Here is a 57,302-nt window from a genome sequence, read left to right on the forward strand (position 1 = left end):
GATTCGGCCGCTACCGCCGCGGTGTCGGCGAACGGCTCCAGTGAAGCCGAGCGGCGCGCCCACAAAGTGGTCGGGTAGCCGCCCTCGACGATGCGGCGCGCCATCGGCGCGCCCTGACTGCCCAGTCCGATGAACCCGACGCGCATCAGCGCACCTCCTCGGTAGTGGTTTCCGGCACGGGCGCGGGCCGGTAGAAGACGGACAGCAGGGCCGCCGTGGCCAGCACGGCCACACCCAGCGCGATGCCGCCACCGGCCCAGCCGGTGATCTCGATATCCGCCGCGTGGTCCAGTGACAGCCACCCCGGCCCCAGCAGCCCGAGTGCCAAGGCGACCACGGCCAGCACCAGGACGTACTCGTAGCCTTCCTTGAAGACGAAGAATCCGTTCGCGCGGTGCGCCAGCAATCCGGCCACGAGCATGACCGAGACGACCGCCGCGGCGGCCAGCGGGGTGAACAGGCCGAGCACCAGCAGTGCGCCCGCGCCGATCTCGGTGATCACGCTCAGCCACGCCTGCAGTACGCCGTTGCGCAGCCCCAGCCCGCTGAACCAGCGCGCCGTCCCGGGGATCCGGCCGCCGCCGATCCAGTGATTGACGCCGTGCGCGATCATGGTGACTCCCACGACCAGCCGCAGCAGCAGTAGCGCGACATCGGTGACCTCCATGGCCTCACCTTCCCGGCCGCGCGTGCGCGCCGCCGTCGAATTGGATTGCCGGACCGGTGAATTCGCCGGTCGCCTCGGCGACGACGCACTCTTCCGCGAAGGCGAGCACCTTCAGGTGGTATGCCGCCGCCGTGTAACCCAAGCTGACGTTGTGCCCGGTATTGGGTTGCAGATTGAGCACCACCCGCGGCGCCGCGCGGAAGAGGGCGCCGATGGCCGTCAGTTCCTCGATGTCGTTGCGCCACACCGTCTCGTGATCGCCCGCGGTGAACCGCACCGGGATGCGCACCCGCGCGGCCGAGCGGGGGAAATCGTGGTCGGCCCAGTTGTTGATGGCGGTGGCTTCCAGCGGTGGGCCGGGTACGGCGATGGACGCACCGCCCACGAGTTCGGGTGGATAGAGCCGCTGGGGCCGCCAGAGCAGGTTACCGAGTCCAGCGGGCCTGCTGCCCGCCGGACGTGGGCCCCACAGCACTTCCTGGGCGTCGGGATGGTGCGTGCGGCCGGTACCCGCCAGCTCCAGGCCGAGCAGTCCGCGGCCGCGCTCATCGGCGGCCATGCGCAGCGCGAGTTCGCATCCGGCGGAGTGCGCCAGCAGGAAGACGCCCGCGCCGCGCGGACGGTCGTCGAGGTGTGCTTCGACGGCCCCGTACATCAGATCGACCCGCCGCCGGGGCGATACGAGCTGGTCGGCATACGGACCCGAGGCGCCGTAGCCGGGCCGGTCCAGCGCCAGCACGGTGTAACCGAGGCGCTGCCCCAGCCGCAGCAGCGAGAGTTCGGGGTGTCCGGGGCAGTCGAAGTACGTCGAGGTGGTGGCGCCGCCGTGCAGCGCGACCAGCACCGCGCGGGGAGCGGACGCCTCGGCCAGCAGCCCCGACACGGGGATGCCGTCGACCTCGGCGACCACGGGTAGAGGTCCGCCGTCGGCGAGGGGGTCGAGATCGGATTCGGTGAGTGTCATGGTTGCTCGGAGATATCGCCGCGATCAGGAATCGGCACGCAGCAGCATCGCCCCGCCGGGCGTGAGCCCGCCGCTGGACACGACCGCGACCCGGGCACCCGCGACCTGCCGCTCCCCGCCCGCGCCGCGCAACTGCACCACCGCCTCGTGCAACAGGCCCATGCCGTGCGTGCGGCCGTGCGAGAGCTGGCCGCCGTGCGTGTTGACCGGGATGGCGCCGTCGCGGGCGATGTTCTTGCCCCCGTCCAGGAAGTCCTTGGCCTCCCCGATGCCGCAGAAACCGAGCGCCTCGATCCAGGACAGGCAGTTGAAGCTGAACCCGTCATAGAGTTCGGCGACGTCGACGTCCTCGGGGCGCAGCGTGGTGCGCGTCCACAGGTGCGCGGCCGGGCCGAGCACCTGTGGTTCGTGGGTGAGCGTGCTCTGGTCCCATTCGACGCGCTCGATGATCTGGGTGCCGACCGCCTCCACCAGCACCGGCGCCGTGGGCAGATCGCGTGCGGCGTCGATCGCCGAGACGATCACCGCCACCGCGCCGTCGCACGGCACGTCGCAGTCGTAGAGCCCGAACGGGGTGGTGATCGGCCGTGCCGAGAGATAGTCGTCCATGGTCATCGGGTCGCGGTAGACCGCGGTCGGCTCCAATTCGGCGTTGGCGCGCTGGTTGAGCGCGATCCAGCCCAGCGTCTCGCGCGTGGTGCCGTAGCGGTGGAAATGCCGCTGCGCGTTCTGCGCGAGGGTGTGCGCGGCGGAGATCGCGCCGAACGGCGTCAGCCAGCTCGTGGTGCGGCCACCAGCCGAGGGGATCCGGCCCGCCTTGGCCAACTCGTTGAAAGTCGACTCCCACACGGTGCGGAAGCACAGTACGTGCCGGGCCAGTCCGGCCGCCACCGCCGTCATCGCCGCGACCACCGACCCGCCCGGCCCGAAGGTCTCGATACCGCCGTTGTGCCAGCTGGGGCGTAAGCCGAGCGCGGCTTCCAGTGCGGTCACCCCGCCCTCGCCGAAGCCGCCGAGATTCCCGCCGCCGGGATAGGAGGCCAGACCGTCGATGTCGTCGAGCGTCAGGCCCGCGTCGGCGACCGCGCGCTCGCACGCCTCGATCGTCAACTCCAGCGGCGGCACCATGAGCCTGCGCCCGATCCGGGACATCCCGATGCCGGTGAGCGCGACCTTGTCCTCGAACTTCTCCTGGCGCAGCATCGGCCGCACGTGCTCGGCGAACCGCTCCGGCTCGATCTCGTCCACCGGCAGCGGCGCGGGCTCGGATTGCCCGGCGGCGGGCCGGAACAGCGGCAGCCAGACGTCGGCGTCCTGCTGGAAGACCACCTCCACCCGCATGCCCAGGACCAGGTCGTCCGGATCGGCGTCGACGATATTGGTGGTCAACCGGACTCGGGGGTCCTCGATCAGCGCCACCTGCGCCACCACGTACGGCGGTGGCAGGCCGGGCACGGCGAAGCGGTGGTTCACCGTGAAGCTCGCCAGCGTGGCCGCGCCGGAGACCTCCCGCGCCCCGAGATCGTGCCCGCGGCAGTAGCGGCACACCGGTTGCGGTGGGTGGATGAGGGCCGCGCAGGAGCGGCACTGCTGGATGCGCAGCTTGCCGTCGGCGCCCGAGGTCCAGAAGAACTCGGTGTCCAGGCCGAGCAGCGGCAGCGGCCGTCCCGACGGTTCGGCCGTCGTCGCCGGGGTCTCCTGCGCGTCTGCCACAGCGCCTCCTCGTAGTCGTCGCAGCCGTAGCCGCGTGCGGCCTGCGGTGGCCGCACGCGGCGGGGGCTTTCCGGTCAGATCTGTGCCGTGCCCTTGTGCACGGTCACCGGCTCGGCGAGCCGCTGTTCGTCACAGACTTTCTGCAGCTTTTCCAGGGTCTCGTCGAGCCCGGGACCGAGCCGGGGCCCAGGGGTGAACTCGGTGGGCAGGTGCCGCATGCCCTGGATGACCGCGATCGTGTCGTAGTGCACGGTCTCCTCCGGAATGCACCGGTAGTCCGGCATCCGGTCCAGCACCGCGATCAGCATCCGCTTGAACACCGTGCGGGCGACGTTGGAGCCGATGCAGCGGTGGATGCCGAGACCGAAGCTGTAGTGCCGGTTGCCCTTCCGGTCCAGGACCAGTTCCTCCGGATGGTCGAACACCGCCGGATCGCGATTGGCCATCGCCCACGACAACCAGACGCGGTCGCCTTCTTTGAAGGAGGCACCCGCCACCTCGCAGTCCTGCGCGATGGTGCGTCCGTCACCGGGTGCCGGGGTGTAGTAGCGCAGGAATTCCTCGGTGGCCGAGTCCAGCAGCAGGTCCCGTTCCCGGCTCAGGGTCGCACGGTCGTCCGGATGCTCGGAGAGCCATTCGAGGGCGTGCGCGGTGAGCGCGGTCGTGGTGTCGAAACCGCCGCCGATGAGCAGGCTGAGCATGCCGAGGATCTCCATGTCCGGCAGCGGCTCCCCGTTGACCGGCGCGGAGGCGACCGCGTGGATCAGGCCGGGACGCGGATGCTCCCGGATCTCGGCGAGATTGGTCAGCAGGTCGAGGCCCATCGTGCGGTGCATCTCCGCGACGCGCGGGTAGTCCGGTGAATCCGGGGGCGTGTAGACCGCGGCGTGCACCGGCTCGTTGTAGATGGTCCACTTCCGCAACGGGACGCCGAGCATGCCCAGAGTCAGCACGGCGGGAACGACATTCGCCAGATCGTCGACGAAATCGATACGGCCGCTCTCGATCTTCTCGTCGAGCGCCGCGCGCACTACCTCGTCCACGAACGGGACCCAGCGTTTGACGGCGGCGGGGGACAGGTACGGGTTGAGCGCCGAACGCAGTTCCCGGTGCTCGGGCTCGTCCATCTCCAGGATGCCGCCGCGGATGCCGCGCGCGCGAGGGGCCGGGGGAATGGAGATCCCCCGATATCCCTTGCGAACGCCCTGCGGGTCGTGATCGTTGGATACGTGCGGGCAGCGCGCGAGCTCGAAGACTTCTCTGTTGCCCGCCGCCACCCAGTGACCGTCATAGGTGTCGGTCCAGGCGAGAGGGCACTCGCTCTGCATTTCCTCGGTGATCGACTGGAAGTTCTCCCGATACTCCGGTGCGAAGCGATCGAAATGGAATCGGGGCTGTTTGCGATCGGTGTCGGTGGTGTCCGGCACGGTCATGGCCTTCTCCCTACTCGGCGATCGAGATCGCGCGTTCGGGGCAGGAGTGGACGGCTTCGCGTACCCGATCCTGCTGGTCTGGGGGAACCGCTTCGCCGACCGGGGATGAGTGGCCGTCGATGTCGCTGAGCTCGAACGATTGCGGGGCGATCATCGCGCACAGCGTGTGCCCTTGGCAGCGTTGCTGATCGACTCGGACCTTCACGGTGTTTCTTCCTCTCAGACGTGGTAGTCGTACCACTTCAGGTAGCCGCCCGCGTCGACGCGCAACTGCGTGCCGGTGATGTAGCGAGCCTCGTCGGAGGCCAGGAACAGCACCGCGTCGCTGATGTCCTCCGGCTCGACATAGGGAGTCGGCATGGCCTGCTGCACATGGAAGGCGGGCTCGGCGTCCGCGCGGGTGGGGTGTTCCAGGTCCGGTCGGAAGGATCGGTACATCGGCTCGCTCTGCAGCATCGGAGTGTTGCAGTTGGTGGGGTGGATGACGTTGGCTCGGATGTTCTGCGGCGCGATGTGCAGGGCGAGCGCGTGCACGTACTGCGCCAGGCCGCGTTTGGCCACCACGTAGGCGATGCCGCCGGGATCCTTGCCCGGCTGGTCCACTTTCGAGACGTCCATCAGCGCGGCCACCGAGCCGGTGGCGATGATCGAACCGCCCGCGCCGAGATGCGGTAGCGCGACCTGGATGGTGTTGATCACGCCGACGAGGTTGGTGTCGATGACGTCGGACCAGGCCTGCCACTGCGGCGTGCCCTTCATGCCCGCGATGCCGGCCTGGGCGATCACGATGTCCAGCCGCCCGAACTCGGCGACGCCGCGTTCCAGCACCGCGCGCAACTGTCCGGCCTCGCGCACGTCGGCCGGTTCGGCGACGATGCGCCGACCGGTCTTCTCGACCAGCCGCGCGGTCTCGTCCAGGTCTTCCTGGCGCGACAGCGCGTATCCGATCGAGTCGATGTCGCGGCAGATGTCCACCGCGATGATGTCGGCACCTTCCTGCGCCAGCCGTACCGCGTGACTGCGGCCTTGGCCACGAGCGGCTCCGGTGACGAAGGCGACCTTGCCCTCTACGCGTCCCACGGGCCTTCCTTTCGATCTAGCTTCATTCGGGCTGCACTCGTCTCGCACGCTCGGTGCGCGACGGGTCTCAGGTATTGCGTCCGCCGTTGACGCCGAGGATCTGGCCGGTGATGTAGCCGGCCTCCTCGGAGATGAGGAACGCGCAGGCCGCGGCGATGTCCGCGGGTGTGCCGACCCGGCGGACCGGAGTCCGCTGGATGTGGTCCTCGACGGTGCCGCCGAGCCGGCGGGCCTCCTCGTTCTTGCGCAGCATCGGGGTGTCGATGAACCCGGGCGGCACCGCGTTCACGGTGATACCGGACGGGCCCAGTTCCAGCGCCAGCGCTTTGGTCAGGCCGTTGACCGCCGACTTGGCCGAGACGTAGTGCGTCATGAACGGCTGGCCCGAATGCGTGCTCGAGGAGGAGATGTTGACGATGCGCCCCCAGCCCGCGGCCAGCATGTCCGGCAGCACCGCTTGGACGCAGTGGAATACGCCGTTGAGGTTGACATCGATGACGCGCTGCCAGTCCTCGAAGGAGATGTTCTGGAAGCGCTTGAAACCGTCGATGCCCGCGGCGTTCACCAGCACGGTGACCGGGCCGAGCTTGGCGCGGACGGCGGTCAGCGCCTCGGCGATCTGTTCCGGTTCGGTGACGTCGGCGCGGTAGGCGAAGTCGTCGTCGGCGGGCGGGTTGAGGTCGAGGGAGGCGACGTGGAAACCGTCGCTACGCAAGCGCTGTGCGATCCCCAGCCCGATTCCGGACGCGCCCCCGGTGACCACTGCCGTCTTCACGCGTGCGGCCCCTCTCCGGTGTTCCCGCCGCCCGGTGACCGGCGCTCGCGCGGCCTCGGCGCGGCCGGGATGAGTGTATTGTCGAACACAAGAATCTCCCTTCCGGATGTGAGAACCGTACTCTCGTAGGGATCGAGCGCGCAAGAGTCGCCCGCCGGGCCTGTCGGCTCGCGCGGTCCGGGGTGCGGAGTGACGCGGCTTGGCGATAGTGGCTGCATTCCGCCGTGCCGAGTGTTAAATTCTCCAATATCGAGAATGTTATTTCCACATTCGGCGAGGAGACGGAATGTCAACGCAGGAACAAGCGGTAGCGGTGGCGCGGCGACTGCTGATCGACGGACAGCTGGTCGAGACCGGGCGCACGCTCGCATCGCTCGATCCCGCCACCGGTGCGGTGTACGGTCATGCGCCGGAAGCCGGTGTGGCGGAGGTGGACGCGGCTGTCGCCGCGGCGCGGCGAGCGTTCGACACCACCGACTGGGCGACGAACCACGAGTTCCGCGCGCGCTGTCTGCACCAGCTCTACCAAGCGCTGCGCGACAACGTGGAGGAGCTGCGCGAGCTCACCATCGCGGAGGTGGGCGCGACTCGCACGCTCACCTATGGCAACCAGCTCGAGATCCCCTTCGAGATCGTGCGCTACTACGCGGAACTGCTGGCGGACTATTCCTGGAGCGAGGACCTCGGCGTGGTCGAACTCCGCGGTCAGCAGCACCGGCGCTGGGTGGAGCTGGAAGCCGCGGGCGTGGTGGCCGCCATCGCGGCCTACAACTACCCGCACCAGCTGGCGCTTGCCAAGCTGGCGCCCTCGCTCGCCGCCGGGTGCACCGTCGTGCTCAAAGGCGCGCCCGACACTCCGCTGGCCACCCTGGCGCTGGGCGAGATCATCGCGCGGCACACCGACATCCCCGCCGGCGTGGTGAACGTGCTGGCGTCCTCCGATGTCGAGGTCGGCAAGCGGATGACCACCCACCCGGACGTCGACGTGGTGACGTTCACCGGCTCCACTGCGGTGGGCCGCCAGATCATGGCCGCCGCCAGCGGCACGCTCAAACGGGTGTTCCTGGAACTGGGCGGCAAGTCGGCGATGATCCTGCTCGACGACGCCGACTACACCAAAGCCGCCCTGTTCGCGGCCTTCAGTGTGGTCACCCATGCCGGGCAGGGGTGCGCGCTGACCACCCGGGTGCTGGTGCCGCAGCAGGACCACGACAAGGTCGCCGAACTGATCGCAGGCAATTTCGCCCACGTCACCCATGGCGACCCGGGCGATCCCAAGACCTATATGGGCCCGCTGATCAGCGAACGTCAGCGCGACAAGGTGCACGACATGGTGCAGCGCGCGGTGGCCGCGGGCGCCACCCTCGTCACCGGCGGCGAAAAGCTCGACCCCGGCTATTTCTACAAGCCCACCCTGCTGGCGAATGTCGACCCGGACAGCGAGATCGCGCAGGAAGAGGTGTTCGGTCCGGTGCTGGCGCTCATTCCCTACACCGACGAGGAAGACGCGGTTCGCATCGCGAACAACTCCATCTACGGCCTGTCCGGCGCGGTGTTCAGCGCCGACTCGGAACGGGCCAAGGCCGTCGCGCGACGCGTCCGCACCGGCACCCTCAGCATCAACGGCGGCAACTACTTCCACCCCGACGCGCCGTTCGGCGGATACAAGCAGTCGGGCATCGGGCGGGAGTTGGGTCGCGTCGGCCTGGAGGAGTTCCTGGAGCGCAAGACCCTCGCGGAGGTGGTCGCGTGAGCGAGCGTCAGCGAGTGCGCCGAGGAGGCGGCACGGCGCTGCCGCAGCCGAGCGCGGGTGAGGTGGCGAAGTGAGCAAGCCGCTGGAGGGCATCCGGGTGCTCGAAGTCGCGATGTACGGGTTCGTGCCGTCGGCGGGCGCGGTGCTCTCCGACTGGGGTGCCGACGTCGTCAAGGTCGAGCACGCCGTCACCGGTGATCCGCAGCGCGGCCTGCGGCAGGTCGGGGTGTTCAAGATCGAGGGCGATCCGAATCCCAATGTCGAACACGCCAATCGGGGCAAGCGCAGTATCGGCGTGGACATGTCGGTGGCCGAGGGCCGCGAGGTGATCTACGACCTGGCCCGCCGCGCCGACGTGTTCCTGACCAGCTTCCTGCCGCAGGCGCGCGCCAAATTCGGCATCGACGTGGACGACATCCGCGCGGTGAACCCGAGCATCGTCTACGCGCGCGGCAGCGCGCTGGGTCCGCGCGGCGTCGAATCCGACCGGGGCGGTTACGACATGACCGCGTTCTGGTGCCGCGGCGGCATCGCGGCCACCATCACCCCGCCGGGCACCGAAGGCATGATCCAGCCGCCCGGCCCGGCATTCGGCGACACCATCTCCGGCACCAATCTGGCCGGTGGGATCGCGGCCGCGCTGCTGAAACGCGAACGGACGGGGCAACCTTCGGTGGTCGACGTCTCGCTGCTCGGCAGTGGGCTCTGGTCGCTGGGCCACACCGTCGCGCTGTCGGCCAGCCAAGAGAAACCGCTGGTGGCGCCGGTGCCCGGCGCCCACGGCGCGCCGACCAATCCGCTGTCGGGGCTCTATGCCACCGCCGACGACCGCTACCTGTCGTTCGTGATGCTGCAACCCGCCAAATTCTGGGCGGACGTGTGCCGCCACATCGACCGGCCGGAGCTGGCCGACGATCCGCGCTTCGCCGACGCGGCGCAGATCGCCGCGCACACCGCCGACGCGGTGCAGATCCTGCGCGAGGTGATCAAGGGACGCACCCTGGCGGAGTGGACCGAGCGCTTCGCCACCCTCGCCGGACCGTGGGCGCCGGTGCAGGACTCGTGGCAGGTGACGCAGGACGCGCAGATCAGGGCGAACGAATACCTGCTTCCCGCGGGCGAATTGGAGCTGGTGTCCAGCCCGGTGCAGTTCGACGTCGGCGCACCGGAACTGCGGCCGGGACCCGAATTCGCCGCGCAGACCGAGGAGATCCTGCTCGAACTCGGCCTGGATTGGGATCGCATCATCGCGCTCAAAGCCGCGGGCGCGGTCGCCTGAGCGCGGGAAAAGAGGGGACCGATGCCGTACGTCGCATCGCTGGGCACGTATCTGCCCTGCTGGGGTAGCCAGCGCAGCCGGACCACCGGTGACGACGAAGACGCCGTCACCCTGGCGGTGGAGGCGGGGCGATCCGCGATCGCCTCCGGCGAGCCGGTGGAGCGGGTGGTGCTGGTCAGCCGGGATCTGCCGCTGGTGGAGGGCAGCAACGCCGCGGTGCTGCTGGCCGGCCTCGGCCTGGACCCCGAACTGGAGGTCATCGAGCGGCTCGGCGGCGCGCCCGCGGCGCTGGACGCGCTGAGTTCGGCCCGCCCGCGCACCCTGGTCGTCGGCGTCGACCTGGAGCCGGCGGGCGCGGCGGCGGCCTGGGTCTCCGACCGCGACGGCCTGCAGGTGCGCACTGCGGCACGGGTCACGCGCAGTCTGCCGGTGCGTACCCGCAACGCACTCGGCGCGGTGCACGACTACGGCGATCCCCGGCTGCTGCACGAACGGGGCCTGGTCGCCTCGCTCTCGGCGGCTTGGCTGGACACCCCGGTCGCGGTGGCAGGCGTCGATCACAAGCAAGCGGCCGCGCTGTGCCTGGCCGAGCCGCCGCAGCTGCCGACGCTGGGCGCCAGCGCGGGGCTGTTCGCCCTCGCGGCGATGGCCGACTGGGGTGGGGCCGGGCTGCTGGTCGGCGTGGAGCAGGCCAGCCTGTCCGGGATCATGGTGGTACCCGGCCCGGCGCGGGTGCGGCGCAACGAACCGCCCGCGCGAGCGCTTCCGGAAGTCGTGTCCCTGCCCGGGGCCGACCTGCCGATCTCCCTGGCCGCCTACGAGCGCGCGTTCGAGGCAAAGGTGCGCTGGGAGGCGGGCAGGCACGGCGACAGCGCGGAGCTGGACTTCCCGCCCCGCTACCGGGTGGGCCCGGACGGAAGTCTCAGCACCGCTTACACCTTGGTGCCGCTGCCGCGCACCGGCAGCGTCTACGCGGAGACGACTGTCCGGATCCCGGTGCCGGGTTTGAAGAGCCCCTACTCGCTGGTGATCGTGGAACTCGACGACGTCGGGGTCCGCGCGCTGGCCAAGGTCACCGGCGCCGACCCGGGCACCGTGACCATCGGCGACCGCGGGCGCATGGTGCTGCGCCGGGTGGCGGTGCGCTCCGGCGTGCCGGATTACGGATACGCGTTCGAACCGGAACCGGAGGCGGCATGAGGAAAGTGGCCATCGTCGGCGCGGGAATGACTCCCTTCGCCGAACACTTCGCACTCGGCCTCCAGGACCTGTTGCTCATGGCGTTCGCCGACTGCGCCGCCTCGGTCGACAAGGGCCTGCGCACGGCCGATCTACAGGCCGCCTGGTTCGGCGCGATGGGCACCACCGGCGGGTTCCCGGCCGGAGTGCTGGCCGACGCGCTCGATCTGCCCGACCTGCCCGTGACGCACATCGACAACTCCTGCGCCACCGGCAACGACGCGGTACGCAACGCGCTGTTCGCCATAGCGTCCGGCGCGGTCGACGTCGCGCTGGTGATCGGCGCGGACAAACTGCGCGAGCGGGCGCAGAAGGACCTGCTGCGCGAGTGGGAGACGGCGACCAGGGACAACGCCTGGGACTACCAGCTGGGTCTGTTCGCACCCGCCGGTTTCGCGCTGCACGTCAACCGCTACCTGTACGAGTCGTCGGCGACGCGGGAACATCTGGCGATGGTGGCGGTGAAGAACCATCGGCACGGCGCGCGCAACCCGAAGGCGCGTTTGCGATTCGAGATCACCCTCGAGCAGGCGCTGTCCGCGCCGATCGTGGCCGACCCGTTCGGCGTGTACGACTGTGTGCCGCAGAGCGACGGTGCCGCGGCCCTGGTGCTCGCGGCCGAGGACGTGGTGGACCGCTACACCGACAGCCCGGTGTGGATACGGGGGGTCGGTCTCGGGTTGGACTCGGTGATGCACCAGCACAAACGGGACATGACCACCTTCCCCGCGACGGTGCGCGCCGCCCGCGCGGCGTTCGCGATGGCGGGGTTGACCCCGGCCGCCGTCGACGTCGCCGAGGTGCACGATTTCTTCACCGGCATCGAGCTGATCAGCTACGAGGACCTCGGTTTCGCGGAGCGATTCGAGGCGCACAAGCTGGTCGAAGCCGGAGCAACGGCGGTCGGGGGCGTGCTGCCGGTCAATCCCAGTGGCGGGCTGAAGACGAAGGGTCATCCGCCGGGGGCGACCGGCGTCGCGCAGTGCGTGGAGCTGTTCGAGCAACTGCGCGGGCACGCGGTCAATCAGGTCGACGGTGCGCGAATCGGGTTGGCGCACAACCTCGGTGGGCCGACCGCCGTGTCGGCGGTGACGATCCTGGAAGGGCCGCACTGAGGCGGGCTACGCAGCCGACAGCCCCGGTGCGCGACGGTCTCGGCCGTCACGCACCGGGGCTGTCGCCGCTCAGATGGCTTCCCAGACGGTGATTCTGGTGCGGGTCGGGTCGGCGGCCGGGGTGCGGGCCATGCGTCCGTCGGCGGCCCGCTCGCCGAGTTCCGCCAGGACGGTGCGGTAATCGCCGTCGATGTCGTACACCGCGAGGTAGCGGGCCTCGTCGTCACCGCCACGGATCAATCGGTGGCGGGTGCACGACCGGACGCCGGGGACGGCGAGCATCTCGGGGATGTGCGTCCCGGTGTACCACTCGTTGTATTCGGCGTCCATTCCGTCCCGGGGAGTGGAGAAGACCAGCAGTCGCACCGCACCGCCTCAGCTCGCGCGCTGGGCATAGGCCGCGGCGTACTCCTTGCGCGACCTGGTGGAGGTGTCGACGTCGGTCGCCTTCGCCCGCAGCGCCCCCACGGTCGCCTGCTCCTTCGGGATGTGGGCGAACGGATCCCAGTTGAAGAAGCGGGTGGCGTTCTGCCAGGTGATCTTGTGGATGTCGGTGTCGTCGGCGCCTGCGGCCTGCAGTTCCCCCAGCACGAACTCGGGCGCGTTCGGCCAGATCGAGTCCGAGTGCGGATAGTCGCATTCCCATGCGATGTTGTCGATGCCGATGTCATGGCGGAACTTCAACGCGGTCTTGTCGGTGACGTAGCAGGCGAGCACGTGCTCCCGGAACACCTCGCTGGGCAGCTTGCCGCCGAAGTCGCGGCGCAGCCACCGCTGATTGGTGTAGTGCCGGTCGGAGCGGTCCAGGAAGAACGGAATCCAGCCGACGCCGCCTTCGGACAGCGCGACCTTCAGTTTCGGGTAGCTGCGGAACGCGGGGCCCCACAACAGGTCCTGGGCGGCGATCAGCGAGATGCTCGGCGCCAGCACCATCAGGTTGTCGATGGGAGCGTCCTGCGCCAGCCGCAGCACGCCGAAGCCCTGGCCGATGTGCAGGTTCATCACCGTGTCGTTGTCCGACAGGGCCTGGAACACCGGCGCCCAGTAGTCGATATCGTGGTAGCTGGGCAGGCCGTCGATGTGCGGCAGTTCGGGCATGGTCACCGAATGACAGCCCTTGGCCGCCAGCCGCTCGATCTCCGCGACCGCCAGCGCCGGGTCCCACATCGGCAGGATCCCGATCGGAATGAACCGGCCCGGGTAGGCCCCGGCCCAGTCCTCGATGTGCCAGTCGTTGTACGCCGAGATCATCGCGACGGTGATCTCGTCCTGGCCGCCGCGGCTGAGGTGGCCCGCGCTGAAGCCGGTGAACGTGGGGAAGCACATGGAGGCGAGCACGCCGTTGGCGTCCATGTCGCGGATGCGATCGTGCACGTTGTAGACCGCAGGCCGCATTTCCGCGTATCCGGCCGGGTCCTTGCCCCACTCTTCGGCGGGCCAGGTGACCACGGCGTTGAGACCGGCTACGCCGGTGGGCCGGTCCCGGTAGACCCACCGGTCGATGCCGTTGTCGTCGACGACGACCTTCGGGGCGAAATCGGCCCACTTCTTCGGAACATGGCCGTCGAACATCTCGAGCGGCTCGACCACATGGTCATCGATGCTCACCAGGATCATGTCGTCGGTGTTCACGGGACTCCTCGCTGTTCGTGCGCTGCGCCGGGTCTGCGCGCCGGCCCTTCGAGACGATAAATCTTCGATGAAGAGAATGACACTCTCGTAGTTGTAGTAGACGATACACCCCGGATCCGGGCGTGGTCGACCGTCCGGGTTGTTGTCAGGGGGTATGCATCTCGTTATTGCTTCCGTGCGTGCGGCTGAAAATGATATTCTCCACGCAAGAGAATTAAGTTTACGCTCGGACCCGCGATCGAGGAGGTCCCGATGAGCGACACACCGCGCGTTGCCGCTGTACCGGAGGGCGAAGCGGGTCGGCGGAATGGGCGGCCTCCCGGGACGCACCGGCCTCGGAGGTCCGCATGAGCGCCCCGCCACCCCTCATTGCGGCGCGCGCGGGCTCGCGCCCGACGGCGCCGATCGCCGTCCTGATGCGCAGCAAGAGCCCGGTGTGACCGGCGCGGCTGAATCCCGGCCCGGCGCGGGTAAACGTTCCGCGCGGGGCTTCGGCGAACCACGCCGCTTCACCGCCGACGAGGCGGCCGATGCCGCGGGGGTGCCGCCCGCTCGGGCGCGGCGCTACTGGCGAGCGCTCGGCTACCCCACGGCGGAAGCGGACGCCGTCGACTTCAGCGCCTCCGACGCGCAACTCGTGCGCCTGCTCACCGGCTACGTGGACGAGGGAATGGTGACCGAGTCCGAAGCGCTGCACTTGACCGGCGTGCTGGCCAGGGCGATCGCCCAGCTGGCCCGGCTGCAAGTGGAGATCGTCGCCGGGCAGATGCAACGCGCTCCCGCGACGGTCGACACCGTGTCGGCGCTGGAGCGCAGGCTACCGGAGGTGCAATGGTTGCTCGCGCACCTGTGGCGCCGCAGGGTCGAGGACGCGATCCATCTGCTGGACCCCGAGTCCGACGCGCCACCCGGTCGCGACGCGGGGGTCGGCTTCGCCGACATCGTGGGATTCACCGAACTGAGCCGGGACCGTCCCGCCGCCGACCTGATCCGCGTGGTGGCGCGGTTCGAACACCGCTGCATCGATGTCGTCGCCGAGTGCGGCGGCAGCGTGGTGAAACTGCTCGGTGACGAGATCCTGTTCACCGCCGACTCCGCGGTCGTCACCGCGCGGATTGCCACCCGGCTGGCGCGGGCGTTCGCCGCCGACCCGGACATCCCCGGGCTGCGGGTCGGGGCGACGTGGGGGCCGCTGATCCATCAGCTGGGCGACGTCTTCGGCACCACGGTCAACCTCGCCAGCCGCCTCACCGCCCTGGCGCTGCCCGGCACGGCGGTGATCGCTCCGGCGTTGGCCGCCGAACTGGACGGACGCGCCGAATTCCGCCTCACGCCACTGGAATCGGCGCACATCCGTGGCATCGGCACGGTGACGCCGGTGCTGCTGAGCCGGGCGGACTAGTGTTCCGAGTCGTCGACGTCACTGCCGCTTCGCGCGCGGCGCCCCGTGGGCGGGCCCGGCCGGACACAGCCGCCCGTTCGCGTCGCGTTCCACTCCGGGCAGCGCACAGACCGGCGCCCCGGTCTCCTGGCGGCCGCGGGAGTTCAGTACCCACAGCGCGCCGTTGCGCGGCGGGTCAACATGGGCCGCTCAGGCGAGATACCGGACCAGGTGCTCGGCGACGCAGGCCGGCTTGTCCGCGCCCTCGGCGACGATCGTCACGGTGCGTTCGGCTTGGACGCCGCCGGGCACATCGGTGACGGCGGTGAGCGTGACGGTGCCGCGCACCCGGCTGCCGACCCGCACCGGGCTGATGAAGCGAATCTTGTTCAGCCCGTAGTTGATCGCCATCCGGGCCGAGGTCACCGACATCAACTGCTGGCTGATGGGGGCGAGCAGAGCGAGGGTGAGGAACCCGTGCGCGATGGTGGCGCCGTAGGGGCCGTCGGCGGCGCGCTCGGCGTCGACGTGGATCCACTGCCGATCGCCGGTCGCCTCCGCGAACAGGTCGATGCGCCGCTGGTCGATCTCGATCCATTCGCCGGGGCCCAGCACGGTGCCCACGGCGGCGCGCAACTCGTCGAAATCACGAAAGTCGGTCATGCGCATCCTTTCTGCGGTCGCGCCTGCACGATATCCGGCGCCCGACGCTTCACCGCAGTTGGTCCTTCATCACCTTGCCGGTCGCGTTGAGCGGCAGCGTGCGCAGGAAACGCACCGAGCGGGGGACTTTGTAGCCCGCCATCCGGTCGCGGCTCCATGCGATCAGCTCCGCTTCGGTGACCGGGTGGTGGGTCACCACGAAGGCCCGGCCGACCTGCCCGAGCCGTTCGTCCGGCACACCGATGACGGCGGCCTGTGCGACCGCGGGGTGCTCCAGCAGGAACCCCTCTATCTCGGCGGGATAGGCGTTGAACCCGCCGACGATGAACATGTCCTTCTTGCGCCCGATGATGCGCAACCTGCCCTCGGGATCGAGGTTGCCAAGATCGCCGGTGTGCAGCCAGCCTTCGGGGTCGATCGCCTCGGCCGTCGCCTGCGGGTCGTCCAGGTAGCCCTGCATCACGCTGTAACCGCGGACGAGGACCTCACCGTCCTCGGCGATGCGCACCTCGACGCCGTCGCAGGGTTTCCCCACGGTCGTCGCGATCTGCTCGAAGGTGTCCCCGGGCCGGGACGCTGTCGCGGTGCCCGCCTCGGTCAATCCGTATCCGGTCATGATCGAGCGGAACGGGAGTTCCTCCCGCACCCGGCGGATGAGCTCGACCGGGATGTCGGCCGCCCCGGTGACCGCGGCTCGCAGGGAGGACAGATCGTGCCTGCCCGCCGCCTCCAGCAGCGAGTGGTAGAGCGTCGGTGGGCCGGGCAACATCGTGATCCGTTCGCGCGCCACCAATTCCAGCACTCGATCGACGTCGAACACCGGCACCGGAAGGATCGTGGCGCCGCGGATGAGCGACGCCACGAGACCCGCTTTGTATCCGAAGGTGTGGAAGAACGGGTTGACGATCAGATACCGGTCGCCTTCCCGCAGATCCGCCAGATCGCACCACTCCGCGTAGAGCCGCAGCGTCTGCGCGTGATTCATCATCACGCCCTTGGGACGCCCGGTGGTGCCGGAGGTGTAGATGACATCGGCGATGTCGGTACTCGCGACGCTCCGCTCGAACGGTGCGCCACTGTCCAGGAAATCCGATTTCAGATCGATCACGGGCACGTCGGTGACGCCGGTGTAGTCGACGCCGAGGAACCCCTGCTGGACGAGCACCGCCTTGGCGCCGCTGCGGCGGATGACGTCGCCCGCCTCGTCGGCCTTGAAGCGGGTGTTCACCGGCACCACCACGCCGCCCGCGGTGAGCAGGCCGAACGCGGCGACGATCCATTCCGCCGAGTTCGGCGCCCAGATCGCCGCGCGGTCGCCCTGCTCGATCCCCGCCGCGGCGAAGGCTCCCGCGGCCCGGCGCACCCGGTCGGCGAGTTCGGTGAAGCTCCACCGCAGGTCCCCGTCGACGACCGCTTCGGCATCGCCGAAGCGGTTCGCCGCGTCGAGGACCATCTGCGGGATGGTCTGCCAGGTCATACCTTGAGCAGCCGCGCCAGGTTGCCGCCCATGATCTTGGCCTGGTTCTCCAGCGGCATGTCCTTGATCTCGTGGATGTAGCGGGCCGGCTCCGCCAGGCCCTCCGGATGCGGCCAGTCCGAGCCGAACAGCACATGATCGGCGCCGATGACGCCGGACAGCCGTTCCAGATCCTCTTCCCAGAAGGGGCTGACGTAGAGGCTCTGCTTGATGGCCTCGATCGGGTCGCGGAAGCCGAAGCCCTCCGGCGCCTTCTTGTAGACGTCGGACAGCTGTTGCAGCAGCGGCTCCAGCCAGGCGGAGCCGTTCTCGATGACGGCGATCTTCAGGTCCGGGAAACGGTTCAGCGCACCGTGGCAGACCCAGGACGCCACCGCGTCGGTGACCGGCCGCCACTGGTTGGTCATCGCGAAGGTGTTGGTCTTGAACGGCAGCATCTCCAGACTGTTGCCGTCCCACTCGGCGTCGAACCGCGAATAGCCGCTGTCGGAGGAGTGCATGGTGACCAGCACATCCAGCTCGACCACCCGCTTCCAGAACGGATCGAACTCCGGCAGCGCGAACGACCGCATCCCCTTGAAACCGGGCACCGGGGCCGGGCGCACCAGGATCGCCTTGGCGCCGTGCTCGACGACGCACCAGTTCAGCTCCTCGATCGCCCGCTCGACGATCGGCAGGGTGACCACCGGGACGGTGAAGATCCGGTCGGAGTGGACGAAGTTGCCGTCCTGGCCCCAGTCCTCCAGCATCCACTGGTTCAGCGAGTGGATCACCGCGTGGATCAGCTCGGGATGCTGGCGCATGCGCTCCTCGACCAGGCTGGCCAGGGTCGGGAACATCAGTGCGCGCTGCAACTGCAGCTCGTCCATGACCTTCAGGCGTTCCACGGGATCGCGGAAGGCCTGGATCGCGCGCATCGGCTCACCGAAGATCTCGCGCCTGCTCTTGCCTTCGGGGTTGCCGTGCTTGAAGTACTCCTCCATGGCGCCGGGCCGGGCCACGACGTCGAAGGTGGGGTTGGGGATGTATTCGCTGATCTGGCCGAGCACCGCGATCTTGGTCCGGCCGTTGATCTCGACGTACTGGATGGTGCCCGCGTACTCCTTGGGCAGATGCCTGGTCAGGGCGTCCTTGGTCTCGTACAGGTGGTTGTCGGCATCGAAGAGCTGATAGGGCAGTTCGACCTTAGCCATGGAATCCTCCTTGTCGTTTTAAGAGAATGCTATTCTCTTCACGGTTGTGCCGCAACGCTCTCGGCGCGCCCGGCCGCGAGATCGGCGCGAACCAGGAATTTCTGGACCTTGCCGCTGGCGGTACGGGGAAAGTCGTCCACGACGTGCACTTCCTCCGGCCACTTCTGTTTGGCCAGCCCCGCGCGAGCGAAGTGAGCGCGCAGCTCATCGAGGGTCGGCGCGGCCCGGCCCGAACGCAGCCGCAGCACCGCGGCGGTCCGCTCGCCGAGCCGGGTATCGGGCACCGCGACCGCCACCGCCTCGGTGACGCCGGGCAGGGTCAGCAGCAGCTCTTCGACCTCGAGCGCGCTGATGTTCTCGCCGCCGCGGATGATGATGTCGGACTTGCGATCGGTGATCGTCAAGTAGCCGTCCGCGTCCAGGACGCCGACGTCGCCGGTGTGGTACCAGCCGTCGTCGTCGAAAGCGACGGCGGTGAGCTCCGGATCGGTGTAGCCGAGGCACAGATCCGGTCCGCGGCTGAGGATTTCGCCGTCCTCCGCCAGTCGCACTTCCACGCCGGGCAATGCGGCGCCATCGGTGAACAGCCGTTTTTCCTCCGGGGCGGTGTGGTGCGATCCGGTGATCGAGGGATGCTCGGTGCTGCCGTAGGAGCGGTACACGGTGATGCCGGCCGCGGCCAGCCGGGTGGTGATCGCGGCGGGTACCGCCGCACCGCCCATGCCCGCGTAGCGCAGGTAGGGCAAATGGGCAGGGGTGCAGTCCGGGTGGTCGAGCAGGCTGGTGACGTAGTAGGGCACGCCGCCGCCCACGGTGAGCCGCTCGGCGAGCATCACTTCGAGCACTTTGCCCGGATCCCAGACGTCGATCAGGTTGATCGGCATCCGATCGAGCACCGGGATCAGGAAGGCGTTCACCATGCCGATGAAGTGACCGACCGGCGCCCCGGTGAGCTGGTCGCCGCGGTCGGCCGGGTACATGCCCGCGAGCTGCCGGGTCTCGTGGCCGAGCGTCTGATGGCTGTGTACCACGCCTTTCGGCGCGCGGGTGGTGCCGGAGGTGAAAGCGATGAGCGCGGGCGCCGCGGGGTCGGCGGGCAGGGTACCCGGCATCGGCACCGGATCGAGCAACTGCTCGAAATCCGCACCGACCACGCCGACGATCGGGATCGCCTCGCGCACGCCGGGGTCGAACTCGGTGTTGCCGAACCGATCGGTGGTCACGAAGACCTTGGGCCGGACCTCGGCCAGGATGTGGGTGAGTTCTCTGCGTCCGTAGAAGTGCACGATCGGCACCACCGTGGTCCCCAGGAAGGCCGAGGCCCAGAACACAGCGGCGGCCTCCATCCAGTTCGGCAGCTGGAATGCGATCGCGTCGCCGGGGCCGACGCCGCGGCGGCGCAACCCGGCGGCCAGTCTGCGGGCGATGTGCTCCACCTCGCCGAACGTGCCCGACCACGGTCGCGCCGCGGAGTGGACGCGAAACGCGGTGGCGGGTGCGGCCGCAAGCCCGCGGGCCAGGAGGTCGCCGATCGTCTCCGAGGTCCACCAACCCTCCTCCCGGTAGCGCTGGACCAGGTCGAGGGGGATCTTGCGCATCGTCGGACTCCCATCCCGTGCCGGGCGACTCGTAGTATGCGTATATTGTTCTCTAGATTAGAGAATCACATTTCCTCATGGGAGAACAAGTTATGGTCGAGCTCGAGCTCGAGGCGGGATTGGCGGTCGTCACGATCAACCGCCCGCACGCGCGCAACGCCATCGCGCCGGGCACGATGGACGAACTGGAGAAGGCGATCGACGCCGCCGCCGATGCCAGGGCGCTGGTCATCACCGGGTCGGGGGATCGCGCCTTCGTCTCCGGCGGGGATCTGAAGGAGCTCGCCGCGCTGCGGACCGAGGAGCAGGCGGCGGAGATGGCTCGGCGGATGCGCGGCATCTGCGATCGGCTCGCCGCGTTTCCCGGTCCGGTGATCGCCGCGCTCAACGGGCACGCCCTCGGCGGTGGCGCCGAGGTGGCGGTGGCCGCGGACATCCGGATCGCGGCCGACGACATCAAAATCGGGTTCAACCAGGTGTCGCTGGCGATCATGCCCGCATGGGGCGGTGCGGAGCGGCTCGCCCGGCTGGTCGGGCCGGGCCGGGCGCTGCTGCTCGCGGGTTCGGGGACAATTCTCGACGCCGCCTCCGCCGAGCGGGTCGGGTTGGTGGACAGGGTGCTCCCGCGTGCCGAATTCGACAAGGGCTGGCGCGTCGCGGCGCGTTCGCTGGCGACCGCGCCCGCCGCTGCGATCAAGCGTGTGGTCGGCGGGGTGCTTCCCGAGGAGGCGGTCGCCGAGTTCGCTCGGCTCTGGGTAACCGACGAGCACTGGCGCGCCGCCGATCGAGTAATGAACCGCGTCAAGTGATTCCGGGTCGGCCACCGATGCCCGAGCAGGGCCGGAACATCGAGTAACATCATTAAAGTGACGTAGATCACATAATCGAGATTTGCAAGGTCGGTATCACGAGTGCGAGAACCAAATTACGGTGTGAGCGGTAGGTTTTCCGGTGCAGCGGCGCGGCGCTCCGTCACCAGCCCTGACACGCCGTCCGCGCCCCGGATCGACCGTTCGGTTCGGCGCGCGGCCGCCGTAGAGCCGAGGGCCTCGCCGATTCCGGTGTCGGCGAGACCGCGGGCGCCCGCGTGCCGGGCCCGCGGTCGGACCTGCTCCGATCCGCACGTTCGATAACGGGATGAGTAACCATGGCCACACGATTCGTCGATTCCGTTGACCGAGGTGTTCGAGACCTGCACTCCGTCTCGCGCTGGCGCGCCCACGCGCGACGGCATCCGCTGCGCTATCGCCTCGCGGTGGTGGCGCCGAGCGCGGTCGAGGTGATCCGTCATGCGGGCGGCTGGCTGTTCGACCGCACCACCGCGGGGTGGGAGGTGACGGTGCTGATCGCCGACCACGCGAATGTGCGCCCGCTGCGCATCCTCGGCGCCACGGTGCTCGACCTGGAACAGTCCCTGGCGGCGCCGGTGCACGACACCTGGCCGACGGCCGTCGCAGTGGCCGCGCAGACCTATCGGTCCGACGGCCGGGTGCGCGCCGGAGTCCTCGACTGCCTCGACCGCGGCCTCACCGAGGTGGCGCTGTGGGGCGCCGACCTGCCCGCCGAACTGGATCACCGGGTCGACCACGCGCAGCACCGAATGAGTGTGGCGGCGCGGGCATTCAAGTCGTGTGCCCTCGCCGCGGCGGGGTCGCCCGCCGAGGTCGTTGGGTGGAGCGAGGTGTTCCGGACCGGCGAACTCCGGCCCCCGGCCTACCGCTGCGAGGTGGACTTGGTCCCGGCACGCTGACTCCGCCGGTCAGGGGCTGCCGGATGCGGCGTCGCCGCGCTTGCCTTCGAGTCTGTCGATCTCGCGCTCGACCAGTTCGAAGGCTTCGGCGTGTCCGCCGGACATGCCGAGCGCCCGCTCCAGCACGACCACCCGGGAAACGCTCGTCATCAATACCGCCATGGCCGCGGGTGGAAAGCGGGTGGTATCGAATTCGTATTCGTCGAGAATGCGCTGGAGTACCTCGGTCTGGATACTCCGGAATCGCTCCGCGTACTCGGCCACCGCCTCCCGGATCGCGGGACGGTGATTGGACAGCCCGACGAATTCCATAGTGAAGCGCACCGCCGCCGCGTCGGTGCTGAAATCCCACAGTGCGCGTAGTGGTCTTTTCGTTTTCATCATCTCCGCTTGGAGGTCGAGCCCTTGCTCCGCACGGCGCCGGAAGATTTCCAGCAGCAGTTCGTCCATGGATCGGAAGTAATAGTGCACGAGCTGCGGTTTGAGCCCGGCGCGGTCGGCCACCCGCCGCGAGGTCACCGCCGCCCAGCCCTCCTCCAGGAGAAGCTGTTCGGCGGCGTCGATCAGGACGCCGCGATTTCTGGCGTCGGGTGCTCCGATCCTGCGGGGCGATGGCATCCGCCGGCCTCCTTCGCGAAAATTGGTCATAGGATCAATTCGTATCGTAGTACCGGAAGCCGGTTCTATTGACGCATTGTCCCCGACCATGCTATGCATGTGCACAGCATAGTGCTGAGCATGTGCTCGGCACGGCGTGTCGACCCTGGTCGATCAAGGTGCGATGCGCCGATGCCGTGATGTACCAGACAGGTGGACGCGGGTAGTCAGGAGGCTCGTGCGGGGGTCACGATGATGCGGCGCGGAGAACGGGCCGCCGATTCCGTGGCGTGCGCGAATATCGTCGCGCGGCAGCTCGATCAAACTTTGCGTTTCCCGAGCGACTTTCGTTTCGCTGGAAACGTCGACGATTCGGGTGGCGACCATAGGGTCCGCCACTCGACTTTGTGCATCCATTATCTTGTCGAAACCAATATTCCGTGTCCGGACGAATCGCGCGCCCCTTTCCTCCCGCTATTGACTCGTGATGTGGCGGCAAGCACAATAACGATGTGACGCTTCGTCGCCGGAGTGAGCACTCGGGGCGAGATTCGAGTCGGGCAGGTGGGCCGACGTCCCGGGAGCGGATTTCCGTTCCTCTGGAAGCGTGGCAGTCACTGGACCGTTCGAATGTCCGGCTATTCCTCGTATCGCAGTGCGGACAGCACATGGAACAAAGCTGTTTCAGATTGTTCCTTCGCGATTGTGCTTGGATGCCGGACCCGGAGAGTTTCGAGAACGATGATGATTTCCCGCGAAACCGACGTGCGCGAGAACACGCGCGTAGCCGCCCACGGCGGCGCGTCGTCGGCGACCGGGGAGATCGCCGGTTGGTTCCGCGGTTATCTGCGCCGCCATCCGATCACCGCCCTGGAAACCGTCGGCGGCCAGTTCGTGCTCGGGGTGCGCGCACTGCAATACCTGTGCGTGGACGTCGTGACCGGGCGGTTCGCGTTCACCGAGTTCGTCAGGCAGGCCGCGTTCATGGCCTCGGCGGCCGTGCTGCCGACGGTCTTCGTGTCGCTGCCGATCGGGGTGACGCTGTCGATACAGTTCGGTCTGCTCGCCGGGCAGGTGGGCGCCACGTCGCTGGCGGGCGCCGCGAGCGGCTTGGCGGTCATCCGGCAGGGCGCGCCGATGGTGGCCGCGCTCCTCATGGCCGCGGCCGTCGGTTCGGCGATCTGCGCGGACCTCGGCTCCAGGAAGATCCGCGACGAACTGGACGCGATGGAGGTCATGGGGGTCTCGGTGGTGCGGCGGCTGGTGGTCCCGCGCCTGGCCGCCGCGGTGGTGGTGGGGGTGTCGCTGACCGGGGTCGTCTGCTTCGTCGGCTTCCTGGCCGGATACCTGTTCAACGTCTTCGTGCAGAGCGGCGCGCCCGGTAGTTTCGTCACCACTTTCGCGTCGTTCGCGACGGTGAGCGATCTGGTGCTGACGCTGTTCAAAGCCGTCGTGTACGGGGCCATCGTGGCCGTGGTGGCGTGCGAGAAGGGATTGTCGACCAAGGGCGGGCCCGCCGGCGTGGCCAACTCGGTCAATTCGACCGTCGTCGCCTCGATTCTGCTGTTGATGACCGTGAACGTCGGCGTCACCCAGTTGTCGATGGTCCTGCTGCCCAAGCAGGGGTTGTGATGGCCGCGCCGTACCGCCCGCCGGGCACCCGCGTCGCGCTGCGCGGCCTGGTCCAGCTGGGGTACCGCCGTCATGCGCCTCGGGCACATGATGACGTTCTTCCTGCGTGCCCTGTTCTCGATCCCGGTGATGTTGCGCCACTACCGAACCGAGTTCGTGCGCATCCTGTCCGATGTCACCTGGGGCAACGGTTCGATCGTCGTCGGTGGCGGAACGGCCGGTGTGATCATCGTGCTCGGCGCCGCCGGTGGGGCCATCGTGGGCTTGGAAGGCTACAACGCCTTACATCTGCTCGGGATGGAGCCCACGGTCGGATTGATCGCCTCGACCGCCTCCACGCGGGAACTGGCTCCGATCATGGCCTCGCTGGCGTTCGCGGCCCAGGCGGGCTGCCGTTTCACCGCCCAACTGGGTGCCATGGGCATCGCCGAGGAGATCGAGGCGATGGAGTCGATGGGCATCCGCTCCATCCCGTACCTGGTCAGCACCCGCATCCTGGCCTCGGTGCTCGCGATGATCCCGCTGTACGTGGTGTGCCTGGCGGTGAACTACCTGGCGGTGCGCGTGGTGGTCGGGCTGTCCGGCGGGCTTTCGGCCGGAACCTACGAGCACTATTTCCAACTGGTGCTCAACGGGCCGGACATCGTCTACTCGTTGCTCAAGGCGGTCGTGTTCGTCGTGCTCACCTCGACCGTCCAGTGCTACTACGGCTTCTACGCCGCCGGTGGCCCGCAAGGCGTCGGCATCGCCGCCGGGCGGGCGATGCGAGCGGCGATCTCGCTGATGATCGTCGTCAATCTGCTGCTCACGGTGGCCCTGTGGGGCATCGGCGCCAGCGCGAGGCTCGGAGGATGAGTATGTCGATCCTGTTCGAGAAAGACGGGCGTGGCCCCTCGGCGGTCTCGCTGCTCGCGCGCGGTCTTGTGCTCGTCGTGGTCACCGTGGCGGTCGTGTCGGTGCTGCTGATGAAGTCCACCGGCCGGTTCGACGACAAGGTCGAGGTGACCGCCCTGCTCGAACAACTCGGCGACGGGCTGCCCGCCCGGTCGGACGTGAAGTTCCGCGGAATGCTGGTCGGCACCGTGGCCGAGGTCGCGCCCGCCGTCGGCGGCGGCCCCCACCGGGTGCGGCTGCTGCTCGATCCGTCCGCGGTGGCGGCAATCCCGCGGACGGTGACCGCGCGGGTCGTCCCGAGCAACGTCTTCGCCGTGTCGTCGGTCCAGCTGGTGGACAACGGTCCCGGTGCCGCGCTGCCTCCGCATGCCGACATCCGCCAGGACCGCAGCCTCTCGACGGTGCAATTGCAGACCGCCCTCACCAAGCTGCGCGAGATCATCGCCGGCGCGGCACGGATCGGCGCGAGCAATACGGTGGGCGTGCTCGCCGCCGTCGCGACGGCCACCGATCGCCGGGGCGCCGACCTCGTCGCGGCCGGCGCGCAACTCGAGCGCATCACCCGGGAATTCGACGCGCTGCTCGCCCCCGACGGTGGGCCGCCGACGCTGACCACGCTGGCCGACGCCGTGCGCGGGCTCAACGCCTCCGCGCCCGATCTGCTGGACGCACTGCACCACGCCGTCACGCCCATGCGGACCTTCGCCGAACAGCACCAGCAACTCGTGGGGCTGCTGGCAGCGGGCGACACGACCCTGTCCACGGTCAATGACACGCTGGACCGGCGCACCGACCAGATCGTCACCGTGCTGGATCAGATGGGTCCGGTCCTCGACGTCTTCGGCGAGGGCGCACCGGCTTTCGGGCCGATCGTCGTCCGGATCAGGAAGCTGTCCGACCTGTGGTTCACCGAGTTCTGGAACCAGGACAGCCCGCGCGGGCGCGGCAAGTTCCAGTTCCGGTTCACCCCGCACACGCCGTACACCCGGGCGGACTGCCCCCGCTACGGCGAGCTGGCCGGGGCCAGTTGCGCCACGGCTCCGACCGACGTTCCCACGCAAGAGTTGCCACCGACGATGGACCCGCGGACCTACCCGCCGCCTCCCGACCTGCCCGCGGACCTCCAGGAGCTGATCCGCCGCGTGCTGAGCGGAGAAGCCAACGGCGCGGAATCGATCCTCACGCCGTTGCTGGGTGATGGTCCCTTCCCCGGGGGAGGTGCTCGATGAGCTATCGCCGCGCCCTGATCGGCGTGAGCCTTTTCGTGGCCGCCGCCGTCGCTCTGCTCTGGGTCACCTTCGTGACCTTGCACCGCGGGGTCGACGGCGGAACCCACCCGTATTCGGCGGTGTTCAGCGATGTCAGCGGATTGCGGGTGGGCGACGACGTGCGCATGGCCGGAGTCCGGGTTGGTCGCGTCGACAAGATCGAGTTGGACGGCACCCTGGCCCGGGTGCGGTTCCGGGTCGAGGACGAACAGCGGCTGTCCGGCGATACCAAGGCGTCGATCACCTATCAGAACGTCATCGGCCAGCGGTATCTCGGTCTCGCACCGGCCGACTTCGGTGATCCGGCTCCGCTGCGGCCGGGCGGGGAGATCCGGCTCGAGCGCACCGAGCCATCCTTCGACATCTCCGCGCTGCTCAACGGATTCGAGCCGCTGTTCGGCGGGCTGGACCCCGCGCAGGTCGACAATGTGACCGGCGCTCTGATCAAGGCGTTGCAAGGCGACAACACGTCGGTGGTCCTGCTGATCGAACAGGTCTCGACGCTGGCCAGGTCGCTCGCCGGACCGGATCAGGTGCTGGACGCCGTCATCACCAACCTCAACCAGGTGGTGGGTGATCTGGCGGTGCACAGCGGGGCGGTGAGTTCGCTCATCACGCGGTCGCGCTCGATCATCGACGGGCTGGCGCTGCACCGCGCCGAACTGCTCGGCACGCTGAGCACCGCGGCGACGCTCACCGACCGGATGGCCGGTGCGGTCGCGGATGTGCAGCCGGATCTCGACGAAATGCTCTCTCGGGAGCCGGGTTTCACCCGGCACTTCATGGAGAACAAGGACAACTTCGCCTACCTCGGCTTCAACCTGCCCGCTCTGATGAAAGGCCTGGCCAGGGTGAGTCAAGAGGGCGCTTATCTGAACACCTATCTGTGCAATTTCGGGGTCGACCTGATTCCCAGCCTCTCGACGCTGGTGCCCACGATCGTGGGGCTCGCGTCGTCGACCGGCAAGCCCCAGCATTCACCGATCTGCAGGTGAGGGTATGAAATCGAAAGAGTTCGCCAGACAAGCCATTCGGACGCTACGGCAGCCGATCGAGTCACACCGGCGCAGCGTACTGGGCGTGGTGGCGCTCGCGGTGCTGACGGCCGTTCCGGCCGCCGCGCTGGCGTTCGACGCGGCCGACGTCGGCCGGGTCTCCTACGAGGTGGAATTCGCCCAGGCGGCCGGGATCCGCCCCGGCGACTCGGTCACCGTCGCCGGCGTGCCGGTCGGGACCGTGCAGGCGCAGCGGCTGGCCGGTGACCGCGTGGTGGTCACGCTGGAGGTGGACGAGAGCGTGGCGCTGGGGTCGGAGACCGGCGCCGCGATCAAGCTCACCACCTTGCTCGGCGCCAGGTACGTCGAGCTGCGACCGGCGGGGGCGGGTGCGCTGCCCGAGCGACGGATCACATTGCGCCACACGTCGGTTCCCTATGACCTGCAGCAGGCATTGGAGAACGCCACGGTCACCTTCGAGCAGATCGACGCCCAGCAGATCGGCAAGTCGCTCGACAGCTTGGCCGCCCAGTTGGACGGGGTCCCCGCGGTGTTGCCCGGGCTGCTGGAGAACATGCGCGCGCTGTCCACGATCATCGGCGACCGCCGCGGGGAGCTGGGGGCACTGCTTGCGGGCACCCAGCGGTTGACCACGGTGGTCACCGAGCAGCGCGCCGACCTGGCCGCCATCACGACTCAGGGCCGGGACCTGCTGCGCGAGATCGTCGCCCGCCGGGACGCGATCCAGCGACTGATGGACGGAACCCGGCGGCTCGCCGACCAGCTCCGCACACTCGTGGTCGACGACCGGCCGAAGCTCGACGAGCTGATCACGGGCTTGAACGGGCTGCTCGGCAGTCTCGCCCGCAACGACCAGCTACTGCGGAACACCTTGGAGATCCTGCCCGTCCCGGTGCGAAACTTCGCCAACGCCTCCGGCACCGGAAACGAGGTCGACTTCACCGCCCCGGCCGGGCCGCTGATCGACTCGTGGATGTGCGCCATCAGCGGACGTGCCGAGCAGGTCGACCTTCCCCCGTACTACGAGGACTGCCGATGAAAGCGCTACCAGTCTCGATCCGGCTCGCCGCGGTGCTGGTGGTGGGCGCACTGGCCGGATGCGCCGGGGACGCGGTGGGCTTCGGCGACACCGGCAAGACCGTGACCGCCGCGTTCGACAACGGGGCCGGACTCTACGTCGGCAACGCGGTGGCCGTGCTCGGCATGCCCGTCGGCGAGGTCACCGCGGTGCGGCCGCGCGGCTCGCACGTCGAGGTGACGATGGAGATCGACGCCGATGTCGACATCCCCGCGGACGCGAAAGCCGTGACGCTGTCGACCTCGGTTCTCACCGACCGCCACGTCGAGTTCACCCCGGCCTACACCGGCGGCCCCACGCTGGCCGACGGCGCACGGATGGGCCTGGACCGGACCAGGACACCGGTGGAATTCGACCGTCTGCTCGGCGCCGCCGACCGGATGGGGGGCGAACTGCGGGGCGAAGGGCCGGGCGACGGTCCGATAGCGGCGCTGCTCGGCGTCTCCGCGGCGATCACCACCGGCAGCGGCCCGCAACTGCGCGAGACCATGGACCAATTGGCCACCGCGGTGCGCCTGGGCGAGGACGACGGCGCCGCGGTCCGCGACGCGATCACCCGGATCGTGGACCAGTTGGCCATCCTGGTGCGTGCCGCCGCCGACAACGAGGGCGTGATCCGCGAATTCGGCGCCGCCGCTGGTCAATTGGGCGATGTGCTGGCCGAGCTGAATATCGGCGCGGGGGACACGGGCGCGCAGATCAACCAGATCCTGCTCCAGGCGAACGACCTGCTCACCCATAACGCCGAGACCATCAGGGCCACGGTGGCAGACGCGGGCACCGTGACGCGGGCGCTCGCCGACTACCGGCGTGAGCTGGCCGAGTTCATCGACGTGACGCCGCTGCTGCTGAACAACGCGTACAACGCGGTCGATTTCCAGTACCGCGGGGTGCGGGTGCACGCGCTGCTGGACAAGGTCTTCTTCGACGGTCAGCTCGTCAAGGAGGTGTGCAACATCCTTGGCTTGCGCCAACTGGGCTGTGCGACCGGCACGTTGCAGGACTTCGGTCCGGATTTCGGGATCACCGACATGCTCGACGCGATGTCGAGGTTGCCGCGATGAGGGCCCGGCGGCGCGGACTTCGCGCGGCGGTGCTCGGTGCGGTGGCGCTGGCGGCGAGCACGGCGTGCTCGGTGGGCCTGGAGGATCTTCCGTTGCCCGCGCCCGGTGTCGGCGGCGCGAAGTACACCATCCACGCCGACTTCGCCAACGCGCTCAACCTGCCCGCCAAGGCGAAAGTCCGGCTCTCCGGAGCGGATGTCGGCGAGGTGACCGGCATGGCGGTGCGCGACTTCACCGCGGTGGTCACGATGAGCATCGAGCAGGGAGTGATCCTGCCGCTCGGGACGCGCGCGGAACTGCGCACCGCCACGCCGCTGGGCGACGTCTTCGTCGCGCTGACGGCGCCGCCCGACGCCACGCCGGCGACTCCCGCCCTGCGCGACGGCGACAGCATCGCCAAGGACGCCACCGCGGCCGCGGCCACCATCGAGGAGCTGCTGACCACCGCCGCGCTACTGGTCAACGGTGGCGCGATCCGCAATCTCACCACCCTGGTCAACGGTTTGGGCCACGCGGTCGGCGACCGCGGCGACCGGGTCGGCGCCTTGATCGAGCAGTCCACCCGGGTGGTGCAGGCACTGGCCGCCCGCTCGGAGGACATCCGTACCACGCTGGCGCAGATCGATGAGCTCACCCGGCAGGTGCACGCCCAGCGCCGCACCATCGATGAGGTGGTCTCGGCGGCGGGCCCCGCGCTGAGCACCCTCCAGGACAACGCGCGGCAAGCGCTGGACCTGGTCCGCCGGGTGGACCGGATCAGCAGTCAGTTGGCGAAGCTCCCGGGTTTGAACGGCGCCGCAACCACCGGAATGGTCGCCGACATCAACCGGATCGCGGCCGGGCTCGACGCCGCCGCGACCGACCCGAACGCGAGTGTGGCGGCGATGAACGCGATGCTCGGACCGGTCATCGCCGTCACAACCAGCACCTCGGCCAGCGTCGACGCCGATATGCGGGATCTGGCGATCGGTGTCCTGCCGGACCCGAACCATCCCGGTGATCCGGAGAGCCGCCTGCCGGACGCCCGGGATTGGGAGGCGTTCGTGGGGAGCCTCACCTACACCTTGCTGAAGCTCCAGCAACGGGTGACCGGAGGTGGCCGATGAGGATGCCGACCGGGCTGCGGGCGGTCTCCGAGCCGCCGGCGCGCGTGCTGGTGACGGCAGTGCGTGTGGGGCGCGCCAGGCGCTCGTTCCTTTCCGCGACCGCCCTGGTGCTCACCCTGGTGGCGGGCGTCGGCTATCTGGCGTTCGGCGCGCTCGGCGTCGACCCGACGGCCGCGACGATCCGGGTGCGCGTGCATCTCGCCGATTCCGGCGGCCTGCTGGCCGGTCGGCAGGTCACCTTGCGTGGAGTGCCGATCGGCCGGGTCGAATCGGTGGAGCTGACCAGTGCCGGGCTGGTCGCGGTCGCCGCCGTCGACGCCGAGATCCGGGTACCCGCCGACGGGGAAGTACGCGTGGCAAGCCTTTCCATGGCGGGCGAGCAGTACCTGGACTTCCGTCCCAGCCGCGACGACGGGCCGTATCTCACCGACGGCGCCGAGATCGCGGTCGAGCACACCACGACGCCGACCCCGCTGTGGAAGACGCTCACCGCACTGGATTCGACGCTGGCCCAGGTCGATCCCGCGCAGCTGGCGGCCATCGTGGACGAACTCGGCGTCGGCCCGGAGGGACCGGACAAGCTCGCGGACATCATCGACGGCGGCGTATTCCTGGTCTCCACACTCGATTCGGTGCTGCCGCAGACGGTCCGCCTGCTGCGCGACAGCCGATCGGTGCTCACGACGATCAGTGACTTCGGTCCGGGCCTCGGCAGCTTCGCGGGCAACACGAATGCCGTGCTGAGCGGCGTCGAGCAGAAGTCCGGTGGTTACGCCGAGTTGCTCGGCGCCGCACCGGGAACCCTGCGCGCTCTGGACGTCGTGCTCGCGCAGAACTCGGCCGCGGGCGCCGACCTGCTGGAGAACTTGGCGGTGGTGGCCGACACGACCTCGAAACGCGTGCCCGCATTCCAGGAATTCTTCTTTCCCACCGAGCGTCCCGGCTCCACGCTCGACGCGATAGCGGTGGCGTTCCACGACGGCGGCATCTGGGGCCTGGTGAATCTGTACCCGCGATACTCCTGCGATTACGACCTGCCACGCCGCCCGCCGTCCCTGCCGGACTTCCCGGAGCCGTATCTGTACACGTCCTGCCCCGATCATGATCCCTCGGTGCTGATCCGCGGCGCGCGCAACGCGCCACGTCCACCGGGAGAGGACATTCCGGACGGTCCGCCGCCGGGCGTCCGTGCCGACTGGCAGGCCACTCCCACCCCGATCGGGCCGCTGTCGCTTCCGCTCACGTTCGCGGGACCGCCGCTGCCGCCCCCGCCGCCCGCACCGCGGCGATGACCGACCACAGCCCACGGCCGGCCGACAGTGCAGACGTACACCACATGCGAGGAAGCATCATGAGCGACAACGAGACCGCGACATCGGTAGCGACGCAGGAGAAGCCGTCGAAAGACCGCGACAAGGCCGAGGACGCGGCCGTCACGACGGACGACGCCGGGACCGAACCGTCCGCCGACGAGTCCGCGGGCGAACCGTCCGCCGACGAGTCCGGGACCGCCGCCGCGTCCGCGGGCGAAGCACAGCCGAGCGCGGCCGCGCGGCCGGGCCTGCTCTCGCGCGTGCTGCCGCTGATCCGACGCGGTCTGCTGCCCATCACGGCGGTGGTCGCCGTGGCCGCGGTGGTCACGGCCGCCGTCCTGGGCTGGCAGCTGAAGAAGGAACGCGACGTGGACGCCGCGGCGGAAGCCGGGCTCGCCGCGGCGCGGTCCTACGCCGTCACGCTGACGAGCGTGGACTCCGGCACGCTCGACCGTGATTTCGCCGCGGTCCTCGACGGCTCGACGGGGGAGTTCCGGGATATGTACACCCGCTCCAGCGGACAGCTGCGACAGCTGCTGCTGGACAACAAGGCGACCGGTAAGGGGACGGTGCTCGACGCCGCGGTGAAGTCCGCGACGGAGACGAAAGTCGAAGTCCTGCTGTTCATCGACCAGACGGTGACTAACACCGCCTCGGCGGATCCGCGGGTGGACCGCAGCCGCGTCGAGATGACCATGGAACTCGTCGGCGACCGCTGGCTGGCGAGCCGGGTCTATCTGCCCTGACCCCGGGAGTCGCGGGATCGGGCGGGATCTCTCACACCCTATGAGAATGATCTTCGCGCAAACTGAGAATAATGTTATCATCCCACTAGGCTCTAACAATCAGGAGTGCTCCCCATGACTGACTTCGATTCGGTCGACTACTTCACCGATCCGGACGTCGTGCCGGATCCCCATCCGTATTTCGACCACCTGCGGGCCAAGTGCCCGGTGACCCAGGAATCGCGGTACGGGGTGTACGCGGTGACCGGGTACGAAGAGTCGACCGAGGTGCTGAAGAATTCGGAGGTCTTCTCCTCGGCGATCGCCGTGGGCGGCCCGTTCCCGCCGTTGCCGTTCGAAGTGCAGGGCGAGGACATCACCGAGTTGATCGAGCAGCACCGCAGTCGGTTGCCGATGTTCGAGCACATGGTGACGATGGACCCGCCGCAGCACACCTATGCCCGCTCGCTGCTGAATCGGTTGCTGACCCCGGCGCGCTTGAAGGAGAACGAGGATTTCATGTGGCGGTTGGCCGACCGCCAGCTCGACGAATTCCTGGAGCGCGGACGCTGTGAATTCCTCGCGGAGTACGCCAAACCGTTCTCGTTGCTGGTCGTGGCCGACATGCTGGGAGTGCCGGAGGAGGATCACGAGCAATTCCGCATCGTGCTGGGCGCCGAGCGTCCGGGCTCGCGGGTCGGCGCGCTGGACAAAGAGGTCGTGTCGAGCAATCCGCTGGAGTGGCTGGACGAGAAATTCAGCTCGTACATCAGCGATCGGCGGCGCGAGCCGCGCGACGACGTGCTGACCTCGCTCGCACTGGCGAAGTACCCGGACGGCTCCACACCGGAGGTCATCGATGTGGTGCGGTCGGCGACCTTCTTGTTCGCCGCCGGGCAGGAGACCACGGCGAAGTTGCTCGGCGCGTCCCTGCGGGTCCTGGGCGACCATCCCGAGGTGCAGGAGCGGCTGCGTGCCGATCGCAGTCTGATCCCGGTGTTCATCGAGGAGTCGCTGCGGCTGGATTCGCCGGTCAAGAGCGGTTTCCGGCTGGCCAAGCGCGCGACGACCATCGGCGAGGTCGACATTCCGGTGGGTTCGACGGTGATGTTCTGCCCCGGCGCCGCCAACCGGGATCCGCGGCGGTTCGAGAATCCGCACGAGTTCCGTCTGGACCGGCCGAATTTCCGTGAGCACATGGCGTTCGGCCGCGGCGTGCACTCCTGCCCCGGCGGGCCGCTGGCCCGCGTCGAAGGGCGCGTGTCGATCGAACGGATCCTGGACCGGATGCTCGACATCGCGATCGATGAGGAACGTCACGGCCCGGCGGGGGAGCGGCGCTACAGCTACGAGCCCACCTACATCCTGCGCGGGCTCACCGACCTCCACATCACCTTCACACCCAACCCCTGAGCGCCGGGCCGCCAAGCCCCGCACAACGAATAGAGGTAACCATGACCGGACGGGTCGAAGGAAAGGTCGCGTTCATCACCGGTGCGGCGCGCGGCCAAGGCCGCAGCCACGCGGTGCGGCTGGCGCAGGAAGGCGCCGACATCATCGCCGTCGACGTCTGCAAGCAACTCGACAACGTGCCCTTCCCGATGTCCACTCCCGAGGATCTGGCGACCACCGCCGATCTGGTCAAAGCCGAAGGCAGGCGGGTGTTCACCGCCGAGGTGGACGTGCGCGACTACGCGGCGTTGAAGAGCGCCCTCGACAGCGGGGTCGAGCAGCTCGGGCGGCTGGACGTCATCGTCGCGAACGCGGGGATCGGCAACGAGGGCGGGCAACTGCTCGACCTCGAGGAGAACCTGTGGGACGACATGATCGACGTCAACCTCGGTGGCGTGTGGAAGACCGTGAAGGCCGGCGCCCCGCATCTGATCGCCGGTGGCCGCGGTGGCTCGATCGTGCTCACCAGCTCCGTGGGCGGACTCAAGGCGTATCCCAACGTGGGGCACTACGTCGCCGCGAAGCACGGCGTGGTCGGCCTCATGCGCACCTTCGCGGTGGAGCTCGGGCACCATTCGATCCGGGTGAACTCGGTGCACCCGACCCACGTGAACACGCCGATGGTGATGAACGAGGGCACCTACAAGCTGTTCCGTCCCGACCTGGAGAACCCCGGGCCCGCCGATCTCGAACCGATCTGCCGGATGTTCCACACCCTGCCTGTCGCGTGGGTGGAGCCGGTCGACATCAGCAACGCGGTGCTCTATCTGGCCTCGGATGAATCCCGCTTCGTCACCGGTGTTCCGCTGCCGATCGACGCGGGCAGCATGCTCAAGTAGGCGGCGGTGCGGAACCGGTTCCCGGCCAGCGTCCGCAGCCGTCGGCGGAACCGGTTTCTCCGAACGCTCGGTCATCCCCCGGGAGAATCGGTATGCAGTACGGCCTGTGTGTGCCCTGTCTCGGCGAATTCGCCGCCCCGCGTTCTGTCGCCGATCTGGCACGGCGTGCCGAGGAGGCGGGGTGGGACGGTCTTTTCGTATGGGACCACGTGGTCTTTCCCTACGGAGCCGTCGAAGTCGCCGACCCCTGGGTACTGCTCACCCTGGTCGCGGACGCGACCGAGCGGATCCGGTTCGGCCCGTTGGTGACCCCGGTCGCGCGGCGGCGTCCTGGCACGCTGGCGCGGCAGACGACCACGCTGGACCGCCTCTCGCGCGGCCGCCTGGTGTTCGGCGCCGGGCTCGGCTTCACCCTGGAAGCCGAGTACGGCAGCTGGGGCGAACCGACCGAGCCGCAGGAGGTCGCCGCACGGCTGGACGAAGGACTGGCGCTGCTCACCGAACTCTGGTCCGGCGAGCACGTCGACTTCCGCGGCGCCCACCTCAGCGCCACCGACGTCACGTTCCTGCCGACCCCGGTGCAGCGTCCGCGGCCGCCGATCTGGATCGGCTGCAACTGGCCCAACCGCCTGCCGCTACGGCGTGCCGGCCGCTGGGACGGTGTCGCCCCGATGATCCTGGGTCCGGACGGCTCCTTCGGGCCGACACCGGAGATAGTCACCGAACTGATCGGCGCCCTGACCGAACATCGTACGGGCGCAGGTAATTTCGATGTCGTCATCACTGGACGAACGCCCGCCGACCGGCCCGGCGCGGCCGGTGCGACAGTCGGCGCCATCGCGGCGGCGGGAGCGACTTGGTGGCTGGAGGGCTTCCATCCCGGCCCTGGGCAGTACGAGGAGGCGCTGCGGCGGGTGACAGCGGGTCCGCCACGCGCGGACAACGCCCTCGGCGGTGACGCGCGGAAGCAGGAGTGAGATGACGCCCACCGAGCACGCTCGGATCGTCCCGCGTGACGACGTGATCAGCGCCCCGGCGCCCGATCCCGTCGCGTCCTCGGTGACGCGCATGCTGGAGATCTTCGACGTCGCACCTACCGGCCCGAACACCTTCGCCGGCGAGAGCGACGGCGGGTCGCGCAAGGTGGTCGACGGTACCCAACTCCTCGCCCAATCCGTCGTGGCGGCCGCGAAACGGCTGCCCGGCAAATCGATTCGGTCCGCGCATGCCGTTTTCACCCGGGTCGCGGACCCGGACGAACCCGTCGAATTCGTCGTCGACGTGACCCACGAGGGGCGTTCGATAGCCGCCGCGGCGGTGGCGGTGAATCAGAACGGCCGCCGCTGCGCTTCGGTTTCCCTGCTGGCCGATACACCGTCGCCGGACGTCATCCGGCATCACGCGCCCCGACCGGAGGTCGCCGGACCCGCCGAGTCGATCCCGGCCGACATGCCGATGGCGGGCCGCGAGTTGCGTATCGCCGGCGTCTCCGACGTGAACGATCCCGCCGAGGTCGGGCCGCCCGAACTGTCGGCGTGGCTGCGCTACGAACCGATTCCGGCTCGGGAAGATCTCGCGAAGGCCCTGCTCGCCCACTTCACCGGCCACCTGTCGGTGTCGGCGACGATGCGCGCGCACGCCGGTGTCGGCACCAGCCAGGCCCACCGCACGCTGTCGACGGCGGTCATGACCGTGACGGTGAGTTTCCACGAGCCCGCCACGTGGGACGGCTGGCTGCTCTACACCCACGAGAGCACACAGGTGGGTGCGGGCATGTCGTACGTCCGCGGCCAGGTGCACACCGAGGACGGGCGCTTGATCGCCTCGTTCACGCAGGAGGCGATGATCCGTCCGCTGCGCCGGGAGCACGCAGCGATTCCCGCGGATTCGCGGCTGTGAGACAACGAGAACCTGCGAGAGGGAGTTTCCGGTGGAAGAGCAGCGGGCAGCGGACGTCGAGCTCTCCGGTTTCGCGGCCAGGCCCGACTATCGCGTCGACATCCATCGCCGCCGCAACCTGGTGACGGCTCGGCTCGGCGACCGGCTCGTCGCGGAGACCACACGCCCCCTGCTCGTGGACGAACAGGACCACGGGCTGGTGTTCTATTTCCCGCGCGAGGATGTGCGGGTCGCGCTGCGTCGCGACGACGCGCGTAGCAGCCGATGCCCTTTCAAAGGGCAGGCGACCTACTGGCGATTCGATAGTGACGGCGACGCGGCCGTGTGCTGGAGCTATGACGACCCGATCCTCCAAGTGGCACGGCTACACGGCCATGTGGCGTTCTATCAGGACCGAGTGCAGGTCTGCGTCGGCGTGGCGACGCCCGCCGTGCTCGGCGTGCCATCCCGCTAGGTGCTGCTCAACCAGCGGCAGAGGGGGTGGAGAGTGATGTTCTCCAATCTGAGAATTTTCATTCCGAACAGTGCCGTCCCCGCTTATGCTGAGCGGGTGTCAAACACAGCTTCGTACCGGGTGGTTCAGTGGACGACCGGCAATGTCGGGAAGAGTTCGGTACGCGCGATCGTGGCGAACCCCGGGCTCGAACTCGTCGGTTGCTACGCGTGGTCGCCGGACAAGGTGGGACGCGATGTGGGCGAGCTGTGCGGTATCGAGCCGCTGGGCATCGCGGCCACCGACGACGTCGGCGCGCTGCTGGCGCTGCGTCCGGACTGTGTGGTGTACAACCCGATGTGGATCGACGTCGACGAACTGGTCCGCATCCTGTCCGCGGGCGTCGATGTCGTCGCGACCGCCTCGTTCATCACCGGCCACAACCAGGGGGAGGGGCGCGACCGGATCGCCGAGGCATGCCGCCGTGGCGGCTCGACCGTGTTCGGTTCGGGCATCAGCCCGGGGTACATCAATCTGCTGGCCATCTTGTCGGCGAGCATCTGCGACCGCGTCGACAAGGTGACCATCGATGAGGCCGCCGACACCACGTTCTACGACTCGCCGGAAACCGAGAAGCCGGTGGGATTCGGCAGGCCGATCGACGATCCCGGACTGCCCGCGATGACCGCGCACGGCACCGGCGTCTTCGGCGAGGCGGTGCGGCTGATCGGCGACGCGCTCGGCGTCGAGCTCGACGACGTGTGGTGCGTCGCGGAATACGCGCGGACCACGGCCGATCTCGACCTCGGATCGTGGACCATCCCGGCGGGATGCGTCGCGGGTGTCCACGCGAGCTGGAAGGGCCGGGTCGGGGACCGGACCGTCGTGGAGATCAATGTCCGCTGGCGCAAAGGCCAGACGCTCGAACCCGACTGGAAGATCGATCAGGACGGCTGGGTCTTGCGGGTCGACGGCCGCCCAACGGTGCGCAACGTCGTCAGCTTCCTGCCGCCACCGGATTTCCAGGCGGAGACGATCGCCGACTTCATGACCCTCGGGCACATCATGACCGCGATGCCGGTCATCAACGCCATTCCCGTCGTGGTCGCCGCCGCCCCCGGCATCATGACCTACAACGATCTGCCGCTCACCTTGCCCCGCGGCGTGGTGCGGCAGGGCTGAGCCGGTTCAGCCGCCGAAGATCCGGGCGGTGGCCAGAGTGGTGAGCCGGTTGTCGTTGCCGGTATCGCGCAGTTCCACCCGGCCCAGGCCCGCGTGCAGCCTGGCATCGGCGACCACCGGACCCACCCGGGCGCCGAGCAGATAGCGCAGCCCGAGGAAGCACAGGCTGTCGCCGGGGGCGAGTGAGAGTACGGCCTCCTCGGCCGCCAACGCGATCAGGCCGCCGTTGATGGTGTCGGAGGCGTTGAGCCCTTCCATCGATCGCGGGAGGACGACCGTTCCCGGGCCGATGCGTTCGCAGCGCGCTCGTTCGGCCAGCGGCATCGGCAGCCGCTCGCCCGTCGACGCCAATTCGACGCTCAGTCGCGGTGGGAGTTGCACATCCGGATCCGGCGCCACCATGAAGGAGGCGGCACTGAGGGCGATCGGCTCGGCGTCGACGCTGAACTCGACCTCGGCCACGAACACCGATCGTCCGACCTTCACCGTCCGTCCGACGGCGTGCACTTCACCCGCGCCGGGAGCGGGGCGGTAGAGGTTGACGTCGAGTTCCAGCGTGACCGGCACGCGCGGGGCCATCACCAGGGAGGCCAACAGGCCGGAAACGGTGTCGGCCCAGGTCGCGAGCACCGAAGTGCGAAGTGCGCCGGTGCCGGGGGCGTGCATCTCGGGAGTGATCCGGGCGCGACCGTGCAGCTCGTCGCCCACCCGGCGGGTCGCGAATCCCAGTTCCCGCAGGATGCGTCCGCGTTCCTCCAGGCTGCTCGGCACGATCGTCACGGGTCCTCCTGGATCGGCGCATGCGCCCGAGCTCACGGCCCCATGCTCCGGACGATGCGTAAATGTATTCTCGGGTATGAGAATACCGATCTCAAAATAACACGGCTCCGCGCTTCATTGTCGGCCCACGTGCTGCGATGGCGTTGGCGGAGCGGCGTGGCCGAGCAGCGGTCAGATGGTGGCCGCCTCGCTACGCGGATCGAGGAGTCGGGTTGGCGACGCGCCTGTCGGGGGATTGACGGCGAAGACCGGGAATCTGTCCCCACCTGGCCCTGCTCGAAATCGCACCCGCACCGGCATTGCGGCGGAGAGCGGCGGTTCGCCTTGAATCGTCGTGTACAGCCACGGTCCCTCGTCGAGTTCGACGATCGCGATCGTGGATCGCTTCGTCTCGGCGCGCGGGTTCGCGGCGCGTTGCAGCACTCGGCACGACACGATCGTCCCGGCTCCGGAGCTCGGAACCCACGCGAGATCGGTGGATCGGCAGGACGAACACGCGTCGAACAGCGGCGCGAGCAATCGTTCGCAGCCCTCGCAACGCCGAATCATCAGCGTTGCCCCGGTGCCGGCGGCGGGGTTGTCGCCGCTGTCTCGCGTGCGCTTCGGGTTGTCCTGGTACATGCAAGCCTCGGAGTGATCGTTGATGGAACCGACCACGCCAGCGTCTCGCGCACGCAGTGCGTCCCGCGACGGTCGATCGGCCGCGGGCATACCTATTTTTCACCACCGACGCCCGGCTCCTCGCCCGCAGCCGACCGGGGCCAGGCAGCGGAATGCCGCGACGACGTCGGCGATCGCGTCGAGAGCGAACTCGGTCGAGTCGGCGTCGCGGCGTCGGCAGACCGCGGGATCGCGGCCGCTCACAGCTGCGGCATGACCTCGGCGGCGAACAATTCCATCGTCGCTTCGGCCTGTTTCACGCCGACCATGAACACGAACGACGGGACACCGCGCTGCGCTCGTTCGCCCAGCCGGTCCACGAGCATGGCGGGAGTTCCGATGTAGCCGTCTTCGATGCCGTACGCCGCGGCGTCGAACCGGCGGTGCATGCGGGCCCGCAGTTCCGGCAGATCGCGTTCGTGGGCGGCCACCGCCAAGACGGCCTGGTGTGATCTGCGTATCTCGCTCGGGTTCCGGCCGATGCGGGCGCATTCGGTCTCCAGCACGCCGGTGAGCGATGTCCAGTCGCGCAGCCCGTAGGTGGGCATGTTCCATACGTCGGCATAGCGAGCGACCAGCGGGATGGTGTAGTTCGGTCCCGCGCCGCCGATGTGGATCGGGGGACGTGGGCGCTGAACCGGTTTCGGCGAATTGGGTATATCGCGCACCTGATAGTGGCGGCCCTCGAACGACGTGCGTTCCGAGGCGAACATCCGGGTGATGATCTCGAGCGCTTCACCGAGCCGCTCGGATCGCTCCGCGGCCGACCCCCAGGGCAAGCCCGCCTGCCGGTGTTCCTCGGGTACCGAACCACTGCCGAGGCCGAACTCCAGCCGTCCGCCGGAGATCAGATCGAGGGTGGTGGCCATCCGTGCCAGGAGCACCGGGTGCCGGAAGTTGTTGCACAGCACCAGCGTGCCGACGCGCAGGGTCGTGGTGTGTGCCAGCAGCGCGGTGGCGGTCGTCCATGCCTCGAGCGCCGGGTGGTCGGGGAGCCCGGGAGCGTAGAGGTGGTCGAACAGCCACAACGTGCCGAAGCCCGTGCGCTCGGCCGTGCTGGCGAGGCCGGACAGCGTCTCGTAATCCGGGACGATCTGGGGAACGTAGATCCCGAACTCCATGCCGCCGTGTGTTGCGGCTTTCCGGTGTGGCGTGACCGGACCGGGACCAGGGAAGTCCGCCGTCACGCGACCACCTCCGAGGTATTTGTGACCTTTGCGGCAATCCGGACACTACCGGACATTCATGTCCGGTCAAAGTACTGTCCCGAGCGGTGGTGGTCGCCCGCGAGATCCGGCCTGGCTGTCGCCCGCATGAGCTGTGCGCCCCTCCCGCATCGAGGTGACGGTTAGGTGTGCACAACGGCGGTTGGCGCTCGGTCCCCGCCCCCTATGGCCGAGGTCGAGCGTCCGGATGCAGGGGGCGCACCGCCGTGGCTTCGGGCCCCCGCTTGCGCAGGGTGGCGCGGAAGAGGACGGGTTGGCCCGCTTCCAGTGACTTGTAACCGGTGGTCTCGATGCTGGTGTACTCGACGAAGACCTGCGCGGGATGGTCGTCGGGCTGGAGGAATCCGAAGCCCTTCTCGATGTTGAACCAGACCACCGTGCCGCGGCGCCAGAACTCCGCCGCGGTGCGGTGCTGAGGTCGACCGTTCACGAACGGCTCGGGGTCGCGCTCACGCGGCGCCGCGCTGCGGATCGGGGTACATGATCCGGCGCCACCAGGCGTCGAGAGGGCTGGGGTCGGGCCAGACGACCGCGGCTTCGGATGCTGCTTCGGGGCCGGACTGCGCCGGTGCGAGCCGAACGTCGCGTGCTTCGGTTGGTGCCATCATCGGGTGCTCCATCAGGTGGTCCGTTCGCAAGAATAGCCTGTGGGCGATAACGCCTTCCCGCTTCAGCCGAGGCGGGCCCGGCCGGCGGGCCCGCCCGAGTGCAACGCGGCCGGGTCAGGCGTCGATCGCTCTGTGCCCGTTGCCGCGACCGACTTCGATCTTGCGCGGCTTGGCCTTCTCGGCGACGGGAATCGTCAGGCGGAGGACTCCGTCGGTGTAGTCGGCGCGGATATTGTCGGTGTCGAGGTTCTCGCCGAGGAACAATTGGCGGCTGAACTCGCCGCGGGAGCGTTCCGCGGCGATCATCTCGCGGCCGGCGTCGAGTTCGGGACGACGCGCACGCACCGTCACCACATTGCGCTCGATGTCCAGGTCCAGTGACTCGGCGTCGATTCCGGGCAGATCGAACTCCACGACGAACTCCTCGCCCTCGCGCCAGGCATCCATCGGCATCACCGCAGGATGTGCCTTCGTGCCGAACACCTGCTGCGTCAGACGGTCCAGATCGCGGAACGGATCGGTACGCATCAGCATGGTCGCCACCTCCACCTCACTCCATTCTCCGTAGTAGGGGCCAGATAACCTCTGTCATCTGGTACAGATTTTTTATAGCAGTGCGATAAGTTGAGCGCAAGGCGCTAAACTAGGAAATCTGTTGGGCGACGAGAAGTGAGGATGGATGGCGCAGGAGACGGGCGACTCGAGGCATCTGCCGGATCCCGGCCAGGCGGTGTACGGGATCTCGGTCGCGGCCGGGCTGGCGGGAATCGGCGTGCAGACGCTCAGACTCTACGAGCGCCACGGGTTGCTGACTCCCGCGCGCAGCGACGGAGGCACCCGCCGCTACAGCGGCAACGATCTGGCTCGGCTGCGGCGGATCACCGACTTGGTCGCGACCGGAGTGAATCTGGCGGGCATCCGCCGCATTCTCGACCTGGAGGATGCCAATGCCGATTTGCACGCCGACAACGACCGGCTACAGGCCGACAACGTCCGCCTGCGGGATGCGCAGGACAGCCGCGCCGAGTTCTGAGGTCGGTCACTCCGCAAAGCGTGTGCGCAGATCGACGACCGTCCCTGAATCGCCGGTGGTGACGCTGACCTGCGGAATGAGCGCGCGAATCAGTGGCATACCGCGCCCGCGCAGCGAATCGGCTCGCGCATCGGGTGGTTTCCAGCGCCCGCTGTCGGCAATGGTCACCCGGAGTTCGTCTCCGCTGATCGAGGCCCGCAAGCGGACCACGCCGCCATCCCCGCCGTGGCCGTGTTCCACGGCATTGGTACACGCCTCGCTGACGGCGAGCAGCACGTCGTAGGCCGGACCGGCCGCCATGCCGGAGTCGGTGAGCCATTCCTGCAACGCGTGCCGCACGCTCGACAAGTGGACGGCTTCGGCAGGGAAATCCAACTCCAGCGGCGTGACGGCGCTGGGTAGCGGGACCCGCTCGCCCGCGCTCACGACCGCGTACCAGCCGCCGGAGTCGTCGTGCGTCTGTCGCGGCCCGCTCTGTGTGTCGTCATGCCGTCCCAAAAGCGTCGATGCGCCGTCACCTCGTTACCTCCCTGTCGGGGATCGGTGCGCTGTATCCGCGCCACGCCGAGCACGCGGGCCGTCGTCAAGCTCGGCTGTCGTGTTCGCCGTGCGTATGCCATGCTCCCCGAAGCTATACCCAGTTGATCAATCGGCATTCACTTCCGCGGTTCCGGGGTGGGAACCCGGTCTCGCCGAGCGGTCGGCGAGACCGTAAAGCGTTGTGCCACAGTCGCTACAACGCCGTGGCGAGTCCGGGGGCGCTACTGGCTCTGCCGAGGGAGCCGGACGACCTGGACGAAGAAGTCGTCGATCTGCTTGATGGCGGCGACGAACTGGTCGAGGTCCACCGGCTTGGTGACGTAGGCGTTGGCGTGCAGCCGGTAGCTGCGCAGTATGTCCTCTTCGGCCGCCGAGGTGGTCAGCACCACCACCGGGATGTGCGACAGATCGGGATCGGCCTTGATCTTCTCCAGCACCTGCCTGCCGTCGTATTTGGGCAGGTTGAGGTCGAGCAGGATCAGGTCCGGCCGCGGCGCGTCCGGGTACGCGCCTTGGCGGTAGAGGAAGTCGAGGGCCTCCTCGCCGTCCCGGGCCACGTGCAGGGTGTTGCCGATCTTGTTGTCCTCGAACGCCTCTCGTGTCATCAGCTCGTCGCCCGGGTCGTCTTCGACGAGCAGGATGTCGATGGGCCTGCCGGGGTTGGTCATGCGGTGACTCCTTCTTGGACGGGGACGTCGGCGATCCGGGCGGCGCTGTCGGCTTCGGCGGTGCGCAGGGTGAAGCAGAAGCGGGTGCCCGCGGTGTACTCGGTGTCGATCCAGATCCGGCCGCCGTGGAATTCCACGATCTTCTTGCAGACGGCCAGTCCGATGCCGGTCCCGCTGTACTCCTCCCGATTGTGCAGGCGCTGGAAGATGACGAACACCTTCTCCGCGAATTCGGGCGCGATCCCGATGCCGTTGTCGGAGACCGACAGCAGCCAGCCGCTGCCGTGCTCGTCCTGCTCGCAGGTGATCTCGATCTCGGGGGTGCGGTCGGGCTCGCGGAATTTGATGGCGTTGGCGATCAGGTTCTGCCAGAGCATCGTCAGCAGCGTCGGATCGCCGAGGATCTCGGGCAGCTCGTCCGGGCGCCGGATGAGCGCATCGGTGTCGTCGATCGCCGCTGAGAGATTGGTCAGCGCCTTGTCCAGGGTCTGATCGAGGCCGGTCGGGTCGTTGCGATCGGTGATCCGGCCCACCCGGGAGAAGGTGAGCAGGTCGTTGATCAGTATCTGCATCCGCTTGGCGCCGTCCACGGCGAAGTCGATGTACTGCTTGCCGCGCTCGTCGAGCTGGTCGCCGTACCGCTTCTCCAGCAGCTGGCAGAACGCCGCCACCTTGCGCAGTGGCTCCTGCAGGTCGTGCGAGGCGACGTAGGCGAACTGCTCGAGCTCGGTGTTGGACCGGCGCAACTCCTCGGCCTGCAGGTCGAGATCGGTCTTCTGCTCGGCGAGCGCGGCTTCCTGGGCCCGCGAGGAACTCAGCTCGGTGACGATGCGGCGACGCATGCTCTCGACCGCGTGCGCGACGGTCGTGAGATCGGCCGGGCCGTGCGCGTCGATGTGGTGATCGAAGTCGCCGCCCGCGACCCGCAGCGACGCGTCCGTCAGGTAACTGAGCGGGCGGGCGACCAGGCGCCGCACCAGCACGGTCAGCAGTACGCCGGTGAGCAGGAACGCGATGACCATCCCGGCCAGCACGGCGTCCCGGACCGTGCGGGCGTGCGCGAGTTGCTCCTCGTCGTGCGCGATGGCCGCCGCGAGACTGGTGTTCTGGGTCTCGAAGCGTGCGCGGAGTTCGTCGAACAGCGGTTTACCGCGGTTGGAGGTGGCGGGGTCGATGCCACGCGTCGAGCCGGAGGCCAGCGCGGCGACGAGCGGCTCGGCGTACTCGGTGCGCCACCGCTGCGCGGCGGACTCGACGGCGTCGAGCTCGTCGAGCAGTTGTTGCCGGTCGGCCAGCAATTCGCGCAGACGGGCCACCGACTGGGCCTCGTCCCGGGTGCCGTCGCGGTAGGGCTGCAGGAACTGCGGGTCGGCGGTGATCCCGTAGCCGCGCAGACCGGTCTCCTGATCCACCAGTGCGCTCTGCAATCGATAGGCCTCCGCCGCCGCGGGCATGGACCTGTCCAGCAGCAGATCGGCCCCCCGGTTGGTCTGCGCGATCACCTGGGCTCCCGCCACGGTGCCGATGATCACCACCAGCACCATCGCGGCCAATACCAGCTGGAACCATGCCTGGGCGGTCAGCCGCGCGCTCAGCGGCGGCCGACCGATCTCGGTCGTCATCGCTTCTCGTCCTGTCCTCGATTGTCGCGATTCCACCTCAGATACAGGATCGCGACATCATCGTCCAAACCACCCGACGCGCCGGCCAGCGCCTCGACCCGTCCGATCAGCTCGTCGACGAACCAGTCGGGATCGGCGGCTCGCACGGCCCGCGCGACCTCCATCAGGCCCTCTTCGCCGAGCCGTTCCCGGTCCGTGCCGACGCGTCCCTCGAACAGCCCGTCGGTGAACACCATCAGCCCGGAGCCCAGCGGCAGTTCGAGCTCGTGGACGGGCCACTCGGCGCGTCCGGGCAGGAAGCCGAGCGCGGGCCCGCCGGGCACCTCCACCCAGGTCAGCCCGGAGGTCGAGCGCAGCAGCATCCCAGGGTGTCCGGCCCGCAGTACCTGCGCGCGGCGGTCGCCGGGATGCAGCATCAGGCTCGTGACCGTCGCGAAGGTCTGCCTGCGGGTGCGTTCGGCCAGGAGGACCTGTTCGAGCAGCCGCAGTTGCCGGGCGCCGGTCACCCCGCTCAGTACCAGCGTTCGCCAGGCCAGGCGCAACGCCACACCGGTCGCCGCCTCGTCCGGGCCGTGTCCGGACACGTCGCCGATGACGGCGTGCACGGTGCCGTCCGCGTCCTGCACTACGTCGTAGAAATCGCCACCCAGCAGGGAATGCGCCCGGCCAGGACGGTAGCGCGCCACGACGTCGACCACCCGCTCTTCGCGCAGCAGGGGGGTGGGCAGCAGGCCGCGTTCCAGCCGCGCGTTCTCCTGCGCGCGCATGTTGCTCGCCTGTAACGCTGCGCTGGTGCGCTCGGCCTGCTTGCGCTGGATCGCGTAGCGCACGGCGCGCCCGAACAGCTCGGGCTCGACCCGCCCTTTGACCAGGTAGTCCTGGGCTCCCGCCGCGACCGCGGCCAACCCGGTCTGCTCCTGATCGAGGCCGGTCATCACCACGATCGCGACCTGATCGGTGTGCTGGCGGATGCGATCCACCGCCTCGAGCCCCTGCGCGTCGGGCAGGTGCAGGTCCAGCAGCACGCAGTCCGGTTCCGCCGTGGCCAGGTGCTCGGCGGCCTCCGCCAGCGACCGGACCCAGTCCAGCCGTAGGCCGGGCGCGCCGTCCAAGACCAGTTCCTCCACCAGCAGCGCGTCTCCGGGGTCGTCCTCGACCAGCAGGACCGAAGGTTGCTGCCACGGCCAATCCGCGTTGACGATCACCTCGGGATCGTCGTCAGTCCCGTCACGCCGCACGGGCACCACCGGTCGCGGGTCCCATTGTGGCGGTGCGAATGCCGGCACTACTGCCGACGTCGGCCGACACCGACAACCCGGTCTCCGATCACCAAGGGGCGGCACAAGCGCACGCCCGACTGTCTCAGCGGCCGTTTGCTGGACCGCGAGGCAGCCAAGATCGTATCGGATCTTTTATCCGATCGAGACATGACGGCCTTGACCTGCGTGGGAGAAGAGACCGGCGATCAGGCCACCGGGAGCGGCCTGCGCCGCCGTGATCAGACCGTGGTGCCCGTCAGCGGCGCGAGGTCCCGCTCGTCGTCCCGCACCGCGCCGTCCCGGCGCGGTGAGCGGAGTTCCGCCAGGCTGCGTGCGACGACCGTGGCATGGACCGCGATGACGGCAAGGGAAACCGAGCCGATCACAGCAAGAAGCACAACCACGACAGATACCGGTCCTTTCGGGTGCGAGCGGGCCTGTTGCCCGCTCGATCGGGTGCCGAGTTCGAGTCCGCCGATCCGGCGGGCGCGCGCTCCGTCTCCAAGGTGCCCCGGCGTCTCCGGACCAAACTCACCGATTTCGCCGCCGCCGACGGGGAGGGGGTCACGCCAGGACGACCTCGGCCGTCGCGCGACCGAAGATCTTGCGTCCGTCGTGCTCGGCGGTGATCGCGATGGTGGCGGTGCGGGTGTCCGCGTCCAGCTGTTTCACCCGGCCCGAGAACGCGATATCGCCGCCGGTCACGCCGACGTGGACGGGATTGGTCAGCCGCACGTTGTAGGAGCGCAGGCCGGCGGGGTCGCCCAACCACGACGTGATGAGGTCCACACTGAGGCCGATGGTGTACATCCCCTGGGCGACGACGGTCTCCAGCCCCATCCGAGCGGCCGTCTCGGTGCTCCAGTGAATGGGGTTGGGGTCGCCCGCGACACCGGCGTAATTCACCAGATCGCCCCGCGTGACCGTGAGGGTGCGCGGCGGAAGCTCCGCCCCGGGGGCCACCGTGTCGAACCGCCGCAGCCGCGGGCCCGCCGGTGCGGTGCGGGTCTCGCTCACCGGTGCGGTGCCGTTTCCGACGTATCGCGGCCGCGGCGCCCGGCGGGCTCGGTGCGCTTCCGGGCCCGCGCCGTGCATCACCACCGCGTCGAACCACGCAGGGAGAGCCTCGTCGGACCGCCCGACCAGGCTGGTCCGGGACGTGAGGACGGGCCGCTCGTGCTGGTCCAGCATGGTTTGGCGCAGCCCGATGAGATCGCCGCCGAACGCGTGCCGGAACGAGTCGAGGCACATCTCGAAGCCGATCCGGTCGCCGGCCAGCAGCGGGCGGTGGAATTCGATCATCTGATCGGTCTGAATGGTCCGGCTCAGGTCATAGCCGGGCAGGATCGTGTCGAACACTTCGGCATAGGCGAGATACCCGGGCACGGCTCCGAAGGTGGGGGGAGCGAGCAGGCCGTCGTAGCCGAAATCAGCGGCGGCGTCCTCCGACCAATGCGCGGGATGGTGATTGCGCACCGCGCGGGCGTACTCGCGGATCTTCTCGCGCCCGACCTCGTAGTGATCGCCGCTGCGATACCGGCGCCCGACCATCGAGGCGGGAAGCGCGGCATCGGTCACTTCGTTCGCACCGGTTGTGGGAGGGGTTCTGGACATCGCGGGGGAATCTACCCAACGAAAGCCGGAATTCCGGTCAGCCCGCAACGCACGCCGTTTCGCGGCCGACGGCCGTCGCGAACAGGTCGCGTTCGCCGCCGCGCCGAGGTACTCCGGGTGCTGGTCGTCGACGCCGCGATACTCGGAAGAATCGGTCATCGGTCCCGCTCGCTACTCGACTCCACCGGTGGCCGCCCCGGTCAGCGGCAGTTTGAGGAAGATGCCCCTGGGAAGTCGATCGACAGAACCGACGGAAGGGCGGCATGTCCGGTCGGCGTGGATCGCGTTCATCGACCGTCGGTCCGGCATCGCGGCGACCGGCGGCAGACCTGCCCGAAGCACGTCGCGGTCACACACAGTGATGTCCTGCCGCTCGTCCCGACGGTTCGTCGCCGGGCTTTCCGCCCGTGCTCGGAGGAGAGGAGAGAGATGTCCGTTCCGAACCACACCACCGACGATGCCGGGATCCCGGTTCCCAGCGACGAGCATTCACTGACCGTCGGGCCGAATGGGCCGATCCTGCTGCAGGACTGGTATCTGATCGAGAAGATGGCGGCGTTCAACCGGGAACGGGTGCCCGAGCGTCAGCCGCACGCGAAGGGCGGCGGCGCGTTCGGCGTCTTCGAGGTGACCCACGACGTGAGCGCCTACACGATGGCCGAGGTGTTCCAACCGGGCAAGAAGACCGAGATGCTGGCGCGCTTCTCCACCGTGGCCGGCGAGCGCGGCAGCCCGGACACCTGGCGGGATCCGCGCGGGTTCGCCCTGAAGTTCTATACCGAGCAGGGCAACTTCGACATGGTCGCCAACAACACGCCGATCTTCTTCGTCCGCGACCCGATGAAATTCCAGGACTTCATCCGTTCCCAGAAGCGCCGCGCCGACAACAACTTGCGCGACCACGATATGCAGTGGGACTTCTGGACGCTCTCGCCCGAATCCGCCCACCAGGTCACCTGGCTGATGGGTGACCGCGGCATCCCGCGCACCTGGCGGCACATGAACGGCTATTCCAGTCACACCTACATGTGGGTGAACGCTTCCGGCGAACGGTTCTGGGTCAAGTACCACTTCAAGACCGATCAAGGCATCGAGTTCTTCACCCAGCACGAGGGCGATCAGATGGCCTCGATGGACACCGACTACCACACTCGCGATCTGTGGGAGTCGATCGAAGGCGGCGACTACCCGAGTTGGACGCTGAAGATGCAGATCATGCCGTTCGACGAGGCCAAGAACTACCGGTTCAATCCCTTCGACCTCACCAAGGTGTGGCCGCACGGCGACTATCCGCTGATCGACGTCGGCAAGATGACGCTCGACCGAAACCCGGCGGACTACCACACCGAGATCGAGCAAGCGGCCTTCGAGCCGAGCAATTCGGTGCCCGGCACCGGCCCGAGCCCGGACAAGATGCTGATGGCGCGCTGGTTCTCCTACCCCGACGCCCACCGGTATCGCATCGGCGCGAACTACAAAGAGCTTCCGGCCAATACGCCGCACGCCACCACCGTCCGGTCCTACAGCAAGGACGGTGCGCTGCGTCATCACAACCCGGGCGACCCGGTCTACGTGCCGAACTCGAAAGGCGGCCCGCACGCCGATCCCGCCGCCGCCGGTCCGACCGCGACCTGGTACGCCGACGGTGAACTCGTGCGCTCGGCTTACACCCTCCATCGGGACGACGACGATTGGGGTCAAGCGGGAACCATGGTCCGTGACGTCCTCGACGACGCGGCGCGCGAGCGGTTGGTGGACAACATTGTCGGGCACCTGCTCAACGGCGTCTCCGCGCCCGTGCTGGAGCGAGCGTTCGAGTATTGGCGCAACGTCGACAAGAATCTCGGCGACCGCGTCGAAGCCGGGGTGCGTGCGAAGCAGGGGGAACGCGATCCCAAGGCGGCCGCGCAAGCCAATCCGGCGCGTTCGTCGGCGCAGGCCAAAGCCTGAACGGGAGCGTCTGCCTCGCGTGCCCGCCGGCCACACGGGCAGGCGGGCACGCCCGCGCGCTGCGGCGGGGTTTTGTGATCCTTCTGTAACCACTCGTTGGCGTGTCCCGCTCGGGCCCTCCGATTTCCCTGCGCAACCATGACTGCCGGATGCAGTAAGCCGACAGCACCGTGGGGTATCGAATCGTTTCGAGGCTCGGTGATGTCCCTGTGGCATCGAATGGGTCGCACCGGGCCTGCCGACGGAGATCGGAGGACCGCTATGGCGTTCGACGCCGATGCTCGACCTGATCGCCCCTCGCACCGAGGTTCGTGGCATGTCATCGCGGCCGGGATCGTGGGTGCGACCGCCGCGGCGCTGCTCGGCGCCGTGCCCGCGGCCGCGCAGCCCGCATCGAGCAGGCCGTCCGATAGTCCGGTGGAGGTTCCCATACCCGGCGGATTCGAGGGTTTCTCCGGAATCCTGCGCTTCCTGCCGCCCGCGCCTCCACAGCCGCAGATGCCGCTCGGTCGGCCATTGCCCGATCGCGGGCCTCGGACCACGCAGACGACATACGGGTAGCACGAGTTCCGGTGGCTGGCCACCGGTCGCGGGCACCCGCGCCCGCCGCACGAGCGACGCCGCGTCCGCGCGTCGCCAGCACCCGGCCCGCGTCGCGCCGGTCACGAAACGTTGTGGCCACCATATTTTCGAGCTGCCCACAACACGCGCCGGGTAACTCGGTTCGGCGGGCTGGTCTCCAGCCGCTGCCACCACTTCGGCAGCATCCGGCGACTGCTCAGGCCGTGTTGTCGCTGCGGAGACAGCACGGTCGGCCGAGCGGGTTCGCGCCGTGGAACGGCGCGGAGGACGAGGCCGATCGCGCAGCCGACCGCGATGGCGAATGCCGCCCAACCCGAACCGGAGGCCACGGTGACGGGACCCCAGTCACCGAGGTACCGCGGCGGAACCATCGTCCAGTCGAAGGATTCGGTGCGGACCGGCGCCACGGTCGACGGCCGCCACAGCACCGCGATCGCCAGGATGCTGCCCGCGGTTCGTGGCTGGACGAAGGCCGAGCAGTACCCCGCGACGACGGCGAGCGCGGCCGTGGTGAAGTTGCGCATGTCCTCGGCCGCGGCGACGGTGGCGAGCAGTGCGACAGCCGCGAGCAACCCGGCGCCGACGAGAGGATTCGAGGATCGGGGCCGGGCCGACGGATTCCATGTCCGGGTTCCGGCCAGATACCCCAGCACGATCAGCCCTAGCAGCAGCGGCACGCTCCAGGCCGGTCGCGGCCCGCTGCCCACCGCGCTGCCGGTGGCGCTGAGCGCGACCGCGAGGTAGATCGTGATCCCGTCCCGGCGCGGCAGCAACCATGCCGCGACGGTCGTGGCCAGCAGGGTGCACAGTGCCGTCACCAGAAGCTCGATGCCGCCGTCGCCGTGCCGGACGCGCCACTGCGCGACGGCCAGTTCGGTCATCACGAGCACGATCGCGGCGATCACGGGGCTGAGCGGCAGTTCCGGGTAGATCGGTTCCGGCGTGAACCGCTGCCGCGTGACCAGCTGACACGTCAGAATCAGCACGACGACCGCCGCGAGCAACCAGACCGGCTGCGTCCCGAACACCGACCACACGTGCGGTTCGGACGTCGCCCGATGCGGATTGCCCAGCAGACCCGAGGCCTGTGAGAGCGTGATGACGACGAAACAGCCCACACCGCCGAGGACGAAACCGGTCGCGGGCACGCGTCTGCCGAGTACCGCCACGCCCGTCGCGCCGAGCAGGATTCCGCTGCCGATCGCATCGAGGTATGCCGCGGTCGTCAAGATGTCCGGTGAGGCGCTGTGCGCCTCGATGGTGTGGGTGATCAACAGCAGCAGTGTGGCCGCCAGCGCGATCCACCACGCGGTACGCGAACGGGCCAGACTCACCGCCACCACGGCTGTGACCGCCGCCACCAGCACCCCGATCGTCGCCTCGCGTGGCACGCTGAGGACCAACCGGTTCACCTGATAGGGCGTGCAAAGGCAGGTCCGGCCGTAGCTGAGCGGCACCACCAGCAGCAGCCCGGCCACCGCGGTAGCCAGGAACGCCGTGCCGCCCTCCAGTGCTTCACTTCGTCGCACCACTTCACAGTCGTACCCAACTGGGACGAACCGAACATCGCGCCATCGCCTGCCGCCGAAACTGGCCGATGGTGAGGTCGCGGACCCGCACGAAGAACGGAATCGTGGGGTGACAAGCCCCACCGAAAAGGTCTGCGACCGCGCAGTACTGTGATTCGTTCAGCTACTGGACGGGTGTCCGGGCTGGACGGGAGATCTGACTACACATGAGCGACGAGCAACACATCCTCACCCCCGGCGAAACTTGCTGGCAGATCGCCCGGGCCGATCGGCTGGCGTGCATCGTGGATGCGGCGGACTACTTCCGCCATGCCAAGTCCGCGATGTTGCAGGCCCGCAAGCGCATCGTGCTGATCGGCTGGGACTTCGATACCCGGATCAAGTTCGAACCGCAGGAGAAGACCCTCGAAGGACCCAATCGTCTGGGGAGGTTCCTGTCCTGGCTGCCGAAACAGCGACCGGATCTCGACATCTATCTGCTGAAGTGGAATGTCGGTGCGCTCGCGGCGATCGGCCGTGGGATGACACCGATCTTCATCGTCAATTGGCTGACCGATCGGCGGTTGCACTTGGAAATGGACGGCGCGCACCCGATCGGTTCGGCGCACCATCAGAAGATCGTGGTGATCGATGACGCGCTCGCGTTCTGCGGTGGTATCGACATGACCGTCGATCGCTGGGACACCAGCGACCATCGGGACGACAACCACTACCGAACCGAGCCGAATGGCAACCGGTACGGACCGTGGCACGACGCGACCACCGCCGTCGACGGCGCCGCGGCGAGGGCGATCGGCGAATTGGCCTGTGCACGGTGGAAGGCGGCGACGGGACAGCAATTGGCCCCGCTCGACGAGATCGCCGGTGACGCGCCGTGGCCGGAGGGGCTGGAGCCGACGATGCGGTCTGTGGATGTGGGTATCGCGCGGACATTCCCCGAACTCGCCGACCGCGCCGAGGTCCGGGAGATCGAGGCGTTGTATCTGGCGGCGATCGCGGGCGCCAGGCGGTCGCTGTACATCGAGAGCCAGTACCTGGCCTCGCGCACGCTCGCCGAGGCGATCGCCGCGCGGTTGCGCGAGCCGAACGGTCCGGAGGTCGTGCTGGTGCTGCCACGCCACGCCGACGGCTGGCTCGAGCAACAGGCGATGGATGGGGCCCGCCGCCGCTTACTGCATCTGTTGTGGAAGGCCGATACCGAGAATCGGCTCGGCGTCTACTACCCGGTCACCGAGGCCGGTGCGCCGATCTATGTCCACGCCAAGGTGCTGGTGATGGATGATCGGCTGCTGCGGGTGGGATCGTCGAACCTGAACAACCGTTCGATGGGCTTCGACACCGAATGCGATCTGGCCGTCGAGGTCACCCCCGCCACCGCGGACGGTGACCTGCTGCGGGACACCATCCTCGGTATCCGGCGCCAGCTGATCTGCGAACATCTCGATGCCGAACCCGCGAGATTCGACGCCGCACTCGCCGAGACGTCGTCGCTTCTGCGCACCGTGGAGACGTTGCGCGGCAACGGCCGGACCCTGGTGCGGTTCGAGCCGGAGACCGTCGAGGACGAGGACAGCCCGCTCGCGGAGAACGAACTGATGGATCCCGAACGCACGCCGCCGAGCCTGTGGGATAACCGATTGCTCAGCCGGGGTATCCGCAGACTGAAGACAGCGGGGGCGGTGCGCTGATACGTAGCCGACCGCATAGCCGTAGGAAGCAGCCAACCTGAATGCGGCACCCCGGGTGCTTCGCCATGGATCTCCATGGTCGCGTTCGATTTCGGATTGTGGCAACCTTGCCCGGAATGCGTTGCGCTCCATTTGTCCTGAACTCCGCGTGCCGAACCGGCATGGATGCCGAAAAGGGCCACATCTGCTCTGATAGATTCCGGCGGCATGGGGTACAAGATCGGCTCCGCGCGAGTCGCTGCGGCCGACCGGAGCCCGGCATCACGTCGGACCGTCTCGGGGACGATTTATGTTGCCGTCGCGGCTCTGCTCACGCTGGTGATCCTCGTCCCCCAGGTGCGTCTGTATCAGGATGAGCAGCCACGCACCGATGTCATCGCCCAATTACGGTTTCTGCGTGACGAATTGGGATCGGGGCTCGGCGAGGAGATGCAGGGCATGTTCCCCGAGGGATATTTCTTTTCGTACGCCTTGTACGGGTTGGCGTGGGCTGATGTCGCGCGCGGCGACACGACGTATCGGGACGAGGCGCTCCGGGAGGCACGCTGGGCTCTGGATCGCTTGAGTTCGCCTTCTGGCCGTGCGGTTTTCGATGCGCGGCTGCGTCCGGCATACGGGGTGTTCTATGTCGGATGGTCCAGCCGGCTGCGCGGGGCCGTGATCGAACTCGCCGGCGCCGGCGCGCCGGAGACGGCGCAATTCATCGCGGATTGCGAGGCACTCGCGTCGGCATTCGGCACGGAGGGACCGTTTCTCGCGGCGTATCCGGGTCAGGCATGGCCGGTCGACAATGTGGTGGCTGTGTCCGCGTTGCGGTTGCACGATCGGATCGTCGGGTCGCGTTTCGAGCCGGTGATCGCCGAATGGCTCACCTCGGCTCGCGCGCAGCTGGACCCGGCGACCGGCCTACTGCCGCATCGAGCGACACCCGTGCTGGAAGGCGCGCGCGGCTCGTCACAATCGATGATCCAGCGGTTCCTGCCCGAGATCGACCCCGTGTGGGCCGCTCAGCAGTACAGCACATTCCGTCGACTCTTCGTCGACACCCCGCTCGGCCTGCCAGGGGTGCGAGAGTATCCGCACGGCCGCAGCGGCGCGGGCGATGTGGATTCCGGGCCGCTCATTCTCGGTGTCAGCGCCTCGGCTACGGTGGTCACGATCGGCGCCGCTCGGGTGCACGGCGATCGCCTCCTCGCCGGTCCACTCACCGGACTCGGCGAGAGCCTGGGCATTCCAGTCACTCTGGGCAACGCCAAACGCTACGGCTTAGGCGCCCTCCCCATCGGAGACGCCTTCCTGGCCTGGTCCTTCGCCGTACCGCTCGCATCCACCGCCACGTCGTTCCCGCCGGTGGTCCCATGGTGGTGGCGGACACCCTGGCATGCGCTCGCGCTGACGGTCCTCACCCTGCTCTGGTACCCGCTAGCCCGCGGGCTCGTTCGGCGAGTGCGCGCGGGTCAGCGGGGCCCTCGGCCATTCGCCAGCTGCCGGTCTGATCCGAGCGGTGATCTGGAAGCCGACGGTCCACACGTATAGCGCCTCGTCACGCTTGCCGCCACTTTCCGGCACAACGACCTGACGGATCGCCGGGCAGCGGTTATTCGAAGCAACGCGAAAAATGCGAAGGGACGCAATGCGTCTGGGATCGTAGTGTCATGGCTCTTTCGCCGTTCATCAACACCGGATTGCCCAGCACCGAGCGCATGTCGGTGGACGCGGAGTACACCATCGAGCGACTCGTGGTGTGGGCGGTGCTGGGGTGGGCCTTCGCGGCGGCGTATCAGGACGCTATGTCCACCGGTGGTAGGCGCGCCTGGATCCTCGCGGTGCTGATCGGTGTCACTTTGGGATGGTTGGGTAGCCTCAGCGCGGGAGTGGCTGGTGGCGGTGCGATGCTCGTGGCTGGAGCGGAAGCTTCGGCCGTAGCCACATGGTGTATTCCCCTGGTGGTCGCGTGGCTGGCGCGGTGGATGAACATCTACGGCCGCGCCTTGTTCCTGTACCGCAGCTATGACGAGCGCCGGTCCGGGATGCCCGGCGGGTTTCCGGCAGAGCCGAGCATCGGGCTGACGTCGGCCGCCGGGGTGGTCGGTGTCGTGGCGCTCACGCTCCCGCCCGGTCCGCCGCTGGGCACTTTTGTGCTCGCGGTCGGATGCGCGGCCATGTGGGTGTTCTTCTCAGGGTGGTTCTCCGTGCTCGGCTACCTCTCGTCTCCCACGATCGGCCGAGGGCGTGTGCGGCGGTTCGGGGGAATCATCGGGTGGCGCGCGCTGTTGGTCGCGGCTGCCGTACAGGTCGCTGCCTTGTTGCCAGAGGCGGTGTCGCCGCATGTCTCCGTACTCGCGATGTGCTGGGTGCATGTGTATTTCAGCGGCCGATTCCGTGCGCAATTGACCCGATATCGGCGGCACGAGGCCGATCTGTCGGCTATAGCGACGGTTCTGGTCGCGGGTCTGCTCGCAAGTGGGCCCGTTGGCCGCGGCATCACCGACTTCTTCGAGCGAGCATCGGCGATAGCTGTGGCGTCTGTGTTCGCGGTGTGTGTTGTCGCGGTCCTGATCTGGCTGCGTGCCGCGCATGTCTCCGGCATGCGGTACCGCGATCACGTCATTCCCGCGCGCTTTCGGCTGCGGGTCGTGTTCGCCAGTGGGTATCCGGTCGCGTGGTTTCTGCCGTGGCTGGTTGTCCTGGCGGCGGACCAGCGGCAACTGGATGGCACCGCCCTGCGCGCGGTTGCCGCTGTCGCCCTGCTGGCGGTCGCCTTCCGCGTCCAGTGCGGGCAGTCGCTGCTGCTGGCGATGTCGCGCTTCGACGCGGTCGTCTTCGGTCGGACACACGCACCATGGTGGGATGCGGGCCGCCGAGAGGCGGCATGGCGCCGGGACGCGGCCTCGCAGAACCCCCGGCTACATCTGGTCTTGTCCATGGGGCAAGAGTGCAGGCAGATCTCTCGGGGCCTTCCCACGCTTCCCGGCTTCCCGGCGACCAGGTCATTGCTCCGCGGTGAGCTGACCGCGGGACACGTGGGCATCGACTGGTCCGACCATGCCCTCTCGCTGCTGGCGTCGGCGGCCGAGGACCACCCCGGCATCGAGCGGCGGTGGCAGTATCAATTCGCGGCCGCTATCTGCCATCTTGCCGCAGCGGAGATGTTCGACGCTCTGGGCTATCACGAGAACGCCACCCTGGAATACGGTCAAGCTGCTGACGCATGCGCCGCAGGAGAGTTGGTGAATCTGGAGGCGTACTGCCGTATTCACGAAAGCGCGTCTCTCGTGGATCGGACGCCTCGGTGCGCAGAGCGGATGGAGCGGCTCGACCACGATCCGACTG

Annotated in this window: 55 protein-coding genes and 1 pseudogene (2 of these 56 running past the window's edge); 28 read left to right on the forward strand and 28 right to left on the reverse strand. The window is 68.6% G+C overall.

The window, feature by feature from the left end; all coding sequences use genetic code 11:
* The 8 genes from HOV91_RS04575 to HOV91_RS04610 all read right to left on the reverse strand — a co-directional run.
* A protein-coding gene (locus HOV91_RS04575) for an NAD(P)-dependent oxidoreductase (protein WP_174184163.1) crosses the window boundary here: on the reverse strand, positions 1-146 show its 5' end (the start). 673 nt of this gene lie to the left of the window's left edge; the window shows 146 of its 819 coding nt (coding positions 1-146); the start codon lies at positions 144-146; its stop codon lies beyond the left edge, outside the window.
* Positions 146-667 carry a DoxX family protein gene (locus HOV91_RS04580; RefSeq protein WP_174184164.1) on the reverse strand — a complete coding sequence of 174 codons (522 nt, stop codon included), beginning with the start codon at positions 665-667 and terminating at the stop codon, positions 146-148. The genes HOV91_RS04575 and HOV91_RS04580 overlap by 1 nt, the downstream gene beginning before the upstream one ends.
* 4 nt (positions 668-671) lie before the next feature.
* A complete protein-coding gene (locus tag HOV91_RS04585) occupies positions 672-1,631 on the reverse strand; it encodes an alpha/beta hydrolase (RefSeq protein ID WP_174184165.1) in 960 nt (319 codons plus the stop codon).
* A 24-nt stretch (positions 1,632-1,655) separates the two neighbouring features.
* A complete protein-coding gene (locus HOV91_RS04590) occupies positions 1,656-3,344 on the reverse strand; it encodes a thiolase C-terminal domain-containing protein (RefSeq protein ID WP_174184166.1) in 1,689 nt (562 codons plus the stop codon).
* 74 nt (positions 3,345-3,418) lie between these two features.
* Entirely contained in the window at positions 3,419-4,777 is a 1,359-nt protein-coding gene (locus tag HOV91_RS04595; protein ID WP_174184167.1) for a cytochrome P450, read from the reverse strand.
* A gap of 10 nt (positions 4,778-4,787) precedes the next feature.
* Positions 4,788-4,982: a ferredoxin gene (locus tag HOV91_RS04600; protein ID WP_174184168.1), complete on the reverse strand. Its 195-nt coding sequence runs from the start codon at positions 4,980-4,982 to the stop codon at positions 4,788-4,790.
* Between the two features lie 14 nt (positions 4,983-4,996).
* Positions 4,997-5,857, reverse strand: coding sequence for a mycofactocin-coupled SDR family oxidoreductase (locus HOV91_RS04605; RefSeq protein WP_174184169.1), 861 nt, complete (start codon positions 5,855-5,857; stop codon positions 4,997-4,999).
* Between the two features lie 67 nt (positions 5,858-5,924).
* Positions 5,925-6,632: an SDR family NAD(P)-dependent oxidoreductase gene (locus tag HOV91_RS04610; RefSeq protein ID WP_174184170.1), complete on the reverse strand. Its 708-nt coding sequence runs from the start codon at positions 6,630-6,632 to the stop codon at positions 5,925-5,927.
* Between the two features lie 286 nt (positions 6,633-6,918).
* Between HOV91_RS04610 and HOV91_RS04615 the strand changes: the two genes are divergently transcribed.
* The 4 genes from HOV91_RS04615 (at position 6,919) to HOV91_RS04630 (ending at position 12,018) form a co-directional block, all read left to right on the forward strand.
* Positions 6,919-8,385, forward strand: a complete 1,467-nt coding sequence (locus HOV91_RS04615) for an aldehyde dehydrogenase family protein (RefSeq protein ID WP_174184171.1) — start codon at positions 6,919-6,921, stop codon at positions 8,383-8,385.
* Between the two features lie 70 nt (positions 8,386-8,455).
* Positions 8,456-9,664: a CaiB/BaiF CoA transferase family protein gene (locus HOV91_RS04620; protein ID WP_174184172.1), complete on the forward strand. Its 1,209-nt coding sequence runs from the start codon at positions 8,456-8,458 to the stop codon at positions 9,662-9,664.
* Positions 9,665-9,685: 21 nt separating this feature from the next.
* Positions 9,686-10,864: an OB-fold domain-containing protein gene (locus tag HOV91_RS04625; RefSeq protein WP_174184173.1), complete on the forward strand. Its 1,179-nt coding sequence runs from the start codon at positions 9,686-9,688 to the stop codon at positions 10,862-10,864.
* Entirely contained in the window at positions 10,861-12,018 is a 1,158-nt protein-coding gene (locus tag HOV91_RS04630; RefSeq protein WP_174184174.1) for a thiolase C-terminal domain-containing protein, read from the forward strand. Before HOV91_RS04625 ends, HOV91_RS04630 begins: the two co-directional genes overlap by 4 nt.
* Positions 12,019-12,087: 69 nt before the next feature.
* Here HOV91_RS04630 and HOV91_RS04635 read toward each other — a convergent pair whose 3' ends face one another.
* Positions 12,088-12,384: a DUF4286 family protein gene (locus tag HOV91_RS04635; RefSeq protein ID WP_174184175.1), complete on the reverse strand. Its 297-nt coding sequence runs from the start codon at positions 12,382-12,384 to the stop codon at positions 12,088-12,090.
* A 9-nt stretch (positions 12,385-12,393) separates the two neighbouring features.
* Positions 12,394-13,650, reverse strand: a complete 1,257-nt coding sequence (locus HOV91_RS04640; RefSeq protein WP_174184176.1) for an amidohydrolase family protein — start codon at positions 13,648-13,650, stop codon at positions 12,394-12,396.
* Positions 13,651-14,086: 436 nt separating this feature from the next.
* Here HOV91_RS04640 and HOV91_RS04645 point away from each other — a divergent pair, with 436 nt between their 5' ends.
* Positions 14,087-15,052, forward strand: a complete 966-nt coding sequence (locus HOV91_RS04645; RefSeq protein ID WP_174184177.1) for an adenylate/guanylate cyclase domain-containing protein — start codon at positions 14,087-14,089, stop codon at positions 15,050-15,052.
* A gap of 189 nt (positions 15,053-15,241) precedes the next feature.
* On the opposite strand, the gene HOV91_RS04650 is transcribed toward HOV91_RS04645, so the two are convergent.
* The 4 genes from HOV91_RS04650 to HOV91_RS04665 are packed head-to-tail and all read right to left on the reverse strand — an operon-like array spanning position 15,242 to position 19,962.
* On the reverse strand, positions 15,242-15,694 hold the full coding sequence (locus tag HOV91_RS04650; RefSeq protein ID WP_174184178.1) for a MaoC family dehydratase: 453 nt from the start codon (positions 15,692-15,694) through the stop codon (positions 15,242-15,244).
* A 49-nt stretch (positions 15,695-15,743) separates the two neighbouring features.
* Positions 15,744-17,171, reverse strand: coding sequence for a FadD3 family acyl-CoA ligase (locus HOV91_RS04655; RefSeq protein WP_174184179.1), 1,428 nt, complete (start codon positions 17,169-17,171; stop codon positions 15,744-15,746).
* A complete protein-coding gene (locus HOV91_RS04660) occupies positions 17,168-18,364 on the reverse strand; it encodes an amidohydrolase family protein (RefSeq protein WP_174184180.1) in 1,197 nt (398 codons plus the stop codon). The genes HOV91_RS04655 and HOV91_RS04660 overlap by 4 nt, the downstream gene beginning before the upstream one ends.
* 38 nt (positions 18,365-18,402) lie before the next feature.
* Positions 18,403-19,962 (reverse strand): AMP-binding protein, encoded by a 1,560-nt coding sequence (locus HOV91_RS04665; protein WP_174184181.1) that lies wholly within the window; start codon positions 19,960-19,962, stop codon positions 18,403-18,405.
* A 92-nt stretch (positions 19,963-20,054) separates the two neighbouring features.
* Between HOV91_RS04665 and HOV91_RS04670 the strand changes: the two genes are divergently transcribed.
* Both HOV91_RS04670 and HOV91_RS04675 read left to right on the forward strand, forming a co-directional pair.
* The gene (locus tag HOV91_RS04670; RefSeq protein WP_174184238.1) at positions 20,055-20,771 is read left to right on the forward strand and encodes an enoyl-CoA hydratase/isomerase family protein; all 717 of its coding nucleotides are present in this window, start codon (positions 20,055-20,057) and stop codon (positions 20,769-20,771) included.
* Between the two features lie 338 nt (positions 20,772-21,109).
* A complete protein-coding gene (locus HOV91_RS04675) occupies positions 21,110-21,712 on the forward strand; it encodes a hypothetical protein (RefSeq protein WP_438822632.1) in 603 nt (200 codons plus the stop codon).
* A gap of 9 nt (positions 21,713-21,721) precedes the next feature.
* On the opposite strand, the gene HOV91_RS04680 is transcribed toward HOV91_RS04675, so the two are convergent.
* Entirely contained in the window at positions 21,722-22,330 is a 609-nt protein-coding gene (locus HOV91_RS04680) for a TetR/AcrR family transcriptional regulator (protein ID WP_174184182.1), read from the reverse strand.
* 723 nt (positions 22,331-23,053) lie between these two features.
* Between HOV91_RS04680 and HOV91_RS04685 the strand changes: the two genes are divergently transcribed.
* From HOV91_RS04685 to HOV91_RS04755, 15 genes and pseudogenes are all read left to right on the forward strand, one after another.
* Positions 23,054-23,941: an MlaE family ABC transporter permease gene (locus HOV91_RS04685; RefSeq protein WP_174184240.1), complete on the forward strand. Its 888-nt coding sequence runs from the start codon at positions 23,054-23,056 to the stop codon at positions 23,939-23,941.
* Positions 23,941-24,796 (forward strand): annotated as a pseudogene (locus tag HOV91_RS04690) (ABC transporter permease). Before HOV91_RS04685 ends, HOV91_RS04690 begins: the two are co-directional and overlap by 1 nt.
* Positions 24,793-26,064, forward strand: a complete 1,272-nt coding sequence (locus tag HOV91_RS04695; RefSeq protein ID WP_246349829.1) for an MlaD family protein — start codon at positions 24,793-24,795, stop codon at positions 26,062-26,064. Before HOV91_RS04690 ends, HOV91_RS04695 begins: the two are co-directional and overlap by 4 nt.
* Complete coding sequence (locus HOV91_RS04700) at positions 26,061-27,098, forward strand: MlaD family protein (RefSeq protein WP_174184184.1); 1,038 nt, start codon at positions 26,061-26,063, stop codon at positions 27,096-27,098. Before HOV91_RS04695 ends, HOV91_RS04700 begins: the two co-directional genes overlap by 4 nt.
* A gap of 4 nt (positions 27,099-27,102) precedes the next feature.
* On the forward strand, positions 27,103-28,158 hold the full coding sequence (locus tag HOV91_RS04705) for an MCE family protein (protein WP_174184185.1): 1,056 nt from the start codon (positions 27,103-27,105) through the stop codon (positions 28,156-28,158).
* Positions 28,155-29,261: an MCE family protein gene (locus HOV91_RS04710; RefSeq protein WP_174184186.1), complete on the forward strand. Its 1,107-nt coding sequence runs from the start codon at positions 28,155-28,157 to the stop codon at positions 29,259-29,261. Before HOV91_RS04705 ends, HOV91_RS04710 begins: the two co-directional genes overlap by 4 nt.
* Positions 29,258-30,367, forward strand: a complete 1,110-nt coding sequence (locus tag HOV91_RS04715) for an MlaD family protein (RefSeq protein WP_174184187.1) — start codon at positions 29,258-29,260, stop codon at positions 30,365-30,367. The genes HOV91_RS04710 and HOV91_RS04715 overlap by 4 nt, the downstream gene beginning before the upstream one ends.
* Positions 30,364-31,659 (forward strand): MlaD family protein, encoded by a 1,296-nt coding sequence (locus HOV91_RS04720; protein WP_246349830.1) that lies wholly within the window; start codon positions 30,364-30,366, stop codon positions 31,657-31,659. The genes HOV91_RS04715 and HOV91_RS04720 overlap by 4 nt, the downstream gene beginning before the upstream one ends.
* 59 nt (positions 31,660-31,718) lie before the next feature.
* Positions 31,719-32,426 (forward strand): Rv1363c family protein, encoded by a 708-nt coding sequence (locus HOV91_RS04725; RefSeq protein ID WP_174184188.1) that lies wholly within the window; start codon positions 31,719-31,721, stop codon positions 32,424-32,426.
* 114 nt (positions 32,427-32,540) lie between these two features.
* A complete protein-coding gene (locus HOV91_RS04730; RefSeq protein ID WP_174184189.1) occupies positions 32,541-33,818 on the forward strand; it encodes a cytochrome P450 in 1,278 nt (425 codons plus the stop codon).
* Between the two features lie 41 nt (positions 33,819-33,859).
* On the forward strand, positions 33,860-34,696 hold the full coding sequence (locus HOV91_RS04735) for a mycofactocin-coupled SDR family oxidoreductase (RefSeq protein WP_174184190.1): 837 nt from the start codon (positions 33,860-33,862) through the stop codon (positions 34,694-34,696).
* 92 nt (positions 34,697-34,788) lie between these two features.
* Positions 34,789-35,673, forward strand: a complete 885-nt coding sequence (locus HOV91_RS04740; RefSeq protein WP_174184191.1) for an LLM class flavin-dependent oxidoreductase — start codon at positions 34,789-34,791, stop codon at positions 35,671-35,673.
* A 91-nt stretch (positions 35,674-35,764) separates the two neighbouring features.
* The gene (locus HOV91_RS04745; protein ID WP_246349839.1) at positions 35,765-36,595 is read left to right on the forward strand and encodes an acyl-CoA thioesterase; all 831 of its coding nucleotides are present in this window, start codon (positions 35,765-35,767) and stop codon (positions 36,593-36,595) included.
* A 31-nt stretch (positions 36,596-36,626) separates the two neighbouring features.
* Complete coding sequence (locus HOV91_RS04750) at positions 36,627-37,049, forward strand: DUF427 domain-containing protein (protein ID WP_174184193.1); 423 nt, start codon at positions 36,627-36,629, stop codon at positions 37,047-37,049.
* Between the two features lie 96 nt (positions 37,050-37,145).
* Complete coding sequence (locus tag HOV91_RS04755; protein WP_174184194.1) at positions 37,146-38,210, forward strand: NAD(P)H-dependent amine dehydrogenase family protein; 1,065 nt, start codon at positions 37,146-37,148, stop codon at positions 38,208-38,210.
* A 6-nt stretch (positions 38,211-38,216) separates the two neighbouring features.
* On the opposite strand, the gene HOV91_RS04760 is transcribed toward HOV91_RS04755, so the two are convergent.
* The 6 genes from HOV91_RS04760 to HOV91_RS04785 all read right to left on the reverse strand — a co-directional run bounded on the left by HOV91_RS04760 (position 38,217) and on the right by HOV91_RS04785 (position 42,018).
* Entirely contained in the window at positions 38,217-38,990 is a 774-nt protein-coding gene (locus HOV91_RS04760) for a PaaI family thioesterase (RefSeq protein ID WP_312884464.1), read from the reverse strand.
* A gap of 171 nt (positions 38,991-39,161) precedes the next feature.
* Positions 39,162-39,701 carry a Zn-ribbon domain-containing OB-fold protein gene (locus tag HOV91_RS39710; RefSeq protein ID WP_312884465.1) on the reverse strand — a complete coding sequence of 180 codons (540 nt, stop codon included), beginning with the start codon at positions 39,699-39,701 and terminating at the stop codon, positions 39,162-39,164.
* A 149-nt stretch (positions 39,702-39,850) separates the two neighbouring features.
* Complete coding sequence (locus HOV91_RS04770) at positions 39,851-40,837, reverse strand: LLM class flavin-dependent oxidoreductase (protein ID WP_312884466.1); 987 nt, start codon at positions 40,835-40,837, stop codon at positions 39,851-39,853.
* A gap of 202 nt (positions 40,838-41,039) precedes the next feature.
* Complete coding sequence (locus HOV91_RS04775) at positions 41,040-41,306, reverse strand: cold shock domain-containing protein (RefSeq protein ID WP_174184195.1); 267 nt, start codon at positions 41,304-41,306, stop codon at positions 41,040-41,042.
* 19 nt (positions 41,307-41,325) lie between these two features.
* Positions 41,326-41,484, reverse strand: a complete 159-nt coding sequence (locus HOV91_RS04780) for a hypothetical protein (RefSeq protein ID WP_174184196.1) — start codon at positions 41,482-41,484, stop codon at positions 41,326-41,328.
* A 114-nt stretch (positions 41,485-41,598) separates the two neighbouring features.
* Entirely contained in the window at positions 41,599-42,018 is a 420-nt protein-coding gene (locus HOV91_RS04785) for an Hsp20/alpha crystallin family protein (protein WP_174184197.1), read from the reverse strand.
* A gap of 145 nt (positions 42,019-42,163) precedes the next feature.
* Here HOV91_RS04785 and HOV91_RS04790 point away from each other — a divergent pair, with 145 nt between their 5' ends.
* The gene (locus HOV91_RS04790) at positions 42,164-42,517 is read left to right on the forward strand and encodes a MerR family transcriptional regulator (RefSeq protein WP_174184198.1); all 354 of its coding nucleotides are present in this window, start codon (positions 42,164-42,166) and stop codon (positions 42,515-42,517) included.
* 6 nt (positions 42,518-42,523) lie between these two features.
* On the opposite strand, the gene HOV91_RS04795 is transcribed toward HOV91_RS04790, so the two are convergent.
* From HOV91_RS04795 to HOV91_RS04820, 6 genes are all read right to left on the reverse strand, one after another.
* Positions 42,524-42,943: an ATP-binding protein gene (locus tag HOV91_RS04795; RefSeq protein ID WP_174184199.1), complete on the reverse strand. Its 420-nt coding sequence runs from the start codon at positions 42,941-42,943 to the stop codon at positions 42,524-42,526.
* A 335-nt stretch (positions 42,944-43,278) separates the two neighbouring features.
* Positions 43,279-43,725, reverse strand: a complete 447-nt coding sequence (locus tag HOV91_RS04800) for a response regulator (RefSeq protein WP_174184200.1) — start codon at positions 43,723-43,725, stop codon at positions 43,279-43,281.
* Positions 43,722-45,347 carry a sensor histidine kinase gene (locus HOV91_RS04805; protein WP_174184201.1) on the reverse strand — a complete coding sequence of 542 codons (1,626 nt, stop codon included), beginning with the start codon at positions 45,345-45,347 and terminating at the stop codon, positions 43,722-43,724. The genes HOV91_RS04800 and HOV91_RS04805 overlap by 4 nt, the downstream gene beginning before the upstream one ends.
* Positions 45,344-46,552 (reverse strand): PP2C family protein-serine/threonine phosphatase, encoded by a 1,209-nt coding sequence (locus tag HOV91_RS04810; RefSeq protein ID WP_312884467.1) that lies wholly within the window; start codon positions 46,550-46,552, stop codon positions 45,344-45,346. Before HOV91_RS04810 ends, HOV91_RS04805 begins: the two co-directional genes overlap by 4 nt.
* Before the next feature lie 293 nt (positions 46,553-46,845).
* The gene (locus HOV91_RS04815) at positions 46,846-47,010 is read right to left on the reverse strand and encodes a hypothetical protein (protein WP_174184203.1); all 165 of its coding nucleotides are present in this window, start codon (positions 47,008-47,010) and stop codon (positions 46,846-46,848) included.
* 160 nt (positions 47,011-47,170) lie between these two features.
* Complete coding sequence (locus HOV91_RS04820; protein ID WP_174184204.1) at positions 47,171-48,220, reverse strand: fused (3R)-hydroxyacyl-ACP dehydratase subunits HadA/HadB; 1,050 nt, start codon at positions 48,218-48,220, stop codon at positions 47,171-47,173.
* Between the two features lie 429 nt (positions 48,221-48,649).
* Here HOV91_RS04820 and HOV91_RS04825 point away from each other — a divergent pair, with 429 nt between their 5' ends.
* Entirely contained in the window at positions 48,650-50,170 is a 1,521-nt protein-coding gene (locus tag HOV91_RS04825) for a catalase (protein WP_174184205.1), read from the forward strand.
* 261 nt (positions 50,171-50,431) lie between these two features.
* A complete protein-coding gene (locus tag HOV91_RS04830) occupies positions 50,432-50,731 on the forward strand; it encodes a hypothetical protein (protein WP_174184206.1) in 300 nt (99 codons plus the stop codon).
* A gap of 101 nt (positions 50,732-50,832) precedes the next feature.
* Here the strand turns inward: HOV91_RS04830 and HOV91_RS04835 are convergent, their stop codons facing one another.
* On the reverse strand, positions 50,833-52,281 hold the full coding sequence (locus HOV91_RS04835; protein ID WP_174184207.1) for a hypothetical protein: 1,449 nt from the start codon (positions 52,279-52,281) through the stop codon (positions 50,833-50,835).
* A 206-nt stretch (positions 52,282-52,487) separates the two neighbouring features.
* Here HOV91_RS04835 and HOV91_RS04840 point away from each other — a divergent pair, with 206 nt between their 5' ends.
* The 3 genes from HOV91_RS04840 to HOV91_RS04850 form a co-directional block, all read left to right on the forward strand.
* On the forward strand, positions 52,488-53,969 hold the full coding sequence (locus HOV91_RS04840) for a phospholipase D-like domain-containing protein (protein WP_174184208.1): 1,482 nt from the start codon (positions 52,488-52,490) through the stop codon (positions 53,967-53,969).
* A gap of 207 nt (positions 53,970-54,176) precedes the next feature.
* Positions 54,177-55,505 carry a hypothetical protein gene (locus HOV91_RS04845; RefSeq protein WP_174184209.1) on the forward strand — a complete coding sequence of 443 codons (1,329 nt, stop codon included), beginning with the start codon at positions 54,177-54,179 and terminating at the stop codon, positions 55,503-55,505.
* Positions 55,506-55,624: 119 nt separating this feature from the next.
* A protein-coding gene (locus tag HOV91_RS04850; RefSeq protein ID WP_174184210.1) for a hypothetical protein crosses the window boundary here: on the forward strand, positions 55,625-57,302 show its 5' portion. 1,085 nt of this gene lie beyond the right edge of the window; only the first 1,678 of its 2,763 coding nucleotides appear in the window; the start codon lies at positions 55,625-55,627; the stop codon falls past the right edge of the window.

It is taken from the genome of Nocardia barduliensis, from assembly GCF_013315795.1.
Lineage (GTDB): Bacteria > Actinomycetota > Actinomycetes > Mycobacteriales > Mycobacteriaceae > Nocardia > Nocardia barduliensis.

Coding starts and splice junctions, on each gene's coding strand:
- HOV91_RS04695 (WP_246349829.1), top strand. CDS start 24,793: ATGAGTATGTCGATCCTGTTCGAGAAAGACGGGCGTGGCCCCTCGGCG.
- HOV91_RS04825 (WP_174184205.1), top strand. CDS start 48,650: ATGTCCGTTCCGAACCACACCACCGACGATGCCGGGATCCCGGTTCCC.
- HOV91_RS04675 (WP_438822632.1), top strand. CDS start 21,110: ATGGCCACACGATTCGTCGATTCCGTTGACCGAGGTGTTCGAGACCTG.
- HOV91_RS04790 (WP_174184198.1), top strand. CDS start 42,164: ATGGCGCAGGAGACGGGCGACTCGAGGCATCTGCCGGATCCCGGCCAG.
- HOV91_RS04670 (WP_174184238.1), top strand. CDS start 20,055: ATGGTCGAGCTCGAGCTCGAGGCGGGATTGGCGGTCGTCACGATCAAC.
- HOV91_RS04615 (WP_174184171.1), top strand. CDS start 6,919: ATGTCAACGCAGGAACAAGCGGTAGCGGTGGCGCGGCGACTGCTGATC.
- HOV91_RS04785 (WP_174184197.1), bottom strand. CDS start 42,018: ATGCTGATGCGTACCGATCCGTTCCGCGATCTGGACCGTCTGACGCAG.
- HOV91_RS04660 (WP_174184180.1), bottom strand. CDS start 18,364: ATGGCTAAGGTCGAACTGCCCTATCAGCTCTTCGATGCCGACAACCAC.
- HOV91_RS04625 (WP_174184173.1), top strand. CDS start 9,686: ATGCCGTACGTCGCATCGCTGGGCACGTATCTGCCCTGCTGGGGTAGC.
- HOV91_RS04680 (WP_174184182.1), bottom strand. CDS start 22,330: ATGCCATCGCCCCGCAGGATCGGAGCACCCGACGCCAGAAATCGCGGC.
- HOV91_RS04735 (WP_174184190.1), top strand. CDS start 33,860: ATGACCGGACGGGTCGAAGGAAAGGTCGCGTTCATCACCGGTGCGGCG.
- HOV91_RS04685 (WP_174184240.1), top strand. CDS start 23,054: ATGATTTCCCGCGAAACCGACGTGCGCGAGAACACGCGCGTAGCCGCC.
- HOV91_RS04705 (WP_174184185.1), top strand. CDS start 27,103: ATGAAATCGAAAGAGTTCGCCAGACAAGCCATTCGGACGCTACGGCAG.
- HOV91_RS04840 (WP_174184208.1), top strand. CDS start 52,488: ATGAGCGACGAGCAACACATCCTCACCCCCGGCGAAACTTGCTGGCAG.
- HOV91_RS04655 (WP_174184179.1), bottom strand. CDS start 17,171: ATGACCTGGCAGACCATCCCGCAGATGGTCCTCGACGCGGCGAACCGC.
- HOV91_RS04665 (WP_174184181.1), bottom strand. CDS start 19,962: ATGCGCAAGATCCCCCTCGACCTGGTCCAGCGCTACCGGGAGGAGGGT.
- HOV91_RS04650 (WP_174184178.1), bottom strand. CDS start 15,694: ATGACCGACTTTCGTGATTTCGACGAGTTGCGCGCCGCCGTGGGCACC.
- HOV91_RS04800 (WP_174184200.1), bottom strand. CDS start 43,725: ATGACCAACCCCGGCAGGCCCATCGACATCCTGCTCGTCGAAGACGAC.
- HOV91_RS04845 (WP_174184209.1), top strand. CDS start 54,177: ATGGGGTACAAGATCGGCTCCGCGCGAGTCGCTGCGGCCGACCGGAGC.
- HOV91_RS04805 (WP_174184201.1), bottom strand. CDS start 45,347: ATGACGACCGAGATCGGTCGGCCGCCGCTGAGCGCGCGGCTGACCGCC.
- HOV91_RS04710 (WP_174184186.1), top strand. CDS start 28,155: ATGAAAGCGCTACCAGTCTCGATCCGGCTCGCCGCGGTGCTGGTGGTG.
- HOV91_RS04730 (WP_174184189.1), top strand. CDS start 32,541: ATGACTGACTTCGATTCGGTCGACTACTTCACCGATCCGGACGTCGTG.
- HOV91_RS04780 (WP_174184196.1), bottom strand. CDS start 41,484: ATGATGGCACCAACCGAAGCACGCGACGTTCGGCTCGCACCGGCGCAG.
- HOV91_RS04720 (WP_246349830.1), top strand. CDS start 30,364: ATGAGGATGCCGACCGGGCTGCGGGCGGTCTCCGAGCCGCCGGCGCGC.
- HOV91_RS04580 (WP_174184164.1), bottom strand. CDS start 667: ATGGAGGTCACCGATGTCGCGCTACTGCTGCTGCGGCTGGTCGTGGGA.
- HOV91_RS04585 (WP_174184165.1), bottom strand. CDS start 1,631: ATGACACTCACCGAATCCGATCTCGACCCCCTCGCCGACGGCGGACCT.
- HOV91_RS04700 (WP_174184184.1), top strand. CDS start 26,061: ATGAGCTATCGCCGCGCCCTGATCGGCGTGAGCCTTTTCGTGGCCGCC.
- HOV91_RS04725 (WP_174184188.1), top strand. CDS start 31,719: ATGAGCGACAACGAGACCGCGACATCGGTAGCGACGCAGGAGAAGCCG.
- HOV91_RS04630 (WP_174184174.1), top strand. CDS start 10,861: ATGAGGAAAGTGGCCATCGTCGGCGCGGGAATGACTCCCTTCGCCGAA.
- HOV91_RS04820 (WP_174184204.1), bottom strand. CDS start 48,220: ATGTCCAGAACCCCTCCCACAACCGGTGCGAACGAAGTGACCGATGCC.
- HOV91_RS39710 (WP_312884465.1), bottom strand. CDS start 39,701: ATGCCCGCGGCCGATCGACCGTCGCGGGACGCACTGCGTGCGCGAGAC.
- HOV91_RS04715 (WP_174184187.1), top strand. CDS start 29,258: ATGAGGGCCCGGCGGCGCGGACTTCGCGCGGCGGTGCTCGGTGCGGTG.
- HOV91_RS04745 (WP_246349839.1), top strand. CDS start 35,765: ATGCTGGAGATCTTCGACGTCGCACCTACCGGCCCGAACACCTTCGCC.
- HOV91_RS04595 (WP_174184167.1), bottom strand. CDS start 4,777: ATGACCGTGCCGGACACCACCGACACCGATCGCAAACAGCCCCGATTC.
- HOV91_RS04740 (WP_174184191.1), top strand. CDS start 34,789: ATGCAGTACGGCCTGTGTGTGCCCTGTCTCGGCGAATTCGCCGCCCCG.
- HOV91_RS04830 (WP_174184206.1), top strand. CDS start 50,432: ATGGCGTTCGACGCCGATGCTCGACCTGATCGCCCCTCGCACCGAGGT.